This is a genomic window from Thermococcus cleftensis (genome assembly GCF_000265525.1).
GTDB lineage: Archaea > Methanobacteriota_B > Thermococci > Thermococcales > Thermococcaceae > Thermococcus > Thermococcus cleftensis.
In genome coordinates this window covers 488,570-542,874 of record NC_018015.1, presented here as the reverse complement: position 1 = coordinate 542,874, position 54,305 = coordinate 488,570, and the positions used below count along the sequence as shown (strand labels likewise).

Here is a 54,305-nt window from a genome sequence, read left to right as displayed (position 1 = left end):
GGTACTTTGGTGACGCAACGAAGAGTACTTCATAGTCCTTAACGGGTCGCATTATGGTCTCGTAATAGCTCGTTGGCTGGTCTGGTAGTACTATCCCTTCAAAGGGATTGAGCGGGCTTCCGTAGACGCCAAAGATGTCGTTCTTACCGATCTTGTCCACGAGGTATATCGGAAGGTCCCTAAGGAACTCCCTGCCTTCATGTCCCAGCTTCTCCCAGGTGTATTTGAGGGCCTTCTTGATGTGGTCGGGATAGTCCAGCTTGTCTATGTAGTCCGGCCCCTCTGCGTGGGGGTCGCTCGCAGCTATCGCCTGGTCAAACTCACCGCGGATTACCTTGACGGTGTTGGCCTTGATGAGGTCGTCGAGCGTGTCGAGAACTTCCTTGGGATACGGGAACATGCCTACGACGTTGCCAATGATGTAGTACTTCTTGATCTCATACCCCTCCTCCTTGAGGACTTCTATCCTCTCGAGGGCCTTTGCTAGGGCCGGGAGGTTACCGTTTATGTTGGCCAGAACAGCGACGTACACCATGCCTTTCACCCCCTCTTTTTCTTACCTTGGTATACTAAAAGCTTCGAGGTATTTAAACGTTTCGGGGCTGGTGGAGGAAAGGCTTGGGAAAGATGGCGTCAAAAGGGAAGGCGTCCCTTCTTCCGTCTAACCCTCTTTTCCCTGCTCATGCTTTCCAGGTAGAGCAGAAGCGCGTCCTCTATCATGCCCATCACCTCCCTTTGCTTTTTATTGGTGGTTTCTGCCTCTTCTATGCCGTCGGGAAGTTCCGAGGGTAATTTGAAGGGCATTGGCCTCCGAAGGTACCGGCGGGACTTTTAGGCACTATTGCAATTGGGCACTGGGCCATTCTATGGGACAAACCTTGAGAAGTCCGAAGTCCAATTAAAGTCGATTTCTTTTGGGGGCTTTTTGTGAGTGTTTGTGCTTTTAATGGTCTTTGGCCTTGGACTTCTACCACATGGATAGAGCACATTCAAGAGTCCCCACTTTCGTGGCTAGACTTTGGGAGAATCACAAGCTTTGATGAAACTTTTGCCAATCAAAAGTTCTATGGCGGACCGGCGGGGATTTGAACCCCGGACCTGCGGCTTAGGAGGCCGCCGCCCTATCCTAGCTAGGCTACCGGTCCACTGCCCGCTATTCCCTCCAAGGAAAGGGTATTTAAAGTTTACGGTCTACCCGCTAAGGGGGTGAGTGGTATGGACGAGTTGGACCTTAGGATACTGTCGCTCCTCCAGGAAAACGCCCGGCTCTCGTACCGCGAGATAGCAAGGGAACTCAAGATCGCGGTGGGCACGGTCTACAACCGCATAAAGAAGATGGAAGAGGAGGGTGTAATCAAAGGCTTTGCACCGATTCTCGACTACGAGAAGATAGGCTTTGGACTCACGGCGGTCATCGGCGTCAAAGCCCAGGGAAGGAGGATACTTGACATAGAGCGCGAACTGGCTGCCCACGATAGGGTGATGCTTGTCTACGACATAACCGGCGAGTTTGACATCGTCGTGGTCGCCAAGTTCAGGGACAGGGCCGATATGAACCGCTTCGTGAAGTGGCTTCTTTCCCTGGAGGGCGTGGAAAAAACGAACACCAGCGTGGCGATGCAGGTTGTGAAGGAAGATACCCGGCTCAAGCTAACGGAGGACTAAAACCTCTTCGAGGAAGCGCCTTGCGAAGTCCTCAAAGCTCTCCACTGGGAGGAGGACCTCTTTCCCGTTCACCTTTCCCTCGAAAACCAGCTTTCTGGCCGTTATCTCGCGTATCTTCTCGAAGTCCGAGTTCTCCTTAACAGTTTTCTCCAGAACCCTGGTGAATTCCTCCTCACTGGCTGGCCTGACCACGCCCTCTATGACTATCTTTCTCCCGCACTCCTCCTCTGTGCAGGTGAATTTGAAGGGGAGGCCGGGCTCGACCTCCACCGGGACGGTCAGCCCAGCGGCGTTGTATATGAACACCCTCATCTGGATCACTCCAGCTTTATCAGGCTCTCCACTGGAATGCTGTACTCTTCCCTCAGCTTCTCCACGATGTCCCCGACGCTGATGAGGAAGAACATTCCGACTGGCTTCGCTCCAGCCTGCCTGCACATCTCTAGGAGGGCCCGCTGGGTCTCTCCGCTCCTGATGACATCGTCCACGATGAGGACGTTCTCGCCCTTCTTGAGCGCCCACTGGGGGAGGTACAGCGTCGTGACGCTTCCCGAGGCGCTCGGCACGTAGCTGACCTCGTAGAACTTCTCGACTCCTACCTCCTTCTTCTTCTTGGCGTAAACGACATCAACGTTCAGCTCCCTCGCCACGTGGACTCCGAGGGCTATTCCGTCCGTGGCGGCCGTTAGAACCTTGTCCACGTTCTTGTCCATGTACCTGCTAGCCACGTCTTCCGCTATGAGGCTCATCAAAGCAGTGTCGCTGAGGACGGGCATGTTGTCGAAGAACCCGTACTCGTCGAACTTTATCCTCTTCCTGACCTCCTCCTCTATGTTGATGTACGGGAGGAGTAGCTCGAGGAGCTCTTTCGTCCTCTCGGCACTTGGAAGGACCTTTCCCCTCACGTACCTGTTCAGCACGGTGATGGGGAGGCCGGTTATCTTGGAGAGCTCCTCGTAGGTGTAGGTCTTCTTGAGCAGCCTGAGCACCCTGACAAGTCTCAGCTTCTCCTGCACGGACTTCAGCTGACTCATGCTCTCACCTCCGGTGCCCCAGAATTAACAAGAAAATGTATAAATAGGTTTCGGTCACTCGAGGTCATTTACAACTTTCCTGCGGTACTCTTCCACAACGTCGCCGTATTCACGCAGAATGAACTCCTTGGTTACCGGCTCGCCCTCCGGGTGGTTGAGGCCGGGACAGAACGAGTCGAGCTTCACGTAGATTTTCATCTTCTTTCCGTGCTTGACGAAGACGAAGGGGTAAAGCCTGCACGCGAGGGGCCGATGGGAGTAAATTCTGCACCTCTTGGTCTCGGGGTCGAGAAAGACGCAGGCTTCATCGAAGGGACGCTTTTTAAGGGCGTAGCTGAGGAACTTGTCGCCGCGATAGAACATTTTATCGTAGTCCACGAATTCCCAGGCGCTGTAGCCGAGCTCCTCTATCCTTTCAATGTCTTCGTCCCTCACAGGGATCTCCAGCTCGTAGCAGCACCTTCCGCAGTTTTCGAGGCACTTAAATTTAAAGGCCGGGTCGTGCTCGACCTCGAAGGTCTCGAGGTCGATGGTCGCGACCCACCGTTTCTTCAACCCCTCACCCCCTGTAGGAGCTGGCTATCAATGTCTCGGTCATTTCGATGTTCTTTATCCTTCTGAGAACCTCATCGTGAAACTTGTCCAGTTCTTCTATGCTTCCGACTTCGACGCGGAGGATTAGGTCGTATTCCCCGTAAACCCTGTATATCTCCTTTATCCTTTCGTTGTTCTTGAGGGCCTCGTAGACCTTCTCTTCGGTTCCGGGCTTGACGACAACGAGGACAAAGGCCTCAATCATATCCCAAACCCTCCAAAGTTGAACTTCTTGGCCATCTTAGCCAGCTTTCTCTTGTCCATACTCTTGAACATCTTCTTCATTTGATTGTACTGATTGAGCAGTTCCCTGACTTCAGCTGTGCTGGTTCCAGAGCCCCTGGCGATGCGCTTTATCCTTGAGTAGTTGATTATCTCGGGGTGTTCGAGCTCTTCCTCCGTCATCGAGTCCATTATCACCCTGTACCTCTTGAGCTTCTCCTCACCGACCTTGACCGCGTCGTCCGGGAGGGAGTAGCCGAGGCCCGGGATCATTTGGAGTATCTGCTTGAGAGGCCCCATCTTCTGCATTGCCTCAAGCTGGGCGTACATATCTTTGAGGTTGAACTTACCCTTGAGGAACTTCTCCAGGTCCTCTTCCTTGAACTCCTGCTGCTTCTGCAGCTCCTCAAGTTTCTCCAGAAGTCCCTCTATATCGCCCATTCCGAGTAGCCGTGAGACGAAGCGCTTGGGGTCGAAGGCTTCGAGGTCGTCTATCCTCTCGCCAACACCGATGAACTTTATCGGAGCGCCAGTTGCGGCGACGGCCGAGAGGGCTCCACCGCCTTTCGCGCTTCCGTCGAGCTTGGTGACTATTATGGAGCCTATCGGCGTGGCCTCCTTGAACGCCAAAGCCTGGTTGTAGGCCTGCTGGCCGATGGTTCCGTCTATGACGAGTATGACCTCGTGGGGCTTTATGGCCTCGCTTATCTGCCTCATCTCCTCGATTAGCCCCTTCTCCTCCTTGTGCCTTCCCGCGGAGTCCACGATTATTACATCGACGCCCTTTTCCCTGAAGTACTTCACCCCTTCCCTCGCGAGCTTAACGGCGTCCTTCTCCTCTGGATCACCGGCGACCTCTATGCCGTACGGTTCAAGGAGCTGTTTGAGCTGGTAGTACGCTCCGGGCCTCCAGGTGTCGGAGCAGACTACGCCGACCTTGTATCCCCTCTTCTGAAGGTGCCGCGCCAGCTTGGCCACACTCGTGGTCTTTCCGGAGCCCTGTATGCCGACGGTGAGCAGTACCGTTGGCTTCTCCTTTATCTCGAGGGGCTTTGCCTCCTTTCCGAGGAACTTTGTGAGCTCTTCGTAGACTATCTGGATTATGTGCTCCTTCTTTGAGACTCCAGCCGGTGGCTCCTCCTCAAGGGCCCTCTTCTCTATCGTTTTCGTTAGCTGGAGAACAAGCCGCACATTGACGTCCGCCTGAATGAGAGCCCTCTGTATGTCTCGCACTACCTCCTTTATCGTCGCCTCGTCCACGGTGCGCGAGCGGGCGAGCTTTTTAAGTGCGCTGTTGAGGGCTTTTCCAAGCTTTTCTAGGGCCATTTTCTCCCACCGTAGTGATGGCGTCTCCAAAGTTTATAAACGGTTGGGTTATCGGGAGTTCCCCGTCGAATGTTCTAATGTGCTCTTTTTTCAATATCTGGAATGAGAGAGCCGTTTTTATGGAACAACAGTGTTCATTCAGATACAAAATGGGACGGTACTGCTTTTTTAGCAGAATAACGGACTTTCGGGGGCATCTATGAAAATTTGGGGGCTGACAATCCTTTTAAACACATATGGGGCTATATATAATCGGGAACAGCTGAAAGGGGGTGAGAGAGATGATACCTCTGGCCCACCTCTACAGCTACATGGTTGAGAGGGAGATGGAGAGGAGAAGGAGGAAGGCCATTCCCGAGGAGCTCGAGTACGTTGAGGGGCTGATGGAGTGATAAAATCGGTTTGTTGATTGATTTAATAAGCCACTTTTCTATTCTCCGTCGGTGGTGTTATGAGGATTCACTACAGGTAATGACCAATAATCAACGATGCTATTGGAAGGGCCCTGACGGATTCTATAGCTGAGTCTGCCCTCAAGGCGGAGTGTGCCCAAGCGCCGGGAGCTTGGGTTCCAAGGGGCTCCCCGGTGTGCACAAGATCCCGTGATTACCAGTGATTAGACAATTGACGATATTATCTTTAACGAATGTCTATGGGAAAGCTTTTTATATTTTAAAGTGGTATAGTTCAGTGGTGACACCTATGACGACGGTGATTAAGAAAGATACCAAAAGGTTTTTGAGGGAGTTAAAAACTCATTACGGCGATGTTTGGAGGATTCCACACAGTAACTATCTGGCAAAGCCAGATTTCGTCGTTATTGACCCCAGAAGCGGCAGGAAAACCAAGGTGAGCTTCGTCTCCCTCGACGATGGGGGTGTGGTTGGCGTCGTCTACGACGACCTCGGCTGAACTTTCGCTTTTTGACTGATTCAGTCCGTTCTGTTTTGTCCGTTGGAAATCATTAAATACTTCCACATCGTAAATTTTCCGGTGGGAATAATGGCCACTGACGTTTACCGTGAGGCCCTTCGTCTGGCCGCTGACATAAGGGACAAGTACCTCAGGGCGGTTACCTACGCTAAAATTGGCTACTACATGTACAAGGCCCGGAAACCAGAGTATGGGACGGCCTTCAAGTACGCCTTCAACGCCGCCTCCTCGATAGAGAACCCTGTTCTTATGGTCAGGGCACTCTTGGAGATCGGAACCTACCTCTGGCTGACCGGCTCCAAGACGGCCAGGAAAGTCTTTGGGCAGGCTCACGACGCTATAGTTGAATTTCCTGACGCCGTCAGGGACGACCTTCTGAACGAGCTGGTGATGAGGCTTCTCGAGCTGGGCCTGGTGGACGATGCCCTGTTCTACGTCTCCGACATTAAGGACACCGTCAAGAGGAACGACCTCCTACTGAGGATCCTCAGGGTATACCTAAAGAGGGGGAACATGAGAAAGGCGGCCATGATAATAGGGCAGATCGACGAAGAGCCGTGGCACTCGATAGCGGCCATTGAAGCCATCAAAGAGCACCTGAAGCGCGAGGAATTTGGAAGCGCGATAAGAGTTCTGTCGGAGCTGAGGAGTGAGTATTGGCTGGGTGAAGCGATGAAGGAGGTCGCGATCTACCTAAAGACCTCAGACGTCCCAAAAGCTACCTATGAGAAGTTCGTGGACATAGCCCTGTCCCTTTCCGGGGAAGCGGGCTCGGACGTCCTCAACTCCCTCCTGATAGGTCTGGGCAGCCAGGGAGAACTGGAATTTGTAATGGGAATATTGAAGAAGCTGCCGGAGGAGCAGAGGTGGAAGGTTCTTGAGGGCATCGTGAGGGCTTCTGCCGACAAGGTTGATATCCTGAAGAGGCTCTTGGGGCTTCTTAAGGGTGAGGAGTACGAGCGCATGGCTGTCTTCGTGATGGACCAGCTCCTTTCCAGGCCCGTCGATGGGGGGTACGCCGAACTCGTTAAGTCGATAGGCGAGCGGACTAAGGAGGACGCCGTTCTGGTGAAGGTGGCGACGTATCTCTCCAAGCTGGGGGACTTTGAGAAGGCCTGGAAGTTTGCCTCCCGCGTCCGCGGCCACTACCTGCGCTCCCTCGCTTTTGGAAGCATCGCCGTGGCCAAGCTCAAGGCCGGTGACATCGATGGGGCGATAGATGCGGCCCTTGAGGTACGGGATCCCAAGTGGGGCTCCTGGCTTCTCAGCGAGATACTGACCAAGATACTGGAGCTTCAGGCTAAGGGTGAGGTTCTGGAGGACATACACGAGAGGGCGGAGTACCAGAAGAGTCTCTGGGAGGGGGGCTAACGTTTTAAGGCCCCCACCATTTCTTCTTCCAGGTGATACCATGCCAAGGATAGCAATTATTGGAGGCTCCGGAGTCTACGACCCCAAGCTGCTTGAGAACGTCAGGGAGGAGTTCGTGAGCACGCCCTACGGAAGGGTCCGGGTGAAGCTAGGTGAGTACGATGGTGAGGAAATAGCATTCCTGGCAAGGCACGGCGAGGGGCATAGTGTTCCTCCACACAAGATAAACTACCGCGCGAACATCTGGGCGCTCTATGAGCTCGGCGTCGAGAGGATCCTCTCGACCTCGGCAGTTGGCTCGCTCAACGAGCTGATGAAGCCCGGCGATTTCGTAATCCTAGATCAGCTCATGGACTTCACTAAAACTAGACACTACACCTTCTACGACGGTGAAGATAGCCCCCACGACAGGAAGTTCGTCGCCCACGTGGACTTCACCGATCCCTACTGTCCCGAGCTGAGGAAGGCCCTCATCACCGCTGCCAAGGAGCTCGGCTTTACGTATCACCCCACTGGAACCTACGCCTGCATGGAGGGTCCAAGGTTCGAGACGAAGGCCGAAATCAGGGCGCTCAAGATACTCGGTGCCGACGTCGTTGGCATGACCCAGTGTCCCGAAGCAGTTCTCGCCCGCGAGCTCGAGATGTGCTACGCCAGTGTGGCAATAGTTACGAACTTCGCAGCGGGTATAAGCAGGGAGAAGCTCACCCACACCGAGGTCGTCGAGCTGATGGCCAGGAAGAGCGAGGAGATTAAGTACCTCCTCATGAAGTCCATCAAGTACATTCCGAAGGAGAGGCACTGCGCCTGCAAGGACGCCCTGAAGGGCGCTACCGGAGACTGATGTCCTTCCCTGTTCTTTTCTCCCCTCAGAAGTGCTTACGTTTTGAACTCGAGGTTAAAGAAAGTGTTTAATAGTAGGCTGCCCTAATTCTTTCGGTGATGGAAATGAAGTACGACGTTGTGGTTATAGGGGCGAGCGCCGGGGGAATCACGACAGCCATCTCTGCCAGGAAGTTCTACCCGGACAAGAGCGTTCTTGTCATAAAGAGAGAGGAAGTGGGCATGATTCCGTGCGGAATTCCCTACATCTTCGGAACTCTCGGGGGCGTTGATGATGACATACTTCCCGTCGAGAAGTTCCTTAAGCCCCTCGGCGTCGAAATCCTCACCGATGAGGTCACGGAGATAGACCCGCGGGGGAAGCTCGTGAGAACCAAGTCGGGGAAGGAAATCCGCTGGGAGAAGCTCGTCATAGCAACTGGTTCGAAGCCGGCAAAGCCGGACTTCCCGGGAGGCGAGCTGGAGGGAGTCTACACCGTTCCGAAGGACTACCACTACCTCAAGGAGCTCCGTGAGAGGGTTGAGGAAGCCCAGAGGGTCGTCATAGTTGGTGGAGGCTTCATAGCCCTCGAGGTCGGCGACGAGATAAGGAAGCTCGGCAAGGACGTCACGCTTATCGTCAGGAGCAGATTGCTAAGGAGCTCCTTTGACCCCGAGTTCAGCGAGATGGTAGAGGAGAGGCTTAAGGAGAGGGGCATCAAGGTTGTCTACGGCCAGGTCGAGAGGCTTTTAGGCGATGGGAAGGTCGAGAAGGTCAGGCTCGTTGACGGAACCGAACTTCCTGCCGACCTCGTGATACTCTCCGTCGGCTACCGCCCCAACGTCGAGCTGGCCGTCAAGGCTGGGCTTAAGGTTACTCGCTACGGCATATGGACCGACGAGTACATGAGAACGTCTCACCCCGACATCTTCGCGGTCGGTGACTGCGTCGAGCACAGGGACTTCTTCACGGGTAAGCCATACCCCCTCATGCTCGCCTCGACGGCCACCTTTGAAGCCAGGATCGCCGGCGCGAACCTCTTCAAGCTCCAAATCGTGAGGGAGAACAGGAGGACGATAGGGGTCTACTCAACCCACATAGCCGGCCTCACCCTCGCGGCCGCTGGCTTGACCGAGGAAGCCGCCAAAAAGGAAGGCTTCGAGGTCATAGTCGGCTACGGAAAGGGCCCTGACAGGCACCCGGCGAAGTTCCCCGACACTTCGATGGTGACTGTTAAGCTGATCTTCTCCCGCGACCGGGGAGCGATCCTCGGTGCCCAGATAGCGGGCGGAAAGAGCGTTGGAGAGATGATAAATATCCTGGCCTTGGCGATACAGAAGAGGCTCACCGCCAGCGAGCTCTACACGCTCCAGATAGCGACGCACCCGCTCCTCACGGCTTCACCCGTTGGCTACCAGATCCTCCAGGCCGCGGAAGATGCTCTGGCGAAGCTGAGAACCTGAAGGATTGTGCGAGTTCATCTCTTCTTTTTGTTTTGGCCTTTTGGAAAAGTTTGATCAAAGAATTCTCCTTTGTCAAACTGGCAGGAATCAAAGCGTGCATTCCAAAATCTGCCCGCGAATAGGGTTCAACCTCAAAACCTGCCTCTTGGACTGTTTCACTTTTTATTCTGGCGTCCTTTGGACGCCTTGAGGAGAGTGAAACACTGTAAAACTGCCAATTGGAGAGTAAACCACTCAGAGACCAAGCACTCTTAGAATTTCACGCGAGTTTTTCCGTCAACGCTTGCGCAGGCTTAAATTGAGGGTGTGGGGGCGTAGCCCCACTCCGGGGGTTTGAGAGTATAGGAGGCTTTTAAAAAAGCTTCACCAAAAGTTTGTAGCTCTTCGCGTTGCCGTGTTTGGGAAGTTTGGTTTTTCTCTTCTGAGGGTTTTATGAGGTTGGAAAGAACAGCCGTCCAAGTACCGGTTTATCTGTGGATTTGTTTCTCTTTGACGCCCTTTGGGCGTCTTTTAGGTAAATCCCTTCACAAGGAATCCGCGAGAGAGTTTCTCCATCAAAATGTTGGTTTTGAAGTGAGAAAACCTCGTCAAGAATTGCACTTCAAGTAAGGAGCTACGAACCTTGATCAAACTTCGCGCAGGCGAAGTTTGTTAGAATGGTGCGGTGGCCGGGATTTGAACCCGGGCCAGCGGCGTGGCAGGCCGCTGTCCTAGACCAGGCTAGACTACCACCGCACTCCGCGGCCCGTTACATACTCACCTGCGGGTGATTTATAAATCTTTCGGTTCTCCCGAACGGTTAAATTTATAAAGCGTTTCCGAGAAGGGTTAGCGGGCAGTGCCCCGGTGGCCTAGTCTGGATAGGGCGCGAGGCTGCGGACCTCGAGGTCCGGGGTTCAAATCCCCGCCGGGGCGCCATAGAAACTTTTGCCAAACAAAAGTTTCATCAAAGCTGGTAGCTCCTTCTCAAAAGTTAAATTCTGTGAGATTTTCTCTTTGAATGACCAATTGAACTTTAGAACATTTCAATTGTCCTTTGAGCACGGTTTGACCTTTAAATCGACGCCTTCGGGCGTCATGGGGGAGAGTAAACCCTTTATCGGGGCTTACCTGAAATGTTCTCTCCTGAAAGATGGGCATTCAATGAGTAAAATCCTCCCTCCTGGGCCTTTTGACGGAGAGCTACTAACTTTCGGTGAAGCTCTTTCCTAAGCGTCTTCTGCAATGCTGGCGGAAGATTAGGTGTATTCTGATAGTTGCTCGTTTTTGGGTGGGTTTCTCATGAACTTGTTCTTTTGTGAGTGTTTCATTCCACAGGGCGCCCGAAGGGCACCAATAAGAGAAAAGAAATCTTCGCAAGACGTCTCCGGAAGAATATAACAAAACCAAAACCGGGTGTCAAATTCTTCTCAGCCCGGGGAACCAGACCTTCTTGCCTTTCTTCTCCTTCTCCTCGTCCCACTCGGCGAGTATCTTTACTGCCTCGCTTGCAACCAGCGCCGCTTCCTTCTCGCCGGCCTTTCCGAACTCGTTGGTAACGCGGTTGGCGAAGACCGCGCAGACGCAGCCTGCTCTTAGCCCGTAGATGCTTGCAAGGGTATAGAGCGTTGCAGCTTCCATCTCGAAGTTGGTAACCCTCGCTTGCCTCAGGTCGTCGAGAATGTTCCTAGCGAAGCTCGGGAAGTAGCCGTTTAAGCCCGGCCTCCCCTGGCCGAGGTAGAAGCTGTCGGTTGAGGCTGTTATGCCGATGTGGTAGCGAACGCCCAGCGTTTCAGCGGCCTCGATGAGCGCTAAAGTGACCTCCAAGTCGGCCACCGCAGGGTACTCGACCCTTACGTACTGCTTTGACGTCCCCTCAAGCCTGACGGCCGCTTTAGCTATAATCAGGTCCCCGATTTCCATTCCGGGCTGGATTGCACCGGTCGAGCCGACTCTAATGAAGGTGTCGGCCCCTATAGCCGCTAACTCCTCAATCGCTATCGCCGTTGAGGGTCCGCCTATCCCTGTCGAGGTCACGCTTATCGGCACGCCTTTGTACTTACCCGTGTGCGTTCTGTACTCACGGTGGAAGGCCATCTCTTTGGCCTCGTCCCAGAGCGAGCTTATCTTCGGCACCCTCTCGGGGTCGCCGGGGAGGAGGACGTACCTTGCCACGTCGCCGGGCTTGCAGGCTATGTGGTACTGATAGCCCTCCTCCGTCTGCGGCCTCTCAGCTGAAACGAACTTCTCTCCCATTGTGACCACCCATCGCCGTTGTGATACCGGTATAGACCTCTGACCTAAAAAAGCCTTGGGTGGTAGTATTCTTCGGAATCCTCTCAGCGTCCGGGACGGGTTGAAGGTATTTAAAGTTTGAAGCCCAGTACCTGTCGGAGGTGAGAGAATGACGGAGGTTCGGTATCCAGCTGTGGCTGGAAGCTTTTATCCCGCTGATGAAAGCCTCATCGAGATGCTGGAGGAGTTCTTCAATGACCTGGGAGAGGAGGGAAGCGAGAGAAGAATCACCGCTGGCGTTGCACCTCACGCGGGTTATATATTCTCCGGCTACACTGCATCGAGAACCTACAAGGCAATCTTTGAGGACGGTCTCCCGGAGACCTTCGTAATCCTCGGTCCAAACCACACCGGCCTTGGCTCGCCGATAGCTGTCTATCCCTCCGGCGAGTGGTTGACCCCGCTCGGAGAAATCGAAGTTGATGCGGAGATGGCGAAGGCCATAGCCAGGCTCTCGGGCATAGCCGATTTAGACGAGCTGGCCCACAGGTACGAGCACTCCATCGAGGTTCAAGTTCCCTTCATTCAGTATCTGGCCGAACTCGCCGGAAAGAAGGTCAGGATAGTCCCAATAACCCTCGGAATCCAGGACGAGGAGGTTTCGAGGGCCCTTGGGAGGGCAATCTTTGAAGCCTCGCAGGAGCTCGGCAGGGACGTTGTTGTTATAGCGAGCACGGACTTTATGCACTATGGAGCTATGTACGGCTACGTGCCCTTCCGCGTTAGGGCCGACGAGCTCCCCCACAGGATAAAGGAGTGGGACTTCCGGCTCGTCAGGAGAATCCTCGACTTCGACGTGGACGGCTTGTTTAGAGAGCTCCGTGAGATGAACCATACGATGTGCGGGCCGGGGGCTGTTGGAACCGCAATCGTTTACTCGCGCTCCGCTGGAGCGCTTGAGGCCGAGCTCCTCCACTACACGACGAGCTACGAGGTGAGCCGTTCAACCGATGCGGTTGTGGGCTACGCGAGCATCGTGATGAGAAGGTAGAACCAAAAGCCACATAAACTTTCACTCCTTTCACTCCGGGAGGGTTCAAAATGAGGGTTTTGGCTTCCGCTCCGGCGAAGATTATCCTGTTCGGCGAGCACAGCGTTGTCTATGGAAAGCCAGCGATAGCGGCCGCCATCGACCTGAGAACCTACGTGTGGGCAGAGTTCAACGATAAGGGGGCAATACGGATAGAGGCGAAGGACATACGCGTCCCAGGTTTAACCGTTTCATTCTCCGAGGACGAGATTTACTTCGAGAGCGACTACGGCAAAGCCGCTGAGGTTCTCAGCTACGTCCGCCAGGCGATAGAACTGGTGAGAGAAGAGGCCGATGCTAACGGAAGGGGCATAACCGTCTCGATAACGTCCCAAATTCCAGTCGGTGCCGGCCTCGGTTCATCGGCGGCGGTGGCTGTGGCGACCATCGGGGCGGTCTCAAGGCTCCTCGGCCTCGAGCTGAGCAACGAGGAGGTAGGAAAGCTCGGCCACCAGGTTGAGCTCCTCGTTCAGGGGGCGTCGAGCGGAATAGACCCAACCGTCTCTGCCATTGGTGGCTTCATTCACTACGAGAAAGGGAAGTTCGAGCGTTTACCCTTCATGGAACTGCCCATCGTTGTCGGCTACACCGGCTCGAGCGGCTCAACGAAGGAACTCGTCGCGATGGTGAGGAGAACCTACGAGGAGATGCCTGAGGTCATCGAGCCGGTACTCGTGGCTATGGGTAAGATAGTCGAGAAGGCCCGGGACGTGCTCCTCTCGGAGCTTGACGAAGACGTCCGCTTTGCCCAGCTCGGAAGGCTGATGAACATAAACCACGGTCTCCTAGATGCCCTCGGAGTCTCGACTAAAAAGCTCAGCGAGCTGGTCTATGCCGCCAGGACCGCCGGAGCGCTGGGTGCCAAGATAACCGGCGCCGGCGGCGGTGGCTGCATGTACGCCCTTGCCCCGGAGAACCAGAGCGAAGTGGCAACGGCCATAACCATAGCCGGTGGAACGCCGATGATAACGCGCATAAGCGGAGAGGGGCTTCGCATAGAGGAGGTTCTGCCATGATAATCGTCAAGGTTGGGGGAAGCGTCTTCAGCGACAAGAAGGGTGAGCCGGAGAACTTTGAGGGTGAGACCGTCAGGAACATAGCGATGGAGATCGCTTCCTTTTATCCCGACGAGAGCTTCATAGTCGTTCACGGGGGAGGGAGCTTTGGTCACCCTGAGGCGAAGAGGTACGGAATAAGGGAGGGCCTTCCCGGGAACTGGAAGAAGGCTCACCTCAGGAGGATAGGGTTTACAAGAACCCACCAGGCGATGCTTAGAGCTAACGCCAGCTTCATAGAGGCCTTCCTCAGGGAAAACCTTCCCGCCTTCTCGGTCTCGACCTCCTCAGTCTTCATCACCGAGAATGGAGAGGTTGCCTACGGTGACCTGGAGGTCATCGAGCGGCTCCTCGAGCTGAAGTTCATTCCTGTTCTCTTCGGCGACGTTTCGATCGACCTGGCGAAGGGCATCGACATACTTTCCGGCGACCAGATCATCACATACCTCGCCAAGATGCTCGAGCCAGACAAGGTTATATTCCTCATGGACGTCGATGGAATCTACGACGGAAAGCCCGGTGAGGGAGAGATGATTCAGGAGCTCCAGAAGGAGGAGATAGACTTCCTCCTAGAGAGGCTCCACTGCACCGCCGCGGGGACGGACGTCACCGGTGGCATCTGCAACAAGCTCCAGGAGGCCAAGAAGATAGCCGAGCACTCGGAGGTCTGGTTCGTGAACGGGAAGGTTTATGGAAGACTGAGCGGGGCAATAAGGGGCGACGGCTTCGGGACGAGAATAGCCTTGTAACGCCTTTCAAGCGTAAACCTTTTATTCTCTTCTGGATTATCCCCATCGGGATCCGCGATGGTGAAAAAGACTCTGGCACTCATACTCGTGCTCGTCGTCTTCGGGTGGACGTTCCTCGGCATTGAAAGGGCCGCGGAACTGGGCCTGCTGAAGAACTTCATGGCCAGTCCCGATGACCTTGAGATTAATGGTTCCCGTGTGGAGACGCCGAACGGATCGGCCTTTGTAGTCGAATGGTACCTCCAGAGGAAGCCCCTGGAGCGGCTCGTGAGCGGCCGCGACTCGATTTTTCTGTTCTATCCCTCAGGGGTCCATATATCCGGAGGCGTTTACCCTATCATAGGTGGCTTTCCAGGGGTGAACCTCACCGTTTACCCATCGGGAAGGCAGGTGAACGGGAGCGAGATTATTTACACCGTCTGGTACTACGACACCCCCGGCTGGGCCGTTCCGAAGGTTGAGATGGTGAGGGCGGTCTACCTCGTTCCCCCAAACGTGAGCGGCGGCAGGATAGAGGTTCCCATTAGGGCCACAAACTGGTCCCGCTGTTCGGTTATCCCCGTAATCCTCGCGTACTTCCACGACACCGGTGGAGAGGGGGTTAATCCGGATTACATCGACCTCCGGCCGGAGCTTCACCTCGGCCCAGACTATCCCGTCTTCGGCAACGGCACCCTGGAGGTGCTCTTTGACTTCAACACCTCCCACTGGGTCGAGATGTACCTCGGTGAGCGCGGCGGCTGGGTGGAGGTGAGGGTCTTCAACGCAACGTTGCCGTGTTCCTCCGCTGGCGGTTAATGAAGGCCCAAAAACCTCTTAACCTCCCGCCTCAACTTTCTCCGGTGGTTGAAATGGAGGCTTTTGATAGGGAGGAGCTAACTATCATCAGGAAGTTCGAGCACATAGAGCACTGCCTTAAGAGGAACGTCCAGGCCCACGTGAGCAACGGTTTTGAGGATGTCCACTTCGTCCATATGAGCCTGCCCGAGATAGACAAGGACGAGGTCGATTTGAGCGTTGAGTTCCTTGGAAGGAAGTTCGACTACCCGATTTTCATAGCAGGAATGACGGGAGGAACCAGGGGTTCCCAGCTCGCGGGAAGGATAAACAAGACCCTCGCCAAGGCAGCCCAGGAGCTGAACATACCGATGGGCGTCGGAAGCCAGAGGGCGATGATAAGGAAGCCGGAAACCTGGGAGAGCTACTACGTTCGCGACGTCGCTCCGGACGTCTTCCTCGTCGGCAACCTTGGCGCTCCCCAGTTCTCCGAGACGATCCAGGAGCGCTACGGCATCGAGGAGGCTTTGAAGGCCGTCGAGACTATTCAGGCGGACGCTCTTGCAATCCACATGAACCCGCTCCAGGAGAGCGTCCAGCCGGAGGGGGACACGCAGTACAGGGGTGTTTTGAAAGCTCTGGCGGAACTAAAGGCCGAGCTTCCGTACCCGATAATAGCGAAGGAAACCGGTGCCGGCGTTTCAATGGAGGTGGCTATAAGGCTCGAGAGCATAGGCATAGATGCCATCGACGTCGGCGGCCTCGGAGGGACGAGCTGGAGCGCCGTCGAGTACTACCGCGCAAAGGACGAGATGGGTAGGAACCTTGCCCTTCGCTTCTGGGACTGGGGGATTAAGACGGCAATAAGCGTCGCAGAGGTCCGCTACTCAACGGATCTGCCAATTATCGCCACCGGCGGAATGCGCGACGGAATAACGATGGCGAAGGCTCTGGCGATGGGTGCCACCTTTGCCGGCGTTGCACTGCCGCTCCTCAGGCCGGCCGTCAAGGGCGACGTTGAGGGGGTAATCAAAGTCCTTCAGCGCTACATCGAGGAGATTCGCAATGCAATGTTCCTCGTTGGGGCTAAAAACGTTGAGGAGCTCAGAAAGGTTCCGCTCGTGGTTACGGGCTTCACGAGGGAGTGGCTCGAGCAGAGGATTGACCTGCCGGCGTACCTCAGGAACAGGTGATGGCTTTGAGGAGGCCTCTCCTTTTCCGCTTTGTCGAGTCCATCTGTGGTTCCTTCATCGTTGTCCCCACCGCCATAGTCTCCGCTTCGGCGCTGGGCTTTCTCTTCTCTACCCGGGAACGCACACCTTTTTAAACCCCTGTCCACAACTAAGACCAACGCAGCCCCACGCCTCGGGAGAGGCCTGGGGAAGCAGGAGGAATAGACATGATAAAAATCTACACCATTAGCGGTTACGAGGAAGTCGGCAAGAACATGACCGCCGTCGGTTACTCCAATGGCGGTAGGGAAGAGGTCGTCATAATCGACATGGGCATAAGGCTCGACCGCGTTCTCATTCATGAGGACGTGAACATTCAGCAGTTCCCCACCAAGGAGCTCCAGAAGCTCGGCGCCATTCCAGATGACTCGATCTTGAGGAACAAGAAGGTCGTCGCCATAACCTTCACCCACGGTCACCTCGACCACATCGGGGCCATCGGCAAGCTCGCCCCCCACTACCCGGACGTTCCGATCTACGGCACTCCCTACACGATAAAGCTCGCCAAGAGCGAGGTCAAGAGCGAGCAGTACTTCGAGGTCAAGAACCCGATGTACGAGACCCAGTTTGGTGAGATAGTCCAGGTGAGTGAGAACCTGGCGATAGAGTTCGTCCAAATAACTCACTCCATTCCCCAGGCGGCCATGGTGGTTGTTCACACGCCCGAGGGGGCGGTGGTTCACACGGGCGACTTCAAGTTCGACAACAACAACCCGCTCGGCGAGAGGCCTGACTACAAGCGCCTTAAGGAGCTCGGCAAGGAGGGCGTCAAGGTTCTCATTCCGGAATCAACGCGCGTTTCCGAGCCCACCAAAACGCCAAGTGAAGCGGTTGCCCAGATGCTCCTCGAGGACTTCTTCCTCTACGAGGGAATGGAGGCCGACGGGTTGATAGCGACCACCTTCGCCAGCCACATCTCCAGGCTCCAGGAGCTCATATGGATAGCCAACAAGATGGGCAGGCAGGCAGTTTTTGTCGGCCGCTCGCTGGCGAAGTACACCGGCATAGCCAAGCAGCTTGGGCTGATAAGAATGAAGGGTGCCCGCGCGGTGAGGAGCCCGAACGCCATAAGGAAGGTTCTCGCCGAGGTCTCAGGGGCAAGGGAGAACTACCTTCTCATCGTTACTGGCCACCAGGGCGAGCCGGGAGCGATACTTACCAGAATGGCCAACGGCGAGCTCTACGACATCGGGAAGAGGGACACGGTTGTTTTCTCAGCCGGAACGATACCGAACCCCCTCAACAGGGCACAGCGCTACGTCCTCGAGACGAAGCTCAAGATGAAGGGAGTCAGAATGATCAAGGATCTCCACGTCTCCGGCCACGCCAGCAGGGAGGACCACCGCTACCTCATAAGAATGCTCAATCCCGAGAACATCGTTCCCGCCCACGGTGAGTTCAGAATGCTCACCCACTACGCCGAACTGGCCGAGGAGGAGGGATACCTCATAGGCAGGGACGTCTTCGTTTCGAGGAACGGCTACAAGGTGGAGATTCCGTAGAGTTATACTGAACCTCTTTTCATAATTCTACTTTTTGGTAGCTGGTGGTAGTGGCTGAAGTGCGTGGGTTTTTGTTACCCCAGAATAAGGGAATATTTATAAGTCATGCTAGTCAAAAATCTATTGCACCCTTCACCACAAGTGGAACCTATGGGGTACTGAAAATATCCTCTAACATTTGGCACCAAGAGCGGATTGAGGCAGCGGGGGACTGGTGGATATGAGGAAAACCATGGTGTCCATACTGCTAATTCTTGTTGTTTTTTCATCTGCGTGTATTGAAGACGTTGAGAACACCGACGCCTCGGGTACTTCGGCCCCTAGTGGCTCGGCAAACCCAACCTATCCACTAACTGAGGTGCCGTACGGAGTTATCGAACTCGATACCCTGGCCGAGTACGGAAACGTTACCGTGGTGCGGGCCACCTACGGCTACGTGATTTTTAGGGACGACACTAAAGTTTTCCTGAACGTTTCAGAGGCGTATTTCTTCCCGTGGGGGTTCGTGGTGGTTGAAACGGTTCCTGAGGTCAGGGGTATTCCCATTGTAAATGTCAGGATTGGCAGGACTTACGAGGAGGATTCCCGGAACATCACCGCCATGGTTGGGGTGACGAGAATAGAAGCGTACGATTATACGGGTCATCTTCTCTGGGTGCACGAACCCCAGCCTCCTTACATCTGGGAGATAACGCGAACCGATGACGGTGGAGAGGGCTACGAAAAAGGCGTGTCCTACCCGAGGATACTGATCTCGAATAGCAGTGAATACCTTTTCATAGCGGAACTCCCGAGGAGTTTTGGAAACATGGTATCCCTTCCGGTGTCTGCTGGAGACGTTTGCAATTACCTGTACGTCTACGGGGGTAACGGCTTAGTCGAGAGGTTTAATTTTTCTTCCTCCGGGAGATACCGGGTGAACAACGAGTTTCTCCTCTCCGCGGGTAACTACACAGTTTTCGGCTTTCAGATGCCCTACGAAGACGGTAGTCCGAACTATGGCGAGGTGTTGCTCTTCAATGGTTCCGAGGTCATCTTCAGGAGGAGGTTTGACCGGGACCCCGAGTGCCTGTGCGACGTGATTCACGGGTGGGCGAGGATATACCCCGGTGGCTGTGTGTACTTTGGGCTTCTTGAAGGAACCGGATTTTACTGCAGGGGTACTTTCAGATACATCAAAAAAGAAAACGGTTGAGCTTCGCAATTGGGCCCGTTGAAAACTTTTCTTCCTTTTTATTTGGTGTGATTATAGCAAAGCTCATAAAGGTTGAACCTTTTCCTCATTTGGTTACTTTCATCTCTCACGGGGTGATAGAATGGGCAGGTACGATGAGCTGTTCGCAAGGGTTAAGGAGCTGGCCAGAGACGTTGATGAGGTCATCTTTGAGCTTATCCCCGAGAAGGAGCCGAGGGCCCTCTATGAGGCGTCCAGACACTATCCGCTCGCCGGCGGAAAGCGCGTTAGGCCCTTCGTGGTTCTCCGTGCGGCGGAAGCTGTGGGCGGAGACCCAGAGAAGGCGCTCTATCCCGCGGCGGCGGTCGAGTTCATACACAACTACTCCCTAGTCCACGATGACATAATGGACATGGACGAGCTGAGGCGCGGAAGGCCCACCGTTCACAAGCTCTGGGGCGTGAACATGGCGATTCTGGCTGGAGACCTCCTCTTCAGCAAGGCCTTCGAGGCCATCGCTAGGGCCGGGGTGAGCCCCGAGAAGAAGGCAAGGATTCTTGACGTTCTCGTCAGGACCTCCAACATGCTCTGCGAGGGACAGGCCCTCGACATCGAGTTCGAGACCAGGGAGGAGGTTACGGTCGATGAGTACCTCAAGATGATAAGCGGCAAGACAGGGGCTCTCTTTGAGGGCTCCGCGGAGATAGGCGCGATAGTCGGGACCGATAACGAGGAGTACATAAAGGCCCTAGCCAGGTGGGGAATGAACGTCGGGGTAGCCTTCCAGATATGGGACGACGTTCTCGACTTGGTAGCAGATGAGGAGAAGCTCGGAAAGCCCGTCGGCAGCGACATTAGGAAGGGCAAGAAGACGCTGATAGTCAGCCACTTCTTCAGCAAAGCCAGCGAGGAGGACAAGGCCGAGTTCCTGAAGGTCTTCGGAAAGTACGCCGGCGACGCCAAGGGCGACGCCCTCATACACGATGAGAAAGTAAAGGAGGAAGTCGCTAAGGCCATTGAACTCCTCAGGAAGTACGGCAGCATAGACTACGCTGCGGAATACGCCAAGAACCTCGTGAAGGAAGCGAATGAGGCTTTAAAGATACTCCCCGAGAGCGAAGCCAGGAAGGATTTGGAGCTGCTCGCCGAGTTCCTCGTCGAGAGGGAGTTCTGATGGGGGAGCTGAGGCTCTCGGATTATTCCTCCGACGTCGTTATTCTCTCTTTTCTGCTACTCGTCGTTTCGGCCCTGGCGGTGCCGTGGCTGGAGGTCTCGATAGGTTCCCTCGGTGATTTCCTTTACCTCCTTGTTCTACCTTGGGTGGTTCTCGTTCCGCTCCACGAAGGGCTGCATGCCTTGTTGCCAAAGTTTTTGGTGCCAAGGTTCGGTTCGGAATTACCACCTTTGGAAAGCTCATCGTTGCTCCTTTCATAACCATTGAAACTCCCCTTCGCGCGAGGGAATACGCCGTTGTCTCGCTTGCCCCGCTCCTCCTATCGGCCACCTTCCTGTCCCTGGCCTGGCTCCTCCGTTCCAACTTCTGGGCTCTCGCCTATGTCTTCAACACGGCTGGCATAGCGGGTGATTTCCTCATGGTCCTTTCGCTCCTCAGAATGTACCCCGATGCGAAAGTCTTCGACGATGGGACGACCCTCCGCTCCGATGCAGATGTCCCCTCTCGTATCCAAGGTGGCTTTCAACTGCCCTGAAGGTCGCGATTCTTTTGCTTTTTCTCATGGTAATAATCATGGGCCGCGTTGAAGTCGTCGTTGAGAATGGTTAGGCAAGTTTTATAACATCACTCCCCCTAATTATCCTCCGGTGAACAGCATGGGACAGTCCAAATGGGGAGTCCTCATGATCATGAGTGCGGCGCTCTTCATCATGTTCATCGATACGACGATGATGAACGTCTCAATAAGCGCCCTCGTCGCCGACCTCAACACGACCGTGACGGGTGTCCAGAGCGCGATAACCCTCTACGCCCTTGTAATGGCGGCGTTCATGATAACAGGCGCGAAGCTGGCCGACATCTGGGGCACGAAGAAGGTCTTCTTCCGCGGACTGGTCATCTACACGGTCGGAACACTCATGGCGGCCCTCGCTCCAAACCTCGCCGTTCTTCTCCTGGGGTGGTCAATCCTGGAGGGCATCGGCGCCTCAATGATGATGCCGGCGACGGTCACCTATATAACCAAGGAGTACACCGGCAAGGACAGGGCCTTCGCCTTCGGCGTCTGGGGCGGCGTCGGCGGGGCCGCCGCGGCATTCGGTCCGATTATTGGTGGTTTCTTCACGACCTACATCACCTGGCGTCTCGGCTTCTTCATGGAGGCCTTCATCGCCGCGGCGATATTCGCCTACATGAAGATACTCTCCGACTACAGGCCGGAGAAGGAGATGAATCTCGACGTGGTCGGAGCGGCCCTCGTCGGAATCGGCCTCTTCCTGCTCACACTTTCGGTCCTCATAATGGACCCGCTCTCCAACCCGCCGGTTCTGCTCCTCATGGTCGCCGGCCTGGTGGTGCTGGCGGCATTCTGGAAGTACGAGAAGCGCAGGAAGGAGCGGGGGCTGGACGTTCTCATAGACGTGGACATCTTCAAGTCCAAGGTCTTCACGGTGGCGAACCTCGTCAGCATTTTCTTCCAGATGACCCTGGCGGGCATAATGTTCACCGTGCCCGTCTTTGTCCAGCAGTACCTCCACTACAACGCCATTGAGACGGGTTTCGTCATAGTTCCGCTCTCGATAATGATGTTCATCTTCTCGATGAGCGGCCAGAGGTTCGCGAGGTACCTCACCCCCAAGCAGATAATCCAGCTCGGCATAGCCCTCACCTTCGTCGGCCTCTACCTCCTCCTCCGCGTTCTCAAGCCAGGGGTTGAAGGGAGCGACTTCGCCCTCGGCCTGGCCCTCTACGGAACGGGCTTCGGGCTGATATTCTCCCAGATAACCAACTTGGCAATGATGGGGGCGAAGCCGGAGCAGCAGGCGGACGCCTCCGGCGTCTTCAACGCCCAGAAGCAGTTCGGCCTGTCCCTCGGAACGGCCTTCATCGGTGCCGTCCTCGTCCTCGGTATAATCCACAGCATCGCGAGGCAGATCTACGAGTCCGGCATCATCGAGGGGAGCAAGGAGCAGATAAAGGACGCCGTCATACAGTGGATACTCAAGATGCAGCAGGGTGAGTTAAACATTCCGCCCGAGTACCACGACATCGTGGTGAAGATGGTGAACACATCTTTCATAGACACGATGAAGGTGGCGGTAATCTTCATGATGGGGATCCTCGTCATCAGCGCCCTGCTCTCCTTCCTCCTGCCGAAGGGGGAGAAGGCGGAGGTGACGGCAACGCCCGAGAATACTGAAGGTGAAGAAGGAAGATGACTACTTCGCAAACAGCCAGCCGACTGGCGGGTGCTCCGCCCATTTCTTCCATTCCTTGTAGGCTTTTTCCCACCTCTCCAAAAGCTCGACGCGCTTCTTCTTGTTTCAATCTTTGCCACGTACTCCCTTGGGATATAAGCTAGGTAGTGCGGCAAAGCCGGCTCGAAGGTTCCGCTCTCGATTACCATTCCGCCAGCTCCCTCAACGAGCTCCCGGAGTTTCTCAAGCGTTGGATAGTGCAGGTCGTCCTTCTCGCCAAAGAGCGCCTCAAAGATACCCTCACGGGGGTTGTAGAGCTCAAGGTGTGCCTGACGCTCGTTGTTGGCTATGAGGGGGACTCTCCGCTATGGAGACCTTCTCCGCGACCCGGAGCATCTCTGAGAAGACCCTAACCATCGTTTTCTCATTTTTCAGGCTTCTAACTCCATGAACGAGAACGGCTAAATCGAAGGCCTTAAATGGAAACGGCAGCTCCCTCGCGTCGGCCTTGAGCGGGATTATCCTGCGCTTTAAGCCAGCCGCAGAGGTTATCTCCTCGAAGAAGCGCCATCTGCTCAGGTCCACGGCAACAACGCGGCCGGTTTCGCCGACGAGGTAGGCGAGCGGGACAGTCGTTAATGCGTGCGCACCACAGCCGATTTCAAGGACGTTCATGCCGGGCTTTATCGGGGCGAACCTGAGAACCCTGAAGCGCTCGATCATTTCTAGATGAAGCCAATTTGGGTGAAGTGGAGGCTCGCTTCGGAGTGGAATTCTGGAGAGAACATCTTTCTTAAACGTTTCCTCGTCAGTGAGCATAGAAAACACCGAAAATGGCTAAAAGCCTTCCCTTTAAGGAGTTTTCTGAGAAAAGGTTTTACAGGGTGGGGTTGAATTAATGGCGGGTTGGGAATTTCCGTGGTTCTTAAAGGGAGTAAAGGATAAGACACTCTACGCGACTTTGTTGTCAATTGCACTGCCATGCAACTCTTTTACTCGGGCTTCTTTTGACCAATTCTAAAAGCAATATCTCACTCTGAATAAATCTATACTCTGAAAAAAAGGAAGAATTTTTACTAAAAGTAAAAGGAAAAATTTATAAGGATAAGTTGCTTTAGAGGATACTGCAAACAACTTGGCGGAGGTAAACTCGGTGAAGTGGAAGCCCCTGATTGCAGTCCTTCTCGGACTGCTGATGGTTGGAATGGTTCTTGTAAGTGCGTCAGACACTGTGAAGCCTACCAAAACTTCCTCAATACCCTCTGATGGAATCTCGATATCTCCTCTTCCCGGCCATGAGAAAGGTATCATCATGAAAACGTTCACGGGCAAGCTAAGCCTACATCTGGCCGAGCAGTTCCTTCAGAAGTATTGGGATAGGCTGACACTCAGAATAAAGTTCGAGGAATTCGGTGACGCCACCTTCGTTGGAATCGCTCTGAGGCCCCTTCCTTCGGGCGCGTATGTACCGCTGTATTACTTTGGGTATGATAGTGATGACTTAGATGTCAAGACCCTTACGAAGGACTTCTATTCAGAGGTCAGTAAGTTTGAAAACACGCCCCTTGAAGTGAAAGGCGCCCTTTCAGACGAGCCTCCCCGGGCTTGGAAATACTTGGGGGCGATACTCTCGTTGAGGACCTCCCGGGAGATAGAGGTCGCCACTGCCCCCTGGATCGTCCGAAAGGCAACGGTTTACAACGGCGTTGGAGCCGAGTTTTGGGGCACCTACGGGGAGTGGGGTCAGTACGTCTACTACGTAGCCATAACCCATTCGGCGGAGGTTCCGTCTGATAGGGATCTTCCCTCGGACTTCAAGATTGCAGTCAAGGAGGTTAAAGACAGGGTTACGGTGTTGAATTCCGACGATGCGTTTATCGGGTACGGTAGCTTCAGACCCGATGATAGTGGTTCAACATCTCAATCCGCGGTGAACTGGGGGCTGAATCTTGATTTCGGTATTGATGCAACCGGGAGGCCACTTCCCACGGCTCAGGTGGGGTTTAGTGAAAGCCACACGACGGGACTGGGTTTCAAATGGTACACCCGCATCATCGACCCGAATTATGACGTTCAGTTCGAGTTCTACGACCTCAAGAAGAAGGGGCTGTTAACGAGCTCCCCTGCGTGGGGTCAGATTTTTGTTTCCCGTCCGGTCGTTTTGGTGCACGTCAAGCAGGGAACACCGTTTTACGAGGGCAAAATACGGGTGAGGGCGGACGCTACGTTTGTTTATGAGGCGCCCGTCGATTCGCCGTTTAGCGGAACTTACGTGGTGAAAAAAGACGTGGACGCTCCGCCCGTGGAGTTCACCGTGGAGATGTTCCCCTGGGAAGGAATGATTCAACTTCGAGATTAGAACACAGGAGGCGTCCTTTTCTTTACTTTTTGATGACCGTCACTTATTCGATTGAAAATAGAGGGGAAAGAAATAACGGCCTTTACTCAACAAACACCGCCGGCTTCAGCGGCATCGCGGCCCTCTTCTTTCCTCCCTTGTCCTCCTCAGGGTTGATGATTATCTCGATGCCGAGCTCCTTCTCCATAAAGCCCTTGGCTTCCCTCAGGGCCTTTTCCTCGTCTATGCGTCTCACTTCAAAGGCCCTCTCCTTTATGAGCCTCTGTATCAGCTTGCTTATCTCCTTGCCGTGCTTCCTCATCTCCGGGTCCTTCATCAGCTCGGCCATGGCTGACTTGAAGTCCCTCTTCTCGGCGACGACTTCCACAACGCGCCACTTCCACTCTGGAGCCGTGTAGATGTAGGCCTTCTCTGCCTTTTCTATCTTCGCGACCTCGATTATCTCCCTGATGTCGTCGATGAGGGCCTTTATGAACTCCTCCTCAGCCTCGACCGTCTCGTCCCACCACTCGGGGATCGGCTCGGGCCAGGGAGCGAGACTCACGAAGCCCTCCCCGCCGAGCTTCTCCCAGAGCTCCTCGCTGATGTGCGGGGTGAACGGGGCCATGAGCCTTACCCAGATTTCCGCGAGCTTTCTGAGCACGTAGCGCTTTGCCTCGTCGTCCCTTCCCTCGGTTCTCCTCATGTACCAGCGCAGGTCGTTGAGGACTGAGTAAAAGGCCCACTGGACGGCGGTCCTCGTCCTGAACTCCTCAAGGGCTTTGGTCGTCCCCTCGATTGCCTTGTTGAGCCTGTGGAGCATCCAGCGGTCGATGCTCTTAAGCTCGGTCTCCTCGGCCTCGTAGCTTGCGAACTCGCTCACCAGCTCGTAGAAGCGCTCGACCTGCCTGCGGAGCTTTCCGACCTCCTTCCTGCGCCAGTCGAAGTCGCTGTCGTGCTCGGCAAGGCCCATTATGTAGAGCCTCACCACATCGGCACCGTTTTCCTCGATTGCATCGATGAAGTTCAGAACGTTGCCCTTGCTCTTGCTCATCTTGGTGCCTTCCAGTGTTCCGAAGCCGTTCACCGCTATGCCCCTCGGCCAGTGCTCGCGCTTGAATATCGCCACGTGGTTGAAGATGAAGAACGTCAGGTGGTTCGGTATCAGGTCCTTCGCCGAGCAGCGCCAGTCGAGCGGGTACCAGTACTCGAACTCCTCCTTCATTTCATGGATAATCTCCGCTGGAATCCCGGTCTTCTCGGCCAGCTCCTTCTCGCGCTCCTCGCTGAACTCCTCCAGGAACAGGTAGTCGAAGAACTCCCTGTCGAGCTTCTCCGGATCGAGCCTGCCCTCTTCTCTCAGCCTGTTGATGTGCCTGCTTATCGTGTAGTAGGCCATGTATATCGTTGAGTCACTCAGGCTCTCGATTACCCACTCCGGATCCCACGGGAGCGGCGTTCCCAGGCCGACCTTCCTCGCGCAGGCCTTCTTGTCGAGCCACTCTATTACCGCCTCGAACTGTGCGCGCCTGCTCTCTGGGTAAATCGTCATGTTTGCCAAAGCTTCCCTCGCCTTCTCCTTCCACTCGGGGTTGCCGTAGTCGATGAACCACTGGTCGTGGATTATCTTGATGACGGCCTGATTGCCGAAGCGCGAAATGACGGGCTTCTCGGCGAACTCGTACATTATCTCGGCGATGCCCTTCTCCTGGAGTTCCTTCGCTATCAGGTCCTTAACCTCCTGAACGGGCTTTCCAGCGTAGGGCTCTATCTTGAAGACTCCCTTGTGGTACTCTGCCTTGTAGATGTTCTTGGTTGCCTCTTCGAGCTTCTCAACGTCCTTCTGACTCTTCACCCCGAGCCTTTCCGCTTCCTCAACGGCGGGAAAGTCGCCATAACCCTCAAGGCTTATCAACGAGATGTAGCTTATCTCCTCCAGAACGCGCGGGTCTATGTCGTACTTGAGCAGGAGCTCGGTTTCCTTCTTTAAGTCTTCTAAAGCCACGTGGTCGAAGGGGGCATGAGCAGGAACGCTCATAACAACTCCGGTCGCGTTATCCGGGTCAACGAACTCGGCAGGCAGGATTATGACTTCATCGCCCGTTACCGGGTTCTTCACGTACTTGCCGATAAGCTTCTCTCCCCTGAACTCCTCGACGACCTCAATTTCCCTGTCCTGGAATGAGAGCTTGTAAGCGGCTTTTTTGCTGATTATCCAGGTCTCTTCCCTTCCGTTGCGCCTGACTTTCGCCTTGACGTAAATCGCCTCTGGGTTCAGCCACATGTTGGTTACCCCGTAGACCGTCTCGGGCCTCAGCGTCGCCGCCGGCAGGTAGATCTCCTCGCCGTTTTCGTTGAGGATAAACTTGATGATGACGTACTCGAGAATCTGGACGTCCTCGCCCTCCATTATGTCGTGGTCGCCGAGGGGAGTGCCAACAACCGGGTCCCAGCGGACCCTGTGGGCGCCCTTGACGACCAGCCCCATGTCCCTGAGCGTCCAGAACTGCCACTCTATGAACTTGCTGAAGGGCGGGAAGAGGCTTGTGGTATGGAACTCGCGCGTCCAGTCAACGGAGAAACCGGCGCGTATGAAGGTCTCCTTCGCGGCCTTCATGAAGTACTTGACTATCTCCCTCGGGTCCTCGAACTTCCAGAGGATTTCCTCGGGAACCTTGTAGACGTCGCGGTAGATGTGTATCGTCTTGGGGTCGCGGTTCTTGATGCGCTCGGCGATTCCGACTATGGGCGCTCCCGTTATGTGCCAGGCCATGGGGAAGAGAACGTTGTAGCCCCGCATTCTCTTAAAGCGCGCTATGACGTCCGGAATCGTGTAGGTTCTCGCGTGGCCGACGTGGAGGTGGCCGGAGAGGTAGGGGAAGGCGACCGTTATGTAGAACTTCTTTTCCTTTGGTCTGGCCTCCCTGTCGGGCTCGAAAACCCTCTCCTCCAGCCAGCGTTTTTGCCATTTCTCCTCGATGGCCTTAAAGTCTAGTCCAGCCATGGCTATACCTCCTTGATTTTTCAAAAGAGCGGGAGTCAAGAATAGGGGGGTTATCGGTGAAATCAGGCACTGTAGTTCCAGCGGTGGAGAAGACACTCCCCCCTCATCGGCATCGGAGCGAGTAACGGCTTTGGGTATTTAAGGTTTTTGGAGATGGAACAACCTCTTCCGCTCCGAGGGCGAGTGTGAAAGAAGAATATCAAAGGAAAACTAGCTCCCTATCTGCCCTGGTGAGTCTCTTTCCCTTTCCATCGAGCACTACCACGTCGTCCTCTATGCGAACCCCTCCGAGGCTCGGGATATAAATTCCAGGCTCTATCGTGAAGGTCATGCCGTTTTCAAGGATAGTTTCCCCATCTGGGCCGATGTACGGCTCTTCATGGACGTCCAAGCCGAGCCCGTGCCCGGTTCTGTGGGTGAAGTACTCACCGTAGCCCGCTCTGGCTATGGCTTCCCTCGCGGCCCTATCGACCTCCTTTGCCTTTGTTCCCTCCCTGACCGCCCGGTAGGCGTTTTCCTGCGCCTCCTTGACGACCTCGTAGATCTCAACGAGCTTCTCGCTGGGCCTTCCAATGGCTATTGTCCTCGTTATGTCGGAGCAGTAGCCCCTCCACCTGGCCCCGTAATCGAGTATCACCATGTCCCCCTTTCTCAGCCTTCTCTCACCGGGCTCGTGGTGGGGGTTTGCCGCGTTCTCTCCGCTCGCAACTATCGGCTCGAAGGAAATCCCGTCGCTAAGTTCCCTAACGGCAAGTTCTATCTTCAACGCCAGCTCACGCTCGCGCATGCCGAGCAGGTCCCAGCTCAGTATCTCGTCGAAGATTCTATCTGCCGCCTTGGCCGCGTGCTTCATCATCTCTATCTCGTGCCTATCCTTCCTTGTTCTCAGCTCCCTGACGACCGAACTCAGAGGGTGGAGCTCGAAGCGGCCCAGCTTTATGATGTTTATCAGCCAGTCGGCGCGCATCGTGTCCTCGATCAGCAACCTTCCCGATGACAGCTCCAGCTCCGCCAGAATCCAAGCGAGCTTGTGGTAGGGATTTTCACCGTCGCGCCAGAACGTGACCGGGAAGTTCCTCACGACGTTCTCGTAGAGGCCCGGGGCGAGGAGGTGGTAGTTCCCGTCGGCGCTCACGACGAGGACGGTCAATCTCTCCCCGGCCTCGTGAATCTTCAGCCCGGTGAGGTAGTAGAGGTTCGTTCCGGGGCTGATTACAGCTCCATCAAAGTTCTTCTCCTTCATGAGGGAGGCGAGTTTCTGAAGGCGCATTTCCATCACCGCACTGAGTACTCCGCAATCCTTAAAAACTCAACCTCGAACCTCGACCGACTGGGCGGGCTCAGCCCGCGGGATGTTCCGCACTGCGGAGAACCACAAACGTGGAAGGAGGGTGCAAGATGGGAATGTACAAGTACATTAGGGAAGCCTGGAAGAGCCCCAAGAAGAGCTACGTCGGGGAGCTTCTCAAGGTCAGGATGATAAAGTGGCGCCGCGAGCCTGTCGTTGTCAGGATCGAGAGGCCGACCAGGCTCGACCGCGCCAGGAGCCTCGGCTACCAGGCCAAGCAGGGCTACGTCATGGTTCGCGTTCGCGTGAGGAAGGGCGGAAGGAAGAGGCCCAGGTGGAAGGGCGGAAGGAAGCCGAGCAAGATGGGTATGGTCAAGTACAGCCCGAAGAAGAGCCTCCAGTGGATAGCCGAGGAGAAGGCCGCCAGAAAGTTCCCGAACCTTGAGGTTCTCAACTCCTACTGGGTTGGCGAGGACGGAATGTACAGGTGGTTTGAAGTCATAATGGTGGACCCGCACCACCCGGTCATCAAGGCTGACCCCAAGATCAACTGGATCACCGGCAAGGCCCACAAGGGTCGCGTCTTCCGCGGTCTCACCAGCGCCGGCAGGAAGAGCCGCGGCCTGAGGAACAAGGGCAAGGGTGCCGAGAAGGTCAGGCCCAGCATAAGGGCCAACAAGGGCAAGGGCAAGTGATTTCCTCTAATCTTCTTCCGGTTTCTCAAGCTTTATCCTTTTGATTCCCAACTTGTCAAAGGCCTTGTCAGAGCTGATTATCGTCCCGCCGCACTTTGCCGCGTGGAGGGCATCGAAGGGATTTAGCCCGTGCTCCTTCATGTAGTAGGCCGCCCTGAGGTAGGCCTCATCTTCGATGTTCGTCATCGCCATGACTGCCGCCATGATCCTTACCGGGTCGAGGCTGAACTTCTTCGAGAGTATCAGGAGTTCCATTAATGTCGCCTCGGAGGTCGTTATCTGACCCCGGTACCTCTCGTAGATTTTCCTAGAGTTTTCCTTGAGCCAGTCGCTGGGTTTCAGAAGGGCAAGGAAAAGATCTGTATCTGCGTAGACCATCTCACCCACCCGCGAGCCTCTCCGCTTCCTTCAGGATTTCCCTCCTCAGCTCTTCGATCGGAACGTCGGGGAGGCCCTTCCCGAGCTCTTCGAGTTCCTTTACCGGATCATCGGGCTTTGGGACTATGAGTATGCCATCATCGACCCTGACCAGGTAAACCTCCCTCGGTAGGTTTTCCCTGAGCTCCTTGGGGAGGTACAGCCTTCCCCTTGAATCCACCCTTGCCAGCATTTTCCCACCATTAGCTGATTAGTGGGATTTTATTTAAGTTTTTCCCACCAACGCGCGCGGCGGTTACCTTTTAAAGCGCGGCATCGAATCAACCCCGGTGAGGGCGATGGGAAAGATTAGGGCACACCACGTCAGGATAACCACCTTCATTCAGGCAACCGAGGACGAGGACAAGGTTCTGGAGGCGATAGCGACCTTCATTCCCGATGAAATAGACGATGATGACGTTCTCTTCGACGTGGACGAGACCACGGGCTTCTTCGGGAACCCAATTAAAGTGGTGAACGTCGAGATAAAGCGGAGCAGGGCGGTTAGGAAGTTCATCGACCACTTCAGGGAACTGTTGAGCGAGGACGACAGGCGCTACCTCCTCGAAAATCTCGATGAGAAGGTAGATGAGGAGGGCACCCTCTACGTCCGCTTCAACAAGCAGAAGGCCTATCTCGGTGAGCCGGAGATAGACGAGGGCGGCGACACCATACAGGTCAGGATAAAGGTCAAGGCCTTCCCGATGAGGAAGGAGGCAGTTGTGAAAGCCGTGAGGGAGTGGCTGGAGGAATGAGGGGAGAAGTGGAAGAGGTCTCCTTCTCGCGCGAGCACTTCATCGAGATGGACGTGAGGAGCGAAGAGGCGTACGAGCTGGCCAAGGAGTGGTTCGATGAAGTGGTTTTCACGAAAAAGCTGGTTCTCGAAAGCTCTCCGAACTGGGGTGAGCTCAAAGAGGAGCTCAGGCTTCTCCGCGAGAGGTATGGGAGGGTTGCCCTTCTCATAGTCACGAAAAAGCCCAGCCTAATCCGCGAGGTGAAGAACCGCAACTTAAAGGCCCTCATCTACGTCCAGGGCGGGGATATGAGGGTGAACCGCTTTGCGCTGGAGAGCGGCGTCGATGCCCTGATAAGCCCCTGGCTCGGGAGGAAGGATCCCGGCTTCGACCACGTCCTGGCGAGGATAGCGGCAAAGAGAGGGGTCGCGGTGGGCTTTTCGCTCGCTCCGCTTCTCCGCGCGAACCCCTACGAGAGGGTTCAGCTCCTCCGCTTCATGGCGAAGACCTGGGAGCTGGTCAGGAAGTACCGAGTTCCGCGCTTTCTCACGAGCTCCGCTGAAAGTAAATGGGAGGTTCGCTCGCCGAGGGACTTGATGAGCCTTGGGATAAACATCGGAATGGAACTGCCGGAGGCGAGGGCGAGTCTACACTTCTACCCGATAGCGATGCTGGAGGGGTTTACGGTCCCCACTGCCACCAGCCGTACCTGAGGACGAGGAACGCTATCCCGACCCCGAGAACCATCAGCACCAGTAGAACCGCGAGCAGCTTTTTTCTGTTTTGGATCTCCATGGGATCACCTTTCAATAACTCGGCTTGAGGGTTATAAAAACTTTCTGACTCTCTGTTTCCTTACCATCTATTGCGAAGGCGTTGGGTGTATAATCTGTCCCGGAAGTGTTATTAGGCCGGAGCGTCCAGTTATTCTGATGCCTTATGTTGCGCCTCGAGATCTACTGCGACGAGGGTGAAGGATCCAAGGTGTCCGAGGTTCTGGCCAAGTGGGGAGTTCAGTTTTACACCGAGGAAGTCAAGGGCAACGACCGCCGGGTTCTGAAGTTCACGGCCCTCGTCCCGGATTTCGTGATAAACGATGTGGCCGACGACCTTATGAGGGCAATCGACCTCAGGAAGGCTCATTCATCGATAACCTGGGCGCCGGTGAGAGGGAAGTCGGTCAGGTACTCCAGCTCGGTCAGGGCCCTTGAGAAGTACCGCCGGCGCTGGACCCTGGCGGACATTGAGGGGCTCATCGAGGGCGCCAACAGCGGGGCCAACATAGACCCCATTCAGCTGACTCTCGGCGCGGTTGCATCGATAATAGCCCTCTTTGGGCTGATAAACGACAGCATAGTGATGATAATCTCGGCAATGCTCCTGTCACCAATCCTCGGCCCCCTCTATGGCTTCTCGCTGAACATCGTCATGGGCAAGGGACGGGACGCGCTCAACGCGGTCTATTCCATGCTCAAGCTCTTGGGCATCATCTTTCTCTCTGCCCTTCTGGCCGCCGCGGTGCTCAAGCTCCTCGGTGCGATACCTGCCGAGCCAACCCACGAGATACTCGTCCGCGGCGAGTCGGGGCTGGTTTATATACTCCTCGCGGTAATCCTTGGTTATGCAGGAATAGTCGCCATAGTTAGCAGGGTTCCCGAGATTCTCGCGGGGGTTTCGATAGCGGCCGCTCTCGTTCCTCCAACGACGGTGGTTGGGATATCCCTCGCTATGGGCTGGTGGGAGGTCTTTGAAGGCTCCCTCGTCCTCACACTGGAGAATGTCCTCGGTCTGCTTCTCGGCTCCCTCCTCGCGCTTTATCTCCTGAACGTCTCTCCCAGGAGCTACTACGAGAAGAGGGCGGCTAAGATATACGCCAGGAGAACCGGTGCGGTACTGGCGACAATGGTTATCCTTCTGGCCCTCCTTGAACTCCTCTCCGGCTAGGCCACTTCGGTCTGCTCGTAAACAGGCCTTCCCTTCCTGTACTTCATCAGCAGGCCGTAGAAGAACTCCTTGAGACTGGGGCTCATATCGTCGTCGAGGAGCAGGTCGGCCTTTCCCGTGTAATCCTTCTCCGCCCTGGTTACGAGGAAGGCTATGGCTGGCGTCAGTTGTTCGAGGAGGATTCTGACGAGTTCGGGATAGGCTTCCTCGTCAATCTCCTCGTCGGCCTCCATGGCGAGGTAAACGATGAAGCCCTTCATCTGGACCGCCAGCACAAACTCGCTCTCGCTAAGCTCGAAGAAGGAGAAGTTGTAGCTCTTCGAGTCTACCTGGGCTATGAGGAGGCCCTTTATCGAGAGGGTCACGGGCTCGTCGTCTATCTCAAAAACGAGGTCTTTGGCTAGTTCACTCCTCGCTATCGCGTACAGCTTCCCTATTGGCATAGAAGCCACTTTCCGCCGAGGGATAAAAGGCTTTCGTTGGAGGGGAAGGTCACATTTTTAATGATTGGTCCCAAACATGGTACGGTGGTGGCATGAAGATTACCCGCTTTGGCGTTTCAGTTCCCGATGAACTCCTCCGGAAGTTCGACCGCATAATAGAGGAGAAGGGTTACGTGAACAGGAGCGAGGCCATTAGGGATATGATGAGGGACTTCATAATCCGGCACGAATGGGAAACTGGTGATGCTGAGGTTGCGGGAACGATAACGATGCTCTACAACCACGATGAGGCCGACGTCGTCAAGGAACTGCTCGATTTACAGCACGACTACTTACATGAGATAATCTCCAGTATCCACGTCCACATGGACGAGCACAACTGCCTGGAGGTCATCATCGTGAAGGGGAAGGCGAGCAGGATAAAGGAGATAGCCGACAGGCTGCTGAGCCTCAAGGGTGTTAAGCACGGAAAGCTCGTGATGACGGGAACCGGAAAGGAGTTGGTTTAGGGGGCGTTTCAATGAGGCTGGTGAGCTTTCTGGCTTCTCTTGTCGTTCTCGTTTCTTTTCCCCTGGTCTGGCTCAGGCCGCCCTCCGGAGACGTGACCTTCCTCGGGATCCTCGGCAGAGTCCTTCTACCTCAGGAGGGATTTGAGGGTGCCTTCTGGTGGCTCAACCCATCGAGTACAGGTTCGATATTCACCTTTGTCGTCTTCTTTGCCGGCATCTTTATGATACTCCTTGGGGTACTCTTCGGGATACTTGGCGGCCGACTGGGACCTGGCCTCGGCATCTTTGGAATGCTGATCTTTACCCTCGTCGTCTGGCACTTCTACGGAAACGACCTGCCCAATATCATCGGAGAGGGCTACCTGCTGGCCCTGGGCGGCTTCTTGGCTGGCGTTATGTTCGGTGGCGGAAGGTACCTTTAGCCCACCACCTCCACCACGTCGCCGTTTCCTGGCGGAAGGACGGCCATGAGATCCTCTTCCTTCACCCTGTAGCCCCACTTTTCGAGAATACGCTTTATCCTCTTCACCAGCTCGCTCTTCTTCAGTGAGCCGGGACGGATTACGATGTACCTCTTCGTGTGGGCCTTAATCGCTTCTACCGGCGCGCAGACGACGAAATCCTCCCCCTCGTAGTTTATCACACCCACCGCGAGCTTAAGAGGGAGTCCGTGGAGCCAGTTCCTCTTGCCGTAGACCATGAAGGCCCCCTTGCCGAGGTACTCGCCGCTCGGCGTCTGCTTGGTGACCTGGTTGGGGTAGGCCCAGTAGGCGTCTTCGCTGTAAACCCCCCTGCTCCAGGCCTTGCTCATCGAAACCGCGAACTGGCAGGCCTCGAAGATTGTCCTTTCGCCAGCCTTCTGGCCGTCCTTGATGACGACGTGGGGTGCTCCGTAAACGTCGGCGTGGCAGTAGAGGTCGTTCTCACCCATGTGCCTCTTTATGAGAATCTCGTTGGTGCTTGCGTCTTTGCCTGCTAACACCAGAAAGCCCTCGCTCGAAATGAACCAGCGGAACTTCTCGAACCACTTCTTCTTTCTCCTCTCTATGCGCTTGACGTTGAGCTCCTTCTTCATCTCCTCCTCGATGAGCTTCTCCACCTCGTTCAGCTTCCTCTTCGTGTCCTCGTAGGCCTTCAAAGCTCCCTCGTGCTTGTGCCTGAACTTCTTGGCCTTCTCGTAGTAGAGCTCGGCGTTCTCGCCTATGCTCCTGTTGAGGTAGAGCTTCACCTTCTTCCCATCAAGTTCTATCGTTACCGCTTTTTCCTTAGGGTTGATGCCCTTGACCATCATTGCGACCCTGTTGCCGGCCTTCTTACCCTCCTCGATTCGCTTTCTGAACTCCTCCCAGCCGAGCTTCTCGGTGGCCTTCCTGAACTCGTCGAGAAGCCTCTCAATTAAAGCGTAGTTCGCGTAGATGAGGTCGCCTATCTCCTGGTTCTCCCGCATTGCCCCCTCAAAGCCCTTCAGCATCTCCTCCTGCTTCCTGAGCGTCATGAGAAGCTGTCTCTTCTTGTTTTCTAACTTTCTCGTCCTCTCGATTTTGGCCTTCTCGATGGTTATTCTCCCGAAGTACTCGTCGAGGGCCTCGCTGAAGGTGTTAAAATACTTCTTCTCAAGCCCCTCGTAGATTTTTAGCTCGATTGGAACGACGTCGTGCATGTTGCCCTCCTTGAAGACTATGTTGGGCCTCAGCTCGTCGTTGAAGGTTTTCACCATAGCCTCGTAGACCTTCCTCAGGTCTTCGTCGCTGAGTTCCTTGACAGGCGTCGTTTTGGCAAAGCCTGCCCTTATCGAGATTTCCTCCGCGTACATGCCGCCCATGTTGAGCTTCCTGGCTAAGGCGCGCACGAGTTCAAGCTCCTCCTCGCGCATCAGCTCCAAAAACCGCTCAAAGCTCACCTCGAGGGGGTTCTCTCTCGCGGGGGGATACCTGTACTCCGCCTTTGGCTTTATCGCCCTGTCCTTGTACTCCTCGTAGCGCAAAGCTGCGACGATCCGGTTCTCCGAATCCACGAGGATTACGTTCCCCCTCCGGAAGAGCTCGCCGATGAGGGTGTAGTCCCCAACGCGAATCTTTACAATCCTGTCAAAGCCGTGCTGTTCTATGGCGTCTATGAATCCGCCGCTGAGATGCTTCCTGAGGAGCATGGTGAAGCTCGACGGCTGCTTTGGAGCCTCTTTGATGTAGCTAGTGAGGTGGAACCTCTTGCCGGCCTGGAGGATTAAGTCCGCCCTCCCCTCCTTCGTGCGGAGCTTTATCCTGATCTCGTCTCCGTCGTGGTAGACCTTATCAACGCGAGAGCCGACCAGCCACTGAAGCTCCCTCACGACGTAGCGGATATCAACTGAACTCATCTCCTCCTTCATTCTCCCACCCCTCCGGGGTTGGCGCTCCACCCTTTAAACCTAACCGGTGTCCGCAAGTGTTCACGGGGCCAACTCTGTTCTGGATAAGGTTAAATACTCCAAGCTCGATAACACTCCCGGTGATACACGATGAGAGGCCATTTCACATTCGTCCTGCACACCCACATACCCTACGTGCGAAAGCATGGAAAGTGGCCCTTCGGTGAGGAGTGGCTCTACGAGGCGATGAGCGAGACATACCTTCCCCTGCTCATGGAGTTCGAACGCCTCCGCTCCTCCGGAGTCAGGTTCCAGCTCGTGATTAACGTGACGCCCGTCCTGGCAGAGCAGCTGGCCGATGAGTACATCAAGGCCGAGTTCGAGAGGTACCTCCTCAGGAAGATTGAAGCCACCGAGGAGGACCTGAAATCGGGCAGGTACGACGAGAGGGCCGTCAAGGCTTCCCTCGACCACTTCAGGAAGGTCTACGACTACTGGAATGCCATCAACGGGGACATAGTGGGCAAGCTCCGCGAGTTTCAGGATACCGGCTACATTGAGATAATAACATCAGCCGCGACGCACGGCTACCTCCCGCTCCTCGGCAGGGACGAGGCGATAAGGGCCCAGCTGGCCAACGGGGTGGCGACCTACGAGAAGCACTTCGGCAGGAGGCCGAGGGGGATATGGTTGCCTGAGTGCGCCTACCGGCCGGCCGGAGAGTGGGAGCTGCCCGGTGGAAGGAGGGTTAAGAGGGCCGGCATAGAGAAGTTCCTGGAGGAGTTCGGCATCGAGTATTTCTTCGTGGAGAGCAACCTCATAGACGAGGGTCCCGTAACGAGGGGCTACGGTGAGATTCCCCTCCACGAGGGTGATAAGAGCACCCTCAGGCCCTACTGGATTAAAGGCTCCCGCGTGGCAGTCTTCGCCCGCAACAGGGAAACCGGCCATCAGGTCTGGAGCGCCCACTACGGTTACCCAGGCGACTTCTGGTACAGGGAGTTCCACAGAAAGGCGCCGAAGAGCGGTGGCCAGTACTGGCGCGTGACGGGCAAGGACGTTGAGCTGGGCGATAAAGACTTCTACGACCCCGAGAGGGCGATGGAACGCGTAGAGGAGCACGCGAGGCACTTTGTAAGCCTGGTAGAGAGGCTCCTGGCCGAGTTCGAGGAGGAGACGGGCGAGAAGGGCATAGTGGTCTCGCCCTACGACACCGAGCTCTTCGGCCACTGGTGGTTCGAGGGGGTCAAGTGGCTCGGCAGGGTTCTTGAGCTGATGGCGGAGAGGGGAATAGTCACCACGACGCTCTCCGCCTACCTCGACAACTACACCGGCGAGAGGTACGGGATTGAACTGCCCGAGGGCTCGTGGGGAGCTAACTCCGACCACTCCACCTGGTGGAACGCTGAGACGGAGTGGGCGTGGGAGCACGTCTACCGGGCCGAGGACAGAATGGTAGCGCTGGCGAGCAGGTACTACGGAAGGGACAGAACCACCGATAGAATCCTTGAACAGCTGGCGAGGGAGCTCTTGATCCTCGAAGCCAGCGACTGGGAGTTCCTCATAACCACTGGACAGGCGAGGGGATACGCCGAGCGCAGAATACTGCTCCACAGCAGGGACTTCCACAGGCTGGCCAACGAGCTGGTGAGGTACGTGAGGACTGGGGATATCGACGTTAAGCTCCTTGAGGAGCTGGAGGAGAGGGACAACGCCTTCAGGCCGGTGGTGATGGCTCACTACGTGAGCGATAATCCCCCAGAGCTTGAGGAGTTCGTGGAGCCCCCAGAGGTTCCTCCGGAGAGAACTGAAGAGCCGGTCGAACGGTCGAGGGAAGTTGCTAAGAGGGCCTACGCCACGGAGGTGGTGAAGGAGGTGGCAGTCAGGCCCTCAAAAAAGGCCGTAAAGCGGGTGAAGTCCGGCGGGATTGAGAAGCGCAGGTTGGTGAGAAAGAAAGGCCCCGACAAAACCGGGAGCGACCTTCTCAGGATAAAGGGCATCGGGCCGAAGACGCTGGCAAAGCTTCAGCGCGCTGGGATACACACGATCGAGGATCTGAAGGGGGCCGACGTGGAGGAACTGGCCAGGAAAACCCGCATCTCACCGAAGAGGTTGAGGAAGTTCCTGGCCCAGATTTCCTGAATTTTACACCTTTTATTCCGTTTCGAAAGTCTTTTCTGGAGTTTTGACAAATTATCTGCGTGGTTGCCATGAAAAAGGTTGAGGCCATTATCCGGGGAAACGATTTCGACCGCGTGAAGAACGCCCTCAAGCAGGTGGGCATCGTGCCCCTGACAGCCTACCCCGTGCAGGGGAGGGGAGTCCAGGGAGGCGTTCCACCCTACGACCTCCTGCCCAAGATGAAGATAGAGCTGGTGGTGAAGGACAGGGACCTTGAGAAGGTGATTGACGTCATCGTCAGGAACGCGAGGAGCGGGACGCCGGGGGACGGGAAGATATTCGTTCTCCCAGTCGAGGAGGCCATAAGGATAAGAACGGAGGAGAGGGGAAACGAGGCCCTCTATTAGAGGAAAGCATGCCTGTGCTTGTAGAGTGTATAGCTGGCGTAGCCGAGGAGGATCAGGCTTGCGGCCCCCAAAACACCAATCGTTATGACAACGCCTTGGGCGAAGGAGATGCTCCTCCCAAAGGCCTCCGCTATCCTGGCCAGCTCGTCCGGATTGTTGAAGGCGTAAGCAGCGTACCTGATTGAGAAGGCACCCATAACCATCGGTATTGGCATCACGGCGAAGGAGAGCATCAGTCCGAGGCTTCCCCTCTTCCTCAGGCTGAGCATCGCGAGCAACGTCGGGATTATCAGTATGAGCGCAGTGACCGCGTAGACCGGCCCGAATATACCGGATATCAGGTAGAATGGCACCATTCCGGCCAGGAAGGCAAAGTATGCCCTGCGGAGAACCTTAACCTCGCCGGCGAAATCGTACGGGGCCACCTTGGAGTACTTGTTCATGAGGGCAACTTCCTTCATGTACTCCTTTTCTCCCATCTTATCGATGTACTTGTCGGTGGTGTTGTTCTTCAGCCTGACGGCTCTCTTGAGGAAGAAGTTGGCTAGCTCCTCGTTATCCACCGCCAGGTTATTGGAGAGCTGGAAGAAGTTCTCCCTCGCCTCGTGAATGAGCCTAAGGGCCTTTTGCTTGTTTTTGTCCGAGAGGTTTTTGAGTGAGTTTATCCTCTTCTCAACATCTTCTAACGTCTGCGCGACGTCTCGCAGAATCTCTGCGCTTTTCATCTGCACACCTCCCAAAGTTAAAAGAAAAGAAGGCTTTAAGCCTTTTGCTCCTTCTCGGCCTGCAGGAGCTTCGAAATGCTCCAGTACATCAATATAAAAATGGAGCCCCAGGCAAAGGCCATGAATGCAAGCGCACCTGCGTCCATCTCCACCACCTCAGACCTTTATGATGACCTCGTTCTTTGCCAGCTCCTCGCCGTACTTCTTCTTGATGGCCATGTACGCCTCCAGTGCACCGAGCACGAGGATTATCAGTATCACTATCCTGGCCCTGGTGATGAGGCTGACTATCTCCGGGGTGTAGTCGTAGCCGAGCACGTTCGTGACGTAGTACTCCGAGACAGTGAACGCTCCGTTCTTGAGGTAGTCCCAGGTGTTTCCTCCGAGGAGGAACAGCATGAAGAGTGGCGCTATGTAGACGAGTATCGGCTTGTACCAGCCGGGCACCTTCATATAGGCTCCCTTGTGCAGCTCCTCCCAGAAGTTGTCGGGCTTGAAGAGCCACACTGCAACTATGACGTCGAAGAGGCCAAGCAGGACGAGGAAGTAGCTGCCGACCCACATGTCGAGCTCGCTGAGGTAGGCGAGGGTGCTGTCGAGGGCGACCGGCAGTCCAAGCAGGAACAGGAACCCGAAGACCGCCCAGGTGCCTATCTTCCTGTCGAGGTGTATGTCTTCCTCGAGCATGGCGACGAGGTAGTTGTAGGTCGCTATCGCCGAGGTGAAGCCCGCGAACCAGAGGAGCAGGAACCACATCGCACCGAATATCTGGCCTCCCGGCATGTTCATGAAGACGTTCGGCAGGGCCATGTATGCCAGACCGACACCGGCCTTGGTGGCGGCCTCTGGACCCATGTACGCGAAGGCTATCGGTATGGCGAGTGAACCACCGAGTATGACCTCCGCGAACTCGTTGAGCGAGACCGTGGCGAGACCGCTGAGGGCGACGTCATCTTCCGGACCGAGGTAGCTGGCGTAGTTGTGGATGATACCCATACCGAGGGACAGCGTGAAGAATATCTGTCCCGCAGCTGCCAAGCTTATCTTGAAGAAGTTCTCGCTGAGGGTCTGGAAGTCCGGCTTCCATATGTACTCGAGACCCTTCACAGCGCTCCACTCGGGCTTGACCGGTGAGCCAAGGGTCAGCGCCCTGATGACGAGGAGTATCGCGAAGACGTAGAGCACCGGCATCATGACCTTGACCCAGCGCTCGATGCCCTTGCTGACGCCCTGTCCGACTGCTATTCCGAGGAACAGCATCGTCAGTCCCCAGAAGAGCAGCACCGACTTGGTGTCGGCGACGTAGTTGAGGAAGAACTGGACGGTGTCTTTTCCAAAGTACGCTCCCGTGAGGCTGTAGTAAGTGTAAGCTGCTGACCAGCCTATGATCTGGTAGTAATAGGAGCTGAGCAGTGCCGCCACGGAGAAGGCAAGCATTCCACCGATGACTCCGAATATCAACGCGGTCTTTGGCTTGACGCTTTCCCTGGCCATGAGGTAGAACATTGGCCCGATGGTACCGTGGCCATACTTGCCACCGTAGCGACCGGTGGTCCATTCGACCCACATCACCGGAATACCCAGCAGTACGAGAGCCAAGAAGTACGGTATCATGAAGGCCCCGCCGCCGTTACTGGCGAGCTGGTACGGGAACCTCCAGAAGTTACCGAGACCGATGGCATTTCCGGCCATGGCAAGAATCAAACCGATCTTAGTAGCCCATTGATCCCTCTGCTGTTCCACAACATTCACCCCCGTTCTTAAATGTATGGGTTACAAAACCCCATGTATGGGTGTGGGGCATTATGTATAAGGCAAGGCATTCTATAAAAAACTTTCTCCTGCCTTTTTTCGACGAAAGACGATTTACTCGACCGCAAAACTTTTCACATTGGCGTTTCGTCGTTTCTTTAATACGCCCGGGTAACGTAACCCATTTATTGGCATAATGACGACTGTTGCTTGGATAACGACTCATTATGACAATGAAGCACCGCTGGGTTTCCGCAAAGTTTAATTTGCGTTGGTTCAACGTCCGTTGGCGCCCGATGATTGCAACGAGAGTGAGCTGATGGGGTGATGACCGACTTCTCGCTGAGGGCGCCGCCAGCCTGTTCTATGAAAGTTCATTGGTGCAATTTTATGTTCTTCAATGCATAGAAAATCTTAGATGTACATCGCTTTTTTCGTCTTAAGATTTCGGGAGAATTTTTCTTTTCGCCGAAAATTTCCGTATCTAACTTTTTGTTTGAAATTAACCGTTCTCCTGCCTCCTTTATCGAAAGGTTTATATATGCAAATGCCTAAGAGTACCTCGCAAATTACCGAAACCCGAGGTGGTAGAGATGGTCGAGATTGACCCCTTTGAGATGGCCGTTCAGCAGCTCGAGAGGGCTGCCCAGTTCATGGAGATAAGCGAGGAGGCCCTTGAGTGGCTCAAGAAGCCCATGAGGATTGTTGAGGTCAGCGTCCCGCTCGAGATGGACGACGGTTCTGTTAAGGTTTTCACCGGTTTCCGCGTTCAGCACAACTGGGCCCGCGGTCCGACCAAGGGTGGTATAAGGTGGCACCCGGCCGAGACCCTCAGCACCGTTAAGGCCCTCGCCACCTGGATGACCTGGAAGGTCGCCGTTGTTGACCTCCCCTACGGTGGAGGTAAGGGTGGTATCATCGTCAACCCGAAGGAGCTCAGCGAGAGGGAGAAGGAGAGGCTCGCTAGGAACTACATAAGGGCCATCTACGACGTCATCAGCCCGTACACCGACATTCCGGCCCCGGACGTTTACACCAACCCGCAGATCATGGCCTGGATGATGGACGAGTACGAGGCCATCAGCAGGAGGAAGGTCCCGAGCTTCGGCATCATCACCGGTAAGCCGCCCGGAGTCGGTGGTATCGTCGCCAGAATGGACGCCACCGCCAGGGGTGCCAGCTACACCGTTCGCGAGGCCGCGAAGGCCCTCGACATGGACCTCAAGGGCAAGACCATCGCCATCCAGGGTTACGGTAACGCCGGCTACTACATGGCCAAGATCATGAGCGAGGAGTACGGCATGAAGGTCGTCGCCGTCAGCGACAGCAAGGGCGGCATCTACAACCCCGATGGATTGAACGCCGACGAGGTCCTCGAGTGGAAGAAGAAGAACGGCAGCGTTAAGGACTTCCCAGGAGCCACCAACATCACCAACGAGGAGCTCCTCGAGCTTGAAGTTGACGTCCTCGCCCCGAGCGCCATCGAGGGCGTCATCACCAAGGAGAACGCCGACAACATCAAGGCCAAGATCGTCGCCGAGCTCGCCAACGGTCCGACCACCCCGGAGGCCGACGAGATACTCTACGAGAAGGGCGTCCTTATCATACCGGACTTCCTCTGTAACGCCGGTGGTGTCACCGTCAGCTACTTCGAGTGGGTCCAGAACATAACCGGCGACTACTGGGACCTCGAGACCACCAGGGCCAAGCTCGACAAGAAGATGACCAAGGCCTTCTGGGACGTCTACAACACCCACAAGGAGAAGGGCATCAACATGCGTGACGCCGCCTACGTCGTCGCCGTCCAGAGGGTCTACGACGCCATGAAGTGGCGCGGCTGGGTGAAGAAGTGATCTCTTCCCCTCTTTTTCTGTTGTTGACTCAAGTTTCCCCCCATTTCTCCTGGTAGAGTCTTTCTATGGCTTTCATCGCCGCCGCGACCATTATGCCCGTCAGCATCATGCCGAGAATGGGGAGTATTATCACAGCCAGAAACTTGGAAATGGGAGTTTTGGGTGTTATGTCCCCGTAGCCCACCGTGAAGGCCGAAACGAACGCAAGATAAACACCTTGCCAGATTGTCATTCTATCGACAAGTGATATGACAACCCCAATCAGGGCTATCAGGCCGAAGAGTCCGGCGAGTATGCTCCTAACGTAGTACAGGACCCTGAGGAATTCCTTGAAAAAAGTACTGAAGCCAACGAGCTCCCCGCTCATTAATCACACCTTTGCCCAGTACTCCTTTTCATCGACCATCGCCCTTACCATCTCGTCCTCGTCCCTGAACATCGTCCTACGCGAGGGGTTCTGCATGCCGTAGAACTCCATGAATGGGCTAGGCCTCCTCTCGAAGGGGTAGTAGAGGTATATCGCCGCCAGCGTCCTGTAAGCCTCCGCCATCTCGCTGATAACCCCAGCCGAAACGCCCTCTGCGTAGTGATAGACAGCTATAGCTTTGCTCACATCGACGAGGTTGAAGTCCCTCTCGACGAGCTGTCTCCTTAGTATCTCCGTCGCCTGCTCTATGTCCCCCCTGTCCAGCTCGTCTACTTCGTTGCCGTCGATGAGGTGCTTTATCCTGATTTTCTTCACGCGCGGGTTCCTAGCTACCTGGTTGTCGTATTCCGCAACGACCCACCAGTCGTCAAGTGCCCCGGGGTCGAGAACCGTGAAGTGCTCGCTGAGCTTGGTGTAGAATCCCCTGACGCGGTGGTAGTACTCCTCCTCGTGGCCGGTCATCGGGTAGCTGAGGTAGACGAGGGGCTTCTCCTTCTCCCTGAATATCAGGTCAAGGAAGACGCCGTGCGGGTGCCTTATGCCGAACTGCAGGACGTAGCGGACGTTTATTCCCTCTTTCTTGAGCTCGTGTATCAGGGTCTTCACGTGGTTTATGGCATCTTCGCGCCACATGACCAGGGTGGTGAGCTTGATGTTCTCGGGGTTCTCTCCAAAGCGCTCGAACCACTCCGGGTCGTTGATTATCCTCCTCCTGACCGATAGCACGTCGTCGAGGACTATTATCACCCTGTCCGGCTTCAGGAGCTTCAGATTGCTGGTGGTGAACCCTATGACACTACCGCTTCCCCACCTGAAGAGGCTGGGCGTTGATACGAGGTGGTACCTCTTATCGCTCCCGTCTATCTCGCTCCTTATCCTCTCGAAGGCCTCGTCGCGTATCTCGTTCATCAGGTCCTGGTGATTTATGGCGAAATCGAGGACGTTCTTTCTCGTTATCTTGACGCCCTTCTCCTTGCCAACTTCCTTTATGTAGTCGAAGACGTGGTAGTAGGCGTAGCTCTCGCCATCGGCCTTCTCGAGAGCCTCGGTTATGTACTCGTCACGCCCGTTGAGCGGCGGCCCCGTGAGCAGGATAACTTCCTTCATTCTATCACCCTCCGTATCCAAGCGTACACTTCGGACGAAACCTTTAAATACTATTCCCCTAAACTGGCGTTGTAGAGGTTCTTCTATTCTAAAAACATACCAGCAGGGGTGTTGTAATTGACCGAAAAGCTAAAGGGAACGACTACGGTCGGCATTGTATGTAAGGACGGCGTCGTCCTAGCGGCTGACAGGAGAGCATCGCTCGGCAACATGGTGCTGTCTGAGAACGTCACCAAGGTCTTCTGGATAGATGACCACCTGGCCCTTGCCGGTGCCGGAAGCGTTGGGGATATTCTAAGCCTCGTCCGGCTTCTCCGCGCTGAGGCAAAGCTCTACCGCGCAAGGGTGGGCAAGGAGATGAGCGTTAAGGCTCTCGCGACCCTGACTTCTAACGTGCTTCATGGGAACCGCTTCATGCCCTACTTCGGGTGGTTTCTCATAGCGGGTCATGACGAGAAGCCCGGTCTTTATTCGATAGACATGGCGGGCGGCGTCACGGAAGACAAGTTCACAGCCGCCGGTTCCGGAATGGAATTCGCCTTCTCAATACTTGAAGAGAACTATCGGGAGGATATGCCCCTGGAGGGGGGCGTTAAGCTCGCTCTCAGGGCCATAAAGGCCGCCACCAGGAGGGACGTCTTCACGGGAGGTGGCGTCACCCTGGTTACCGTTACCCGCGAGGGGTACAGGGAGTGGAGCGATGAGGAAATAAAGGCCCTTCTGGAATGAGGTGGTACCAGTGATAAGGAGAGAGACGTTCGTTGATGACATACTGCGCGATATAAAAGCAGTTATAAGTCAGATGGTTCCCAGGGAGGCCAGGATAACCGAGGTGGAGTTCGAGGGACCTGAGCTGGTCATATACGTCAAGAACCCCGAGGCGATAATGAGGGACGGGGAGCTGATAAGGAACCTCGCCAAGGTTCTCAAGAAGCGCATAAGCGTCCGGCCCGACCCGGAGGTTCTTCTCCCGCCTGAAAGGGCTGAGGAGATGATAAAGGAGATCGTCCCGAAGGAGGCGGAGATAACCAACATCAGCTTCGACCCCTCCGTGGGAGAGGTCCTCATCGAGGCCAAGAAACCTGGCCTCGTCATCGGCAAGAACGGCGAGACGCTCCGTCTCATCACCCAGAAGGTCCACTGGGCGCCGAGGGTCGTCAGAACTCCACCGCTCCAGAGCCAGACGATATACTCGATAAGGCAGATACTCCAGGCCGAGGCCAAGGACAGGAGAAAGTTCCTCCGCCAGGCGGGCAGGAACATCTACCGCAAGCCGGAGGTCAAGAGCGAGTGGATCAGGATCACCGGTTTGGGAGGATTCCGCGAGGTCGGCAGGAGCGCCCTCCTAGTTCAGACCAACGAGAGCTACGTTCTGGTCGATTTTGGAGTGAACATAGCCGCGATGAAGGATCCGAAGAAGGCCTTCCCGCACTTCGACGCCCCGGAGTTTCGCTACGTCCTTGACGCCGGCCTTCTCGACGCCATAATCATAACCCACGCCCACCTCGACCACAGCGGAATGCTTCCCTACCTCTTCCGCTACAAGCTCTTCGACGGGCCTATCTACACAACTCCCCCGACGAGGGACCTGATGGTGCTCCTCCAGCAGGACTTCATCGAGATCCAGAAGATGAACGGCGTCGAGCCGCTCTACCGGCCGAGGGACATCAAGGAGGTCATAAAGCACACCATAACCCTCGACTACGGCGAGGTTAGGGATATAGCCCCTGACATGAGGCTCACCCTCCACAACGCCGGCCACATACTCGGCTCATCTATAGTGCACCTCCACATAGGCAACGGGCTTCACAACATAGCCATAACCGGCGACTTCAAGTTTATCCCCACGAGGCTCTTCGAGCCGGCCGTGAGCAGGTTCCCGCGCCTTGAGACCCTCGTCATGGAGTCCACCTACGGCGGGAGCAACGACTACCAGATGCCGCGTGAAGAGGCCGAGAAGAGGCTCATAGAGGTTATTCACCAGACGATAAGGCGCGGCGGCAAGGTTCTCATTCCTGCCATGGCCGTCGGTAGGGCCCAGGAGATAATGATGGTCCTCGAAGAATATGCGCGCGTCGGTGGAATAGAGGTTCCGATTTACCTCGACGGAATGATTTGGGAGGCCACCGCTATTCACACCGCCTATCCCGAGTACCTCAGCAGGCACCTCCGCGAGCAGATATTCCACGAGGGCTACAACCCGTTCCTCAACCCGATATTCAAGAGCGTCGCCAACAGCAGGGAGCGGCAGGACATCATAGACTCGGGCGAGCCGGCCATAATAATAGCCACCTCGGGCATGCTCGTCGGCGGACCGAGCGTCGAGTACTTCAAGCAGCTCGCCCCGGACCCGAAAAACAGCATAGTCTTCGTCAGCTACCAGGCGGAGGGAACCCTTGGAAGACAGGTGCAGCGCGGTCTCCGCGAGATACCCCTCGTCGGAGAGGACGGAAAGACCGAGGTCGTGCCGGTGAACATGGAGGTTCACACGATAGACGGCTTCTCCGGCCACGCCGACAGGAGGGAGCTGATAAGCTACATCGCAAGGCTGAGGCCGAGGCCCGAGAGGGTTATAACCGTCCACGGCGAGGCCCACAAGTGTCTCGACCTCAGCACCAGCATACACAAGAAGTTCGGCATCTCGACGCGCGCCCCCAACAACCTCGACGCCATAAGGCTGAAGTGAGCGTGCCTGAGATGAGGGTTCGCTGTCCGGGCTGTGGGAGGCTTTACTCCTCCCTCATTCCTCCTACGTGCTCCTGTGGCGAGCCCCTTAGGATAACCTACGACTACGATTCCATCGACCCCTCCGCGTGGAGGGACAGAAAGCCCGGGGTGTGGAGGTACAGGGAGCTTCTACCAGAGGTTCACGAAGTAGTAAGCCTGAGCGAGGGCGGGACGCCTCTGCTGAGGGCAAAGCTTGGGGGCGAACTTGGGCTGAAGATATTCATCAAGGACGAGACGAGAAATCCGACTGGCTCTTTTCGCGACAGACTCATAACTGTGGCGGTTTCCTACGGCCTGCCTCACGCCGACAACGGCTTCGTCATAGCAAGCAACGGGAACGCCGCGGCCTCCCTCGCGGCCTATGCCTCACGGGCTGGAAGGCCTGCCTACGTCGTGGTTCCTAAGCTAATAGAGCAGGGAAAGCTCAACCAGATAGCGGCCCTCGGGGCCAAGGTTATACGCTACGGCGAAAGCGTGGACGAGGGCATAAGCTACGCCGAGGGCCTGGCGGAGGGGAAGGGACTGTACAACGTTACCCCGGAGAGCAACCTGGTCGGCCTGGAGGGGCAGAAAACGCTGGCCTTCGAGCTGTGGGAGGAGCTGGACCCGACTCACGTGATAGTTCCAACCGGCAGTGGGAGCAACCTCTACAGCATCTACAAGGGCTTCGTGGAGCTGAGGGAAATAGGTGCCATCGAAGAGCTTCCCAGGCTGATCGCGGTTCAGGCCGAGAAGTGCTCTCCAATAGCGAGCGAAATCCTCGGCGTTGAACCAAGAGCCGAGCCGACTAAGGCCCTTGGCCTGTACGTGAAGAACCCCGTGATGAAGGAGCTCGCCCTCAAGGCCATAGACGAGAGCGGCGGAACCGCGGTTCTCGTGGGGGAGGACGAGCTTGACCTTGGCCAGAGACTCCTTGCCAAGGAAGGAATCTTCGCCGAGTACGCCTCGGCGGTTATAGTTCCTGCCCTCCTCAAGCTGGCTGAGGAAGACTACTTCGAACGCGACGACAGGATAGCCCTGGTCGTGACGAGCTCCGGCCTCAAGGGCCACTACTCCGAGAGCCGCGAGAGGTTTAGCGTTGGGGGGACCAAGCTGGAGATACTCAGACTGCTGAGCGAGAAGAGCATGTACGGTTACGAGATATGGGAGGCCCTGGAGAAGCCCCTCAAGTATCAGGCGGTTTACCAGCACCTCCGCGAGCTTGAAAGCATGGGGCTAATTGAGGAGACCCACAGGAGGGGCAGGAGGGTCTACTACGGGCTGACGGAGAGGGGAAGGAGGTTCCTCGAAACCCTCGGGTAGAAAGGTTTTAAAGCCCCTTTTAAAAGCTACTCGTAGGTGAAGAAGGTGAAGCTGTCCGTCGAGCATAAGTTCTCACTCACGGTTTACCTATGGGGAATCATAACGGGGATAATAAGCGGAGTGGCGGCTGCTAAGTTCCAGTACGGCTGGCTGATAGGGCTCGCCCTCTACCTCGTCATAGACAAGTTCGTGCTCGCCGTGGTCAAGGAACTGCCCCCCGATGTTCCCGAGGAGCGCGCCGTTCTCAGGAAGGCTTTTTGGGGCTGGGCGCTGTTCTGGCTCTACTTCACGATGCTCAGCTACTCGCTGATGATAGGCTTCACCCCCCAGTGCTACTCCAACCAGAGCCTGCTCTACCAGATGGTGACGAGCGGGAACGCCACCGTTCTCTGCAACGTGACTCCCGTGGGGTGATGATATGGAGGAACTGAAAAGGGCCGTCGCGAAGGAGGCCTTGAAGTTCATCGAGGACGACATGATAGTCGGCCTCGGCACAGGCTCCACCACCGCTTACTTCATCGAGTACCTGGGCAAGCTCATAATGGAGGGGGAGCTCGAGGACGTCTACGGCGTTCCAACCTCCTATCAGGCCAGGCTCCTGGCGATAGAGAACGGTGTTCCGGTTGTCGGCCTCGACGAGGTCGATGCCATAGACATAGCCGTCGATGGGGCTGACGAGGTGGATCCGAACCTCAACCTCATCAAAGGCCGCGGAGCGGCTCTAACCATGGAGAAGATCATCGAGTACCGCGCCGGAACTTTCCTTGTCCTCGTCGATGAGAGCAAGCTCGTCGAGAGGCTGGGTCAGAGAGTGCCCGTTCCGATAGAGGTCATTCCTGCGGCGTGGCGCGCGATAGCGGAGGAGATAGAGGTCTTCAACGCCACCGCCGAGCTGAGAATGGCAAGCAAAAAGGACGGTCCCGTCGTTACCGACAACGGCAACTTCATACTCGACGCGAAGTTCCACCGCATAGAGGACCCGCTCGACCTGGAGATAGAGCTCAACAACATTCCGGGCGTTGTGGAGAACGGCATCTTCGCGGACATCGCTGACATAGTTCTCGTCGGCACGAGGGAAGGCGTCAAGAGGCTCGAGCGCTGAGGCCTTTCTTTTCCAACCCCTGCCTGGTGGTTTTCCCTTCTGAAAACGCCTCCTTGGAATGAATCCATTTCTGCCCACAAAGGCAACCCAGGGAAACCTCAGAACGCGTTTTTTCAGGAGAAATCTCCCATGCAGGTTTTTGATGAATCCTTCCAGCAAAGTTTCTTAACGTGATCGAGCCTTACTTCGGAGGTTTGCGAGTACAGAGCAAGCTTTAGGAAAGCTTGACCAAAAGTTCGTAGCTCCTTTTAAACGGCCTAATGCAGGGATTTTACCTGCAAGTGCTCGTTTCTAAAAGAGAACGTACTTGATGAACTCCCTCGCAAATGAATTTACTTCTCTCAACGCCCGTCGGGCGAAAGCAAGGGCTGAAAGGGGAGTGTGGGGGCGAAGCCCCCCGGAGTTTTAGAGAAAAATCGGGGTTGTGGGGCGTAGCCCCCTTGTCTTTCGTTGTGGTGCGGGGGCGGGGATTTGAACCCCGGAACCCCTGCGGGAGTGGATCTTGAGTCCACCGCCTTTGACCAGGCTCGGCAACCCCCGCACGAACAGGCGAATTCACCACCAAAGCGCCGCTCCTAATGAGCGTTACAGCCGTCACGACCTCCTCGACCGTCAAATCTTCAGCCAAAGCCACCTCAAGCAGGCTCGCGACCACACGGCTCACGTTGTCCCAGCGCTCCTTGGCCTTCCTGTAGATTTCTGGCGGTAGCGTAATGTGCAGACGCGGTGAAAGGCGCCTCGGACGCCTCCGCTTCCGCTCGCCGGCTCGCTCCCGCTCCCCCGTTTGGGAGTGTCCGGACACACCCTCAGATTTTACCATGACGAAAACCCCCAACGAAGTTTATAAATTTTTAGGCTAAAAACCCTTCCCATCGACACCTGAAGAAACCGGAAGAAATCACCACAAAGTTAATGTACTCCCCACGACAAAACCCGAACCCGGTGAGGACATGGCGGTAAAGGCCGTTGATAAAAGGGTGTTCGAGTCAATCCTCGACGGCCTCGCAAAGGCCACCAAAGAAAAACCCGAGGACATACTCTGGTTCTTCCAAGTAAGGGAACTGATGAGCGAGATGGACAGACCCATGAGCGATGAGCGAGCCTGGAAGATAATCCTCAGGGACAAAAAGACGTCAAGCCTGAGCACCTCCGAGCTCCTGGAACTCGCCAGGAAGGAACTCAAAAAGTTCCACAGGATTGAGAGAAAGCTGAAAAAGCTCGGAGTGATTTGAATGGCCAAACTCAAGGTTGTTCTTGACACTTCAATCCTAATCAGCATGCTGAAAACCCGGGACCCTTCTCGAAGTCCAGCCATAAGGGTTCTTGAACTGCTCAAAAAAGGCACCCTGCAGAATCACGGTTCCAAAGAGACACTAAGGGAAATGAAAGAAACCCTTGCAATAATCGGCCTGATGATTGGAAAACCCGAGAAGGCCAAGGCAATTTACAGCCTCGTCAGGAACCGCACGAAGGTAGTCTCACCCCGCGTGAGGTTCGAAAACGACCCCAAACTGGCCGAGGCCGTTGGCCACCATGATGACATAAAATTCCTTGACGTGGTTTATGCCGCCAAGGCCCGGTACCTCCTCAGCATGAACACGAAGCACCTGGTTAAGCTCAGAAACGGGAGGACCTTAAAGTTCAACTTGAAGAGGCACTGGTTCTACATCATGACCGCCGGAGAGTTCCTAAAGCATATTCGAGAGAAGTACGGGATAAACTAGGCAGCATAAAGGAGATGATGAAGAATGACACAAACTAAAAGGAGGGTGGTTAAAACGACCGGGAGTGGAGCCTTCGCGGGACTCATAATCGGAGGAAGCATCGGCCTACTATTTGGACCCGGTGGTGTAATCCTCGGCGGCTTAATCGGAGCTATCCTCGGCGACGAATACGAGAAAAAACAACTCGAAGAAGAACAACACAACCCCCACTAAACCCCAACCAAAAGCGAAAAAGGAAAAACCGAGAGATCACAATCCAAAAGCTTATGGGGCTGTTTCATAGATAGTTAAAATCGTAAAGTTTAAATATTTTCGCTTCTTATCTTGATTTGGTGGGGCTTGGTATGAGGCTCTATCGGACAGGAGAGGCATCACAACGCTTGGGCATCAGCAAACCAACGCTCCTTAGGAAAATCAAAACCGGCGAAATCAAAGCCTACCGGGTCGGGAGAGAATACCGCATTCCCGAAAGCGAAATTAAAAGACTTCTTGAGGGCAAAACCCTCGATAAAGTCGTCATTTACGCAAGAGTCTCAAGCCGAGACCAGAGAGAGGACTTGGAGAGGCAAGTCGAATACCTCAAAAACTACTGTTCCGCAAAAGGCTATCAAGTCATCAAAATCCTTACAGACATTTCATCGGGCTTAAACGAAAATAGACGGGGCTTAAAACAACTCTTCAAACTTGTGGAGAGCGGAGAAGTTGGGAAAGTCGTGGTAACCTACAGGGACAGACTTACACGTTTTGGATTCAGATACCTTGAGCAATACTTCAACTCTCACGGTGTTGAAATCGAAGTCATCTTTGACGATGAAGAGAAGACGCCGGAGAAAGAACTCGTTGAGGATTTATTGGCTATCGTAACTTCCTTCGCTGGAAAGCTTTACGGAATGCGTTCTCACAAGAAAAAACGCCTCGTTGAGGCGGTAAAGAATGCCCTCAGAGACGATTAAACTCACGGCAAGGTTCAAGCTCAAAAACCCGCCGGAAGGGTTAGACGACCTCTTCTCCACTTACCGAGAAATCGTGAACTACCTAATCACTTACGCTTTTGAGAACAACGTAACCAGCTTTTACAGGCTCAAAAAAGAAACATACAAGACCCTACGCAGGGAATACTCTAAACTTCCAAGCCACTACCTCTACACGGCCTGCCAAATGGCCACGTCAATTTACAAGAGTTACAGGAAACGCAAAAAGAAGGGGAAGGCCAAGGGTAAGCCTGTTTTTAAGAGGAGCGTCATAATGCTGGACGACCACCTGTTCAAGCTCGACCTTGAAAAAGGAATAATCAAGCTCTCAACTCCTAAGGGGAGAATCCAACTGGAGTTTTACCCGGCCAAGTATCACGAGCGGTTTAAGGACTGGAAGGTTGGTCAGGCTTGGCTCATCAAAACGCCAAAGGGAGTTTTCATCAACGTGGTCTTTTCCAAGGAGGTTGAAGTTGGAGAACCCAAAGCTTTCGTTGGAGTGGACTTGAACGAGAACAACGTTACCCTAAGCCTTCCAAACGGCGAGTTCGTGCAAATCATTACCCACGAGCGGGAGGTTAGGACTGCTTATTTCCTCAAGAGGCGGAGGATTCAGAGGAAGATAAGAGTCGGAAGGAAAAGGAAGGAACTCCTTGAGAAATACGGTGGGCGGGAGAGGAACAGGCTTAACGACCTTTATCACAAGTTGGCCAACAAAATCGTTGAGCTGGCCGAAAAATACGGTGGCATTGCTCTGGAGGATTTGACTGAGATTAGGAGTTCGATAAGGTATTCTGCTGAAATGAATGGCAGGCTCCACCGCTGGAGCTTCAGGAAGCTTCAGAGCATTATCGAATACAAGGCTAAGTTGAAGGGTGTTAGGGTTATTTTCGTGAATCCTGCTTACACCTCCTCCCTGTGCCCGGTATGTGGGGGGAAGTTAAGCCCGAATGGGCACAGGGTTTTGAAGTGTTCAAACTGCGGGTTTGAGGCCGATAGAGACGTTGTTGGTAGTTGGAATATTCGCTTGAAAGCCCTGAAGATGTGGGGAGTTTCCGTTCCCCCCGAAAGCCACCCGATGAAGACGGGAGGGTGGAAGCCTACCCGTTACGAGATTAACACTCTACACACAATTAACGGGTAGGCAGAACGGTTTGAAGTGCTTTGTGTTGGCGGTCCATAGAATGTAGTTCTTGGCGAGAGCCGTTGAGCCGATTAAGAGGTCGTTGTCTTCGATTGATTTGCGAACATTGCGGAAAACTTCCCAGTACACGAGGGTTATGTGGTCATCTACGGGTTCAATGTGGTAGAGGTTCTGGAGGAGTTTGAGGAATTGGACTGCCTGCTTCTGGCTTTTGGCTCCCCGCACGAACTCGAGAACTGTGATTATGGAGATGTTAAAGTAGTGTTTGTGGAGTTCCCTCCTTCTTGCGAGCTTTATCAGGACGCTGGTGTCGGCGAGGATTTTACTTCTTGGTTTTCTCCGTGTTCTCGATGGCATCCCAATCAAACCCCTCGAGGAGGCTGTAAAGTTTCTCGGCTATTTTTTTTCGTTTCATGTACTCCTCGAGTGCTTCTATTATCGCCTCTTTCGGGACTTTTCCCGATGTTTCTATAATGAGCGTCAGCTCGGTTTTTGTTTTTTTCTTGGTTTTCATTTCTTCTCCACCCGCCTTACGGTTATTTTCCCTGGGGTGTAGCCGTAAGCCTCGAGATATTCCCGGAGGAAGGTTTTGAAGTCCCGGGTGAAGTCTCTGCTCCACTCTCGAGGTATT

Annotated in this window: 56 protein-coding genes and 4 tRNA genes (2 of these 60 running past the window's edge); 36 read left to right on the top strand and 24 right to left on the bottom strand. The window is 55.1% G+C overall.

Translation table 11 applies throughout. The features are described 5' to 3' along the window. A protein-coding gene (locus tag CL1_RS03015; protein WP_014788428.1) for a metallophosphoesterase family protein crosses the window boundary here: on the bottom strand, positions 1 to 535 show its 5' portion. It extends 227 nt beyond the left edge of the window; the window shows 535 of its 762 coding nt (coding positions 1-535); it begins with the start codon at positions 533 to 535; the stop codon falls past the left edge of the window. Positions 536 to 1,067: 532 nt separating this feature from the next. After that, positions 1,068 to 1,145, bottom strand: a tRNA-Arg gene (locus CL1_RS03010). Positions 1,146 to 1,215: 70 nt separating this feature from the next. Here CL1_RS03010 and CL1_RS03005 point away from each other — a divergent pair. After that, positions 1,216 to 1,665 carry an Lrp/AsnC family transcriptional regulator gene (locus CL1_RS03005; RefSeq protein ID WP_014788427.1) on the top strand — a complete coding sequence of 150 codons (450 nt, stop codon included), beginning with the start codon at positions 1,216 to 1,218 and terminating at the stop codon, positions 1,663 to 1,665. On the opposite strand, the gene CL1_RS03000 is transcribed toward CL1_RS03005, so the two are convergent. Genes CL1_RS03000 through CL1_RS02980 form a run of 5 tightly spaced genes read right to left on the bottom strand, consistent with a single transcriptional unit; the run spans position 1,651 to position 4,841 of the window. Further along, complete coding sequence (locus CL1_RS03000; protein WP_014788426.1) at positions 1,651 to 1,977, bottom strand: hypothetical protein; 327 nt, start codon at positions 1,975 to 1,977, stop codon at positions 1,651 to 1,653. The two genes, CL1_RS03005 and CL1_RS03000, sit on opposite strands and share 15 nt — an antisense overlap. Before the next feature lie 5 nt (positions 1,978 to 1,982). After that, on the bottom strand, positions 1,983 to 2,699 hold the full coding sequence (locus CL1_RS02995; protein WP_014788425.1) for a phosphoribosyltransferase family protein: 717 nt from the start codon (positions 2,697 to 2,699) through the stop codon (positions 1,983 to 1,985). Positions 2,700 to 2,753: 54 nt separating this feature from the next. After that, on the bottom strand, positions 2,754 to 3,254 hold the full coding sequence (locus tag CL1_RS02990; RefSeq protein ID WP_014788424.1) for a YkgJ family cysteine cluster protein: 501 nt from the start codon (positions 3,252 to 3,254) through the stop codon (positions 2,754 to 2,756). A 4-nt stretch (positions 3,255 to 3,258) separates the two neighbouring features. Next, entirely contained in the window at positions 3,259 to 3,498 is a 240-nt protein-coding gene (locus CL1_RS02985) for an Lrp/AsnC ligand binding domain-containing protein (RefSeq protein ID WP_014788423.1), read from the bottom strand. After that, a complete protein-coding gene (locus CL1_RS02980; RefSeq protein ID WP_014788422.1) occupies positions 3,495 to 4,841 on the bottom strand; it encodes a signal recognition particle protein Srp54 in 1,347 nt (448 codons plus the stop codon). Before CL1_RS02980 ends, CL1_RS02985 begins: the two co-directional genes overlap by 4 nt. 702 nt (positions 4,842 to 5,543) lie before the next feature. Here CL1_RS02980 and CL1_RS02975 point away from each other — a divergent pair. The 4 genes from CL1_RS02975 to CL1_RS02960 all read left to right on the top strand — a co-directional run bounded on the left by CL1_RS02975 (position 5,544) and on the right by CL1_RS02960 (position 9,431). Next, complete coding sequence (locus CL1_RS02975; RefSeq protein WP_014788421.1) at positions 5,544 to 5,753, top strand: hypothetical protein; 210 nt, start codon at positions 5,544 to 5,546, stop codon at positions 5,751 to 5,753. 90 nt (positions 5,754 to 5,843) lie between these two features. Next, entirely contained in the window at positions 5,844 to 7,145 is a 1,302-nt protein-coding gene (locus CL1_RS02970; RefSeq protein WP_014788420.1) for a hypothetical protein, read from the top strand. 40 nt (positions 7,146 to 7,185) lie between these two features. Continuing rightward, the gene (mtnP, locus tag CL1_RS02965) at positions 7,186 to 7,989 is read left to right on the top strand and encodes an S-methyl-5'-thioadenosine phosphorylase (RefSeq protein WP_014788419.1); all 804 of its coding nucleotides are present in this window, start codon (positions 7,186 to 7,188) and stop codon (positions 7,987 to 7,989) included. 98 nt (positions 7,990 to 8,087) lie between these two features. After that, positions 8,088 to 9,431 (top strand): NAD(P)/FAD-dependent oxidoreductase, encoded by a 1,344-nt coding sequence (locus CL1_RS02960; protein ID WP_237266292.1) that lies wholly within the window; start codon positions 8,088 to 8,090, stop codon positions 9,429 to 9,431. A 657-nt stretch (positions 9,432 to 10,088) separates the two neighbouring features. On the opposite strand, the gene CL1_RS02955 is transcribed toward CL1_RS02960, so the two are convergent. Further along, positions 10,089 to 10,166, bottom strand: a tRNA-Gly gene (locus CL1_RS02955). A 105-nt stretch (positions 10,167 to 10,271) separates the two neighbouring features. Here CL1_RS02955 and CL1_RS02950 point away from each other — a divergent pair. Next, positions 10,272 to 10,349 (top strand) — tRNA-Arg (locus CL1_RS02950). 480 nt (positions 10,350 to 10,829) lie between these two features. Here the strand turns inward: CL1_RS02950 and udp are convergent. Then, a complete protein-coding gene (gene udp, locus CL1_RS02945; protein ID WP_014788417.1) occupies positions 10,830 to 11,666 on the bottom strand; it encodes a uridine phosphorylase in 837 nt (278 codons plus the stop codon). A 148-nt stretch (positions 11,667 to 11,814) separates the two neighbouring features. Between udp and CL1_RS02940 the strand changes: the two genes are divergently transcribed. From CL1_RS02940 to CL1_RS02895, 10 genes are all read left to right on the top strand, one after another. Beyond that, on the top strand, positions 11,815 to 12,696 hold the full coding sequence (locus CL1_RS02940) for an MEMO1 family protein (RefSeq protein ID WP_014788416.1): 882 nt from the start codon (positions 11,815 to 11,817) through the stop codon (positions 12,694 to 12,696). Positions 12,697 to 12,746: 50 nt separating this feature from the next. After that, a complete protein-coding gene (locus CL1_RS02935; RefSeq protein ID WP_014788415.1) occupies positions 12,747 to 13,751 on the top strand; it encodes a mevalonate kinase in 1,005 nt (334 codons plus the stop codon). Continuing rightward, complete coding sequence (locus CL1_RS02930) at positions 13,748 to 14,539, top strand: isopentenyl phosphate kinase (RefSeq protein ID WP_014788414.1); 792 nt, start codon at positions 13,748 to 13,750, stop codon at positions 14,537 to 14,539. The genes CL1_RS02935 and CL1_RS02930 overlap by 4 nt, the downstream gene beginning before the upstream one ends. 57 nt (positions 14,540 to 14,596) lie before the next feature. Beyond that, positions 14,597 to 15,337, top strand: a complete 741-nt coding sequence (locus tag CL1_RS02925; RefSeq protein WP_014788413.1) for a hypothetical protein — start codon at positions 14,597 to 14,599, stop codon at positions 15,335 to 15,337. A 53-nt stretch (positions 15,338 to 15,390) separates the two neighbouring features. Further along, a complete protein-coding gene (gene fni / locus CL1_RS02920) occupies positions 15,391 to 16,509 on the top strand; it encodes a type 2 isopentenyl-diphosphate Delta-isomerase (RefSeq protein WP_048151848.1) in 1,119 nt (372 codons plus the stop codon). A gap of 206 nt (positions 16,510 to 16,715) precedes the next feature. Further along, positions 16,716 to 18,050, top strand: a complete 1,335-nt coding sequence (locus CL1_RS02915; protein WP_014788411.1) for an RNase J family beta-CASP ribonuclease — start codon at positions 16,716 to 16,718, stop codon at positions 18,048 to 18,050. Positions 18,051 to 18,270: 220 nt separating this feature from the next. Continuing rightward, entirely contained in the window at positions 18,271 to 19,245 is a 975-nt protein-coding gene (locus tag CL1_RS02910; RefSeq protein ID WP_014788410.1) for a hypothetical protein, read from the top strand. A 121-nt stretch (positions 19,246 to 19,366) separates the two neighbouring features. After that, positions 19,367 to 20,398 (top strand): polyprenyl synthetase family protein, encoded by a 1,032-nt coding sequence (locus tag CL1_RS02905; protein WP_014788409.1) that lies wholly within the window; start codon positions 19,367 to 19,369, stop codon positions 20,396 to 20,398. A gap of 142 nt (positions 20,399 to 20,540) precedes the next feature. Continuing rightward, complete coding sequence (locus CL1_RS10500) at positions 20,541 to 20,933, top strand: DUF3267 domain-containing protein (RefSeq protein ID WP_052304111.1); 393 nt, start codon at positions 20,541 to 20,543, stop codon at positions 20,931 to 20,933. A 121-nt stretch (positions 20,934 to 21,054) separates the two neighbouring features. Beyond that, positions 21,055 to 22,614: an MFS transporter gene (locus tag CL1_RS02895; RefSeq protein ID WP_048151847.1), complete on the top strand. Its 1,560-nt coding sequence runs from the start codon at positions 21,055 to 21,057 to the stop codon at positions 22,612 to 22,614. Between the two features lie 297 nt (positions 22,615 to 22,911). Here the strand turns inward: CL1_RS02895 and CL1_RS10810 are convergent, their stop codons facing one another. Next, positions 22,912 to 23,412: a class I SAM-dependent methyltransferase gene (locus tag CL1_RS10810; RefSeq protein WP_237266291.1), complete on the bottom strand. Its 501-nt coding sequence runs from the start codon at positions 23,410 to 23,412 to the stop codon at positions 22,912 to 22,914. 334 nt (positions 23,413 to 23,746) lie between these two features. Here CL1_RS10810 and CL1_RS02885 point away from each other — a divergent pair, with 334 nt between their 5' ends. Next, positions 23,747 to 24,952: a hypothetical protein gene (locus tag CL1_RS02885; RefSeq protein WP_014788406.1), complete on the top strand. Its 1,206-nt coding sequence runs from the start codon at positions 23,747 to 23,749 to the stop codon at positions 24,950 to 24,952. Positions 24,953 to 25,034: 82 nt separating this feature from the next. Here the strand turns inward: CL1_RS02885 and leuS are convergent, their stop codons facing one another. After that, entirely contained in the window at positions 25,035 to 27,935 is a 2,901-nt protein-coding gene (gene leuS / locus CL1_RS02880) for a leucine--tRNA ligase (RefSeq protein WP_014788405.1), read from the bottom strand. A gap of 199 nt (positions 27,936 to 28,134) precedes the next feature. Next, positions 28,135 to 29,205, bottom strand: coding sequence for a M24 family metallopeptidase (locus CL1_RS02875; RefSeq protein ID WP_014788404.1), 1,071 nt, complete (start codon positions 29,203 to 29,205; stop codon positions 28,135 to 28,137). 128 nt (positions 29,206 to 29,333) lie between these two features. Here CL1_RS02875 and CL1_RS02870 point away from each other — a divergent pair, with 128 nt between their 5' ends. Continuing rightward, positions 29,334 to 29,918, top strand: coding sequence for a 50S ribosomal protein L15e (locus tag CL1_RS02870; RefSeq protein WP_014788403.1), 585 nt, complete (start codon positions 29,334 to 29,336; stop codon positions 29,916 to 29,918). Positions 29,919 to 29,924: 6 nt separating this feature from the next. Here the strand turns inward: CL1_RS02870 and CL1_RS02865 are convergent, their stop codons facing one another. Both CL1_RS02865 and CL1_RS02860 read right to left on the bottom strand, forming a co-directional pair. Then, positions 29,925 to 30,296, bottom strand: coding sequence for a type II toxin-antitoxin system VapC family toxin (locus tag CL1_RS02865; protein ID WP_014788402.1), 372 nt, complete (start codon positions 30,294 to 30,296; stop codon positions 29,925 to 29,927). Between the two features lies 1 nt (position 30,297). After that, positions 30,298 to 30,528 carry an AbrB/MazE/SpoVT family DNA-binding domain-containing protein gene (locus CL1_RS02860; protein ID WP_014788401.1) on the bottom strand — a complete coding sequence of 77 codons (231 nt, stop codon included), beginning with the start codon at positions 30,526 to 30,528 and terminating at the stop codon, positions 30,298 to 30,300. 106 nt (positions 30,529 to 30,634) lie between these two features. On the opposite strand from CL1_RS02860, the gene CL1_RS02855 reads away from it, so the two are divergent. From CL1_RS02855 to CL1_RS02845, 3 genes are all read left to right on the top strand, one after another. Then, the gene (locus CL1_RS02855; RefSeq protein ID WP_014788400.1) at positions 30,635 to 31,090 is read left to right on the top strand and encodes an RNA-binding protein; all 456 of its coding nucleotides are present in this window, start codon (positions 30,635 to 30,637) and stop codon (positions 31,088 to 31,090) included. Beyond that, complete coding sequence (locus CL1_RS02850) at positions 31,087 to 31,782, top strand: Ribonuclease P protein component 3 (protein ID WP_048151842.1); 696 nt, start codon at positions 31,087 to 31,089, stop codon at positions 31,780 to 31,782. The genes CL1_RS02855 and CL1_RS02850 overlap by 4 nt, the downstream gene beginning before the upstream one ends. Before the next feature lie 226 nt (positions 31,783 to 32,008). Continuing rightward, on the top strand, positions 32,009 to 33,013 hold the full coding sequence (locus CL1_RS02845; RefSeq protein WP_014788398.1) for a TIGR00341 family protein: 1,005 nt from the start codon (positions 32,009 to 32,011) through the stop codon (positions 33,011 to 33,013). Here the strand turns inward: CL1_RS02845 and CL1_RS02840 are convergent. Next, the gene (locus CL1_RS02840; protein WP_014788397.1) at positions 33,010 to 33,456 is read right to left on the bottom strand and encodes a hypothetical protein; all 447 of its coding nucleotides are present in this window, start codon (positions 33,454 to 33,456) and stop codon (positions 33,010 to 33,012) included. The genes CL1_RS02845 and CL1_RS02840 overlap by 4 nt on opposite strands. 92 nt (positions 33,457 to 33,548) lie before the next feature. Here CL1_RS02840 and nikR point away from each other — a divergent pair, with 92 nt between their 5' ends. After that, entirely contained in the window at positions 33,549 to 33,965 is a 417-nt protein-coding gene (gene nikR, locus CL1_RS02835; protein ID WP_014788396.1) for a nickel-responsive transcriptional regulator NikR, read from the top strand. Positions 33,966 to 33,976: 11 nt separating this feature from the next. Then, on the top strand, positions 33,977 to 34,387 hold the full coding sequence (locus CL1_RS02830) for a hypothetical protein (RefSeq protein WP_014788395.1): 411 nt from the start codon (positions 33,977 to 33,979) through the stop codon (positions 34,385 to 34,387). On the opposite strand, the gene rqcH is transcribed toward CL1_RS02830, so the two are convergent. Further along, on the bottom strand, positions 34,384 to 36,333 hold the full coding sequence (rqcH, locus tag CL1_RS02825) for a ribosome rescue protein RqcH (protein ID WP_014788394.1): 1,950 nt from the start codon (positions 36,331 to 36,333) through the stop codon (positions 34,384 to 34,386). The genes CL1_RS02830 and rqcH overlap by 4 nt on opposite strands. A 129-nt stretch (positions 36,334 to 36,462) precedes the next feature. On the opposite strand from rqcH, the gene CL1_RS02820 reads away from it, so the two are divergent. Both CL1_RS02820 and CL1_RS02815 read left to right on the top strand, forming a co-directional pair. Next, positions 36,463 to 38,454, top strand: a complete 1,992-nt coding sequence (locus tag CL1_RS02820) for a 1,4-alpha-glucan branching protein (protein WP_014788393.1) — start codon at positions 36,463 to 36,465, stop codon at positions 38,452 to 38,454. A gap of 68 nt (positions 38,455 to 38,522) precedes the next feature. Continuing rightward, positions 38,523 to 38,840, top strand: a complete 318-nt coding sequence (locus CL1_RS02815) for a P-II family nitrogen regulator (protein ID WP_014788392.1) — start codon at positions 38,523 to 38,525, stop codon at positions 38,838 to 38,840. Here the strand turns inward: CL1_RS02815 and CL1_RS02810 are convergent. After that, the gene (locus CL1_RS02810; RefSeq protein ID WP_014788391.1) at positions 38,837 to 39,565 is read right to left on the bottom strand and encodes a hypothetical protein; all 729 of its coding nucleotides are present in this window, start codon (positions 39,563 to 39,565) and stop codon (positions 38,837 to 38,839) included. The genes CL1_RS02815 and CL1_RS02810 overlap by 4 nt on opposite strands. A 156-nt stretch (positions 39,566 to 39,721) precedes the next feature. Then, complete coding sequence (locus CL1_RS02805; protein ID WP_083830182.1) at positions 39,722 to 41,308, bottom strand: sodium-dependent transporter; 1,587 nt, start codon at positions 41,306 to 41,308, stop codon at positions 39,722 to 39,724. Between the two features lie 602 nt (positions 41,309 to 41,910). Here CL1_RS02805 and gdhA point away from each other — a divergent pair. Continuing rightward, entirely contained in the window at positions 41,911 to 43,170 is a 1,260-nt protein-coding gene (gene gdhA, locus CL1_RS02800; RefSeq protein ID WP_014788389.1) for a glutamate dehydrogenase, read from the top strand. Positions 43,171 to 43,198: 28 nt separating this feature from the next. Here gdhA and CL1_RS02795 read toward each other — a convergent pair whose 3' ends face one another. Together CL1_RS02795 and CL1_RS02790 are read right to left on the bottom strand one after the other, a co-directional pair. After that, on the bottom strand, positions 43,199 to 43,537 hold the full coding sequence (locus CL1_RS02795; protein ID WP_014788388.1) for a potassium channel family protein: 339 nt from the start codon (positions 43,535 to 43,537) through the stop codon (positions 43,199 to 43,201). Between the two features lie 3 nt (positions 43,538 to 43,540). Further along, positions 43,541 to 44,704 carry a hypothetical protein gene (locus tag CL1_RS02790; RefSeq protein ID WP_014788387.1) on the bottom strand — a complete coding sequence of 388 codons (1,164 nt, stop codon included), beginning with the start codon at positions 44,702 to 44,704 and terminating at the stop codon, positions 43,541 to 43,543. Between the two features lie 117 nt (positions 44,705 to 44,821). On the opposite strand from CL1_RS02790, the gene psmB reads away from it, so the two are divergent. Genes psmB through rpiA form a run of 5 tightly spaced genes read left to right on the top strand, consistent with a single transcriptional unit; the run spans position 44,822 to position 49,835 of the window. Next, on the top strand, positions 44,822 to 45,433 hold the full coding sequence (gene psmB, locus CL1_RS02785; protein ID WP_014788386.1) for an archaeal proteasome endopeptidase complex subunit beta: 612 nt from the start codon (positions 44,822 to 44,824) through the stop codon (positions 45,431 to 45,433). 10 nt (positions 45,434 to 45,443) lie between these two features. Beyond that, entirely contained in the window at positions 45,444 to 47,390 is a 1,947-nt protein-coding gene (locus tag CL1_RS02780; protein ID WP_014788385.1) for a beta-CASP ribonuclease aCPSF1, read from the top strand. 11 nt (positions 47,391 to 47,401) lie between these two features. Next, positions 47,402 to 48,733, top strand: a complete 1,332-nt coding sequence (locus CL1_RS02775; RefSeq protein WP_014788384.1) for a pyridoxal-phosphate dependent enzyme — start codon at positions 47,402 to 47,404, stop codon at positions 48,731 to 48,733. 36 nt (positions 48,734 to 48,769) lie between these two features. Beyond that, positions 48,770 to 49,147 (top strand): hypothetical protein, encoded by a 378-nt coding sequence (locus CL1_RS02770; RefSeq protein ID WP_335323788.1) that lies wholly within the window; start codon positions 48,770 to 48,772, stop codon positions 49,145 to 49,147. A 4-nt stretch (positions 49,148 to 49,151) separates the two neighbouring features. After that, the gene (rpiA, locus tag CL1_RS02765) at positions 49,152 to 49,835 is read left to right on the top strand and encodes a ribose-5-phosphate isomerase RpiA (RefSeq protein ID WP_014788382.1); all 684 of its coding nucleotides are present in this window, start codon (positions 49,152 to 49,154) and stop codon (positions 49,833 to 49,835) included. 453 nt (positions 49,836 to 50,288) lie between these two features. Here rpiA and CL1_RS02760 read toward each other — a convergent pair. Beyond that, positions 50,289 to 50,376: transfer RNA gene (locus CL1_RS02760), tRNA-Leu, on the bottom strand. Positions 50,377 to 50,785: 409 nt separating this feature from the next. Between CL1_RS02760 and CL1_RS02755 the strand changes: the two genes are divergently transcribed. The 5 genes from CL1_RS02755 (at position 50,786) to CL1_RS02735 (ending at position 53,674) form a co-directional block, all read left to right on the top strand. Continuing rightward, positions 50,786 to 51,067, top strand: a complete 282-nt coding sequence (locus CL1_RS02755) for a hypothetical protein (RefSeq protein ID WP_014788381.1) — start codon at positions 50,786 to 50,788, stop codon at positions 51,065 to 51,067. After that, positions 51,068 to 51,559, top strand: coding sequence for a putative toxin-antitoxin system toxin component, PIN family (locus CL1_RS02750; RefSeq protein ID WP_014788380.1), 492 nt, complete (start codon positions 51,068 to 51,070; stop codon positions 51,557 to 51,559). It begins immediately after the preceding gene. A gap of 24 nt (positions 51,560 to 51,583) precedes the next feature. After that, entirely contained in the window at positions 51,584 to 51,772 is a 189-nt protein-coding gene (locus tag CL1_RS02745; protein WP_048151837.1) for a hypothetical protein, read from the top strand. 131 nt (positions 51,773 to 51,903) lie between these two features. Then, positions 51,904 to 52,512: an IS607 family transposase gene (locus CL1_RS02740; protein WP_014788379.1), complete on the top strand. Its 609-nt coding sequence runs from the start codon at positions 51,904 to 51,906 to the stop codon at positions 52,510 to 52,512. Continuing rightward, positions 52,493 to 53,674, top strand: coding sequence for an RNA-guided endonuclease InsQ/TnpB family protein (locus CL1_RS02735; protein WP_014788378.1), 1,182 nt, complete (start codon positions 52,493 to 52,495; stop codon positions 53,672 to 53,674). The genes CL1_RS02740 and CL1_RS02735 overlap by 20 nt, the downstream gene beginning before the upstream one ends. Here the strand turns inward: CL1_RS02735 and CL1_RS02730 are convergent. The 3 genes in view from CL1_RS02730 to CL1_RS10730 are tightly spaced (each overlapping or abutting the next) and all read right to left on the bottom strand, a layout consistent with a single transcriptional unit that may run on beyond the window. After that, positions 53,654 to 54,031, bottom strand: a complete 378-nt coding sequence (locus tag CL1_RS02730) for a type II toxin-antitoxin system VapC family toxin (RefSeq protein ID WP_014788377.1) — start codon at positions 54,029 to 54,031, stop codon at positions 53,654 to 53,656. The two genes, CL1_RS02735 and CL1_RS02730, sit on opposite strands and share 21 nt — an antisense overlap. Beyond that, positions 53,997 to 54,188 carry a hypothetical protein gene (locus CL1_RS02725; RefSeq protein WP_048151834.1) on the bottom strand — a complete coding sequence of 64 codons (192 nt, stop codon included), beginning with the start codon at positions 54,186 to 54,188 and terminating at the stop codon, positions 53,997 to 53,999. The genes CL1_RS02730 and CL1_RS02725 overlap by 35 nt, the downstream gene beginning before the upstream one ends. Then, positions 54,185 to 54,305, bottom strand: partial view of a hypothetical protein gene (locus CL1_RS10730; protein WP_187287175.1) — the 3' portion only. Its footprint extends 26 nt past the window's final position; 121 of the gene's 147 nt are visible here — the last part of the coding sequence; the start codon falls outside the window, past its right edge — the gene reads right to left on this strand; it ends in the stop codon at positions 54,185 to 54,187. Before CL1_RS10730 ends, CL1_RS02725 begins: the two co-directional genes overlap by 4 nt.

What these genes read in the sequence shown, in the direction of transcription:
- CL1_RS03005 (WP_014788427.1), top strand. Translation starts at nt 1,216, where the DNA reads ATGGACGAGTTGGACCTTAGGATACTGTCGCTCCTCCAGGAAAACGCC.
- CL1_RS02960 (WP_237266292.1), top strand. Translation starts at nt 8,088, where the DNA reads ATGGAAATGAAGTACGACGTTGTGGTTATAGGGGCGAGCGCCGGGGGA.
- CL1_RS02750 (WP_014788380.1), top strand. Translation starts at nt 51,068, where the DNA reads ATGGCCAAACTCAAGGTTGTTCTTGACACTTCAATCCTAATCAGCATG.
- CL1_RS02860 (WP_014788401.1), bottom strand. Translation starts at nt 30,528, where the DNA reads ATGCTGGCAAGGGTGGATTCAAGGGGAAGGCTGTACCTCCCCAAGGAG.
- CL1_RS02870 (WP_014788403.1), top strand. Translation starts at nt 29,334, where the DNA reads ATGGGAATGTACAAGTACATTAGGGAAGCCTGGAAGAGCCCCAAGAAG.
- CL1_RS02975 (WP_014788421.1), top strand. Translation starts at nt 5,544, where the DNA reads ATGACGACGGTGATTAAGAAAGATACCAAAAGGTTTTTGAGGGAGTTA.
- CL1_RS02940 (WP_014788416.1), top strand. Translation starts at nt 11,815, where the DNA reads ATGACGGAGGTTCGGTATCCAGCTGTGGCTGGAAGCTTTTATCCCGCT.
- udp (WP_014788417.1), bottom strand. Translation starts at nt 11,666, where the DNA reads ATGGGAGAGAAGTTCGTTTCAGCTGAGAGGCCGCAGACGGAGGAGGGC.
- CL1_RS02735 (WP_014788378.1), top strand. Translation starts at nt 52,493, where the DNA reads ATGCCCTCAGAGACGATTAAACTCACGGCAAGGTTCAAGCTCAAAAAC.
- CL1_RS02775 (WP_014788384.1), top strand. Translation starts at nt 47,402, where the DNA reads ATGAGGGTTCGCTGTCCGGGCTGTGGGAGGCTTTACTCCTCCCTCATT.
- CL1_RS02755 (WP_014788381.1), top strand. Translation starts at nt 50,786, where the DNA reads ATGGCGGTAAAGGCCGTTGATAAAAGGGTGTTCGAGTCAATCCTCGAC.
- CL1_RS02850 (WP_048151842.1), top strand. Translation starts at nt 31,087, where the DNA reads ATGAGGGGAGAAGTGGAAGAGGTCTCCTTCTCGCGCGAGCACTTCATC.
- leuS (WP_014788405.1), bottom strand. Translation starts at nt 27,935, where the DNA reads ATGGCTGGACTAGACTTTAAGGCCATCGAGGAGAAATGGCAAAAACGC.
- CL1_RS02820 (WP_014788393.1), top strand. Translation starts at nt 36,463, where the DNA reads ATGAGAGGCCATTTCACATTCGTCCTGCACACCCACATACCCTACGTG.
- CL1_RS10810 (WP_237266291.1), bottom strand. Translation starts at nt 23,412, where the DNA reads ATGCTCACTGACGAGGAAACGTTTAAGAAAGATGTTCTCTCCAGAATT.
- CL1_RS02815 (WP_014788392.1), top strand. Translation starts at nt 38,523, where the DNA reads ATGAAAAAGGTTGAGGCCATTATCCGGGGAAACGATTTCGACCGCGTG.
- CL1_RS02830 (WP_014788395.1), top strand. Translation starts at nt 33,977, where the DNA reads ATGAGGCTGGTGAGCTTTCTGGCTTCTCTTGTCGTTCTCGTTTCTTTT.
- fni (WP_048151848.1), top strand. Translation starts at nt 15,391, where the DNA reads ATGGAGGCTTTTGATAGGGAGGAGCTAACTATCATCAGGAAGTTCGAG.
- CL1_RS02845 (WP_014788398.1), top strand. Translation starts at nt 32,009, where the DNA reads ATGTTGCGCCTCGAGATCTACTGCGACGAGGGTGAAGGATCCAAGGTG.
- CL1_RS02795 (WP_014788388.1), bottom strand. Translation starts at nt 43,537, where the DNA reads ATGAGCGGGGAGCTCGTTGGCTTCAGTACTTTTTTCAAGGAATTCCTC.
- CL1_RS02930 (WP_014788414.1), top strand. Translation starts at nt 13,748, where the DNA reads ATGATAATCGTCAAGGTTGGGGGAAGCGTCTTCAGCGACAAGAAGGGT.
- CL1_RS02980 (WP_014788422.1), bottom strand. Translation starts at nt 4,841, where the DNA reads ATGGCCCTAGAAAAGCTTGGAAAAGCCCTCAACAGCGCACTTAAAAAG.
- CL1_RS02855 (WP_014788400.1), top strand. Translation starts at nt 30,635, where the DNA reads ATGGGAAAGATTAGGGCACACCACGTCAGGATAACCACCTTCATTCAG.
- CL1_RS02895 (WP_048151847.1), top strand. Translation starts at nt 21,055, where the DNA reads ATGGGACAGTCCAAATGGGGAGTCCTCATGATCATGAGTGCGGCGCTC.
- CL1_RS02745 (WP_048151837.1), top strand. Translation starts at nt 51,584, where the DNA reads ATGACACAAACTAAAAGGAGGGTGGTTAAAACGACCGGGAGTGGAGCC.
- mtnP (WP_014788419.1), top strand. Translation starts at nt 7,186, where the DNA reads ATGCCAAGGATAGCAATTATTGGAGGCTCCGGAGTCTACGACCCCAAG.
- CL1_RS02915 (WP_014788411.1), top strand. Translation starts at nt 16,716, where the DNA reads ATGATAAAAATCTACACCATTAGCGGTTACGAGGAAGTCGGCAAGAAC.
- CL1_RS02985 (WP_014788423.1), bottom strand. Translation starts at nt 3,498, where the DNA reads ATGATTGAGGCCTTTGTCCTCGTTGTCGTCAAGCCCGGAACCGAAGAG.
- CL1_RS02905 (WP_014788409.1), top strand. Translation starts at nt 19,367, where the DNA reads ATGGGCAGGTACGATGAGCTGTTCGCAAGGGTTAAGGAGCTGGCCAGA.
- CL1_RS02810 (WP_014788391.1), bottom strand. Translation starts at nt 39,565, where the DNA reads ATGAAAAGCGCAGAGATTCTGCGAGACGTCGCGCAGACGTTAGAAGAT.
- CL1_RS02910 (WP_014788410.1), top strand. Translation starts at nt 18,271, where the DNA reads ATGAGGAAAACCATGGTGTCCATACTGCTAATTCTTGTTGTTTTTTCA.
- CL1_RS03000 (WP_014788426.1), bottom strand. Translation starts at nt 1,977, where the DNA reads ATGAGGGTGTTCATATACAACGCCGCTGGGCTGACCGTCCCGGTGGAG.
- CL1_RS02995 (WP_014788425.1), bottom strand. Translation starts at nt 2,699, where the DNA reads ATGAGTCAGCTGAAGTCCGTGCAGGAGAAGCTGAGACTTGTCAGGGTG.
- CL1_RS02790 (WP_014788387.1), bottom strand. Translation starts at nt 44,704, where the DNA reads ATGAAGGAAGTTATCCTGCTCACGGGGCCGCCGCTCAACGGGCGTGAC.
- CL1_RS02730 (WP_014788377.1), bottom strand. Translation starts at nt 54,031, where the DNA reads ATGCCATCGAGAACACGGAGAAAACCAAGAAGTAAAATCCTCGCCGAC.
- nikR (WP_014788396.1), top strand. Translation starts at nt 33,549, where the DNA reads ATGAAGATTACCCGCTTTGGCGTTTCAGTTCCCGATGAACTCCTCCGG.
- CL1_RS02925 (WP_014788413.1), top strand. Translation starts at nt 14,597, where the DNA reads ATGGTGAAAAAGACTCTGGCACTCATACTCGTGCTCGTCGTCTTCGGG.
- CL1_RS02865 (WP_014788402.1), bottom strand. Translation starts at nt 30,296, where the DNA reads ATGGTCTACGCAGATACAGATCTTTTCCTTGCCCTTCTGAAACCCAGC.
- rqcH (WP_014788394.1), bottom strand. Translation starts at nt 36,333, where the DNA reads ATGAAGGAGGAGATGAGTTCAGTTGATATCCGCTACGTCGTGAGGGAG.
- gdhA (WP_014788389.1), top strand. Translation starts at nt 41,911, where the DNA reads ATGGTCGAGATTGACCCCTTTGAGATGGCCGTTCAGCAGCTCGAGAGG.
- rpiA (WP_014788382.1), top strand. Translation starts at nt 49,152, where the DNA reads ATGGAGGAACTGAAAAGGGCCGTCGCGAAGGAGGCCTTGAAGTTCATC.
- CL1_RS02740 (WP_014788379.1), top strand. Translation starts at nt 51,904, where the DNA reads ATGAGGCTCTATCGGACAGGAGAGGCATCACAACGCTTGGGCATCAGC.
- CL1_RS02970 (WP_014788420.1), top strand. Translation starts at nt 5,844, where the DNA reads ATGGCCACTGACGTTTACCGTGAGGCCCTTCGTCTGGCCGCTGACATA.
- CL1_RS02840 (WP_014788397.1), bottom strand. Translation starts at nt 33,456, where the DNA reads ATGCCAATAGGGAAGCTGTACGCGATAGCGAGGAGTGAACTAGCCAAA.
- CL1_RS02935 (WP_014788415.1), top strand. Translation starts at nt 12,747, where the DNA reads ATGAGGGTTTTGGCTTCCGCTCCGGCGAAGATTATCCTGTTCGGCGAG.
- CL1_RS02875 (WP_014788404.1), bottom strand. Translation starts at nt 29,205, where the DNA reads ATGCGCCTTCAGAAACTCGCCTCCCTCATGAAGGAGAAGAACTTTGAT.
- CL1_RS02725 (WP_048151834.1), bottom strand. Translation starts at nt 54,188, where the DNA reads ATGAAAACCAAGAAAAAAACAAAAACCGAGCTGACGCTCATTATAGAA.